Below are 56,893 nucleotides of genomic sequence, written 5' to 3' on the forward strand. Positions count from 1 at the left end.
AATCTGCCCCTTATTGTTTCTGCTTGGGCGGCGCGGCCATACCGCACGCCATCCTGCTTGTTCCTTAATGCCCCAGATACGCCGTCCTTCACGGGGGTGCACATAATTATAAACAGCCTGTGTGTGTCCACCACCGGTATCAATACAAGCAGCCGTTATCTTGATGCCGTCTTTGTAACCTAGATGCGGCCAGCGTCTTGCAAGATATTCATCCAATTGGTCCCATACTTCAAAAGAAGAGGGATCACCAGGAATGACGTGATAATCAATATGCCAGCTTTCTTCACTGCGTCCCCATCCCACCACTTCAAGCTCTAACCGGTCATTTTGCACATCAATACCCGCTGTCAACAACACGGCTTGTTCTGGTGCAAGGGGATAATCTTCACGTTTTGCATAAAGGCTGTCTGGATCAACAACTTCGCCTGTTCTGTCTTCCCATGGCTCTCCAAGAACTGTATTAATAAAAACTTGCAAAAGAGAGGGTCTTCTTTGGCTCTTAAAAATTCGCGCGCACAATCGCCCCAAGTCAGCCATGGCGAATAAAGCGCTGAAATATGGTAAGAACGCAGACGAGGCTTACTTGACTCCTGTGTTGCGATCCAGCAAGCACCGTTTTCTTCTGCCATTAAGGTGGACTTACGATGTTCGGCATGTTCATGACCACAATGCGCACAAACAAACACAGCTTTTTCGGGGGCGCCTTTTGGCCACTTGATTTGTGACCAAACAATGGGCTGTAGAACACCACATGCATCACAAGGTACGTTGTAATATCGCTGGTCTCCTAGCACAAAATCCTTGGCGATACGGCTTGTGTCACGGTGTGTCGGCGTGGACAATTTAAAAATTTTACGTTGAATAAAAGCAGAGGTTCGTTTTTCAGCAATTGTTACAGGATCGCCTTCATTATCGACATTCAATGGGTAAGCATCGACTTCATCCAAAACCAAATAGCGAATAGGAGAAGAACGCAATCCAGCAGCACTATTTGCTCCGGTAATCATCAATGTTCCTCCATAAAATTCCTTTGAAAACATTGTATTTCCACTGTCTCGTGCACGAGCAGGAGCAATGCGTTCACTTAAAGCAGGGCTAGCTGAAATCATCGGATCAAGACGAGACTTTGACAGTTTCTTAGCGGTCTCAACTGTCGGCATCACATAAAGGGCAGGTCCTGGACTATGATGAATGGCATAACCACAAAAGTTCAATGCTGCTTCCGACATTCCAATCTGAGCCCCCTTCATCACAACCGTTGTTTCAGTCGGATCATAAACAGAAAGATTATCCATGATCTCTCGTAAATAGGGGGTACGTATAGTCCTCCATAATCCAGGCTCAGCACTTGTAACTGTGCTCAAATAACGATTTTTATCAGCCCACTGGGAAACAGTATAAGGCGGGTCAGGACGGCGTCCTTCATTCGCATAGCAAAAAAAGAGCCCAGCATCAGAGGACGAGGGCGAAGCATCACTTATCATGTTCTGGATTCTCTTCTAAAATGTTGGGATCGTGAAAAGAAACAGGGACGACATTTTCCACTAAAGCTTTGCGCATATGATGATCGATAGCTCCAATAAGGCTCGCAGCATCACATCCCACTTGCGCCGCAATTTCAGTACCAAAGCGATAGGCAAAGTTGAGCATTGTATCTCGATGCGCTCTTCCAAAGTTCCATGCTTCTTTTCTCACTTCTTCTCGATCAACAGTTGTTTCGCGTAACTTTTCCAGGGCAATCTTTTCTTTTGCTAGCGCAACTTGCATTCGCTCCAGTTTAATCTTGTATTCATTGGCTCCATCTGTGGAGGCTTGTTTGATCTTTGTCCGCACCTTTCCATCAGGCGCTAAAAGTGAAGCAGGGCGCTTTGTTGGATTCTCATTCCAGATGCTTGTGGCAAGGACTTCATTGACAGAACCATCTTCAAAAATAGCTGCATCAAATTTACCTGTCTTTATCCGAGAAACAACCGCATTATGTGAAACACCCATCTTCTTCGCAAACGCACGAACCGATAGACCTTTACGCGTTTTCTTATTCATAGTTGCTCCTTGCCTTGATTTTTTTCTCATCTTGAGGAATGGGGCTTTCGGCGTACCAAGAAAGAAAGCTTTACGTCATGAACTGAAAAACGGGCTTCAATGCGATAAGGAGACATTTTACATATCATACTGTACACACTGAAATCATTATTTATCAATGAGTTAAGTGTACAATGTACAGTCAAATTGAAAATTCTGTTGCTAGCGATAGTTCGCGCTAGCCTGCCCCGCAACGAAGCCAACCCGCTGGGAAGTACCTTTTGCATTGATTTTATTGATTTTTTTATGGAAATAACAAAGTGCAAGTGATAATTTGTTTTTAAAATTGTCATAAGAATATGTAATGTATAAACCAATAAGGATATGTAATATAGAGATAAAGTTTGGAAACATGATCTAGCCTCTTTTATTGGTAGCGTATTCTTGACGAGCAAGTTGTCTCTGTATGTTTTTGGTTAGTCTTTCACTGGCATATTGTGCGATAGCATTTGCAATCTCTGGTTTGGACATCACTTTAGCAATTGATGGTCCTTCTTGTTTTGCAATGGGGAATTTATCGCTGTCCACTCTTTGAAACACATTCCCCCCATTTTTAAATCAACGCGCTTTGGAAAATTCCCCCCCTTAATAAAACCATGGGTCAAGATTTCTTTCTTTCCAAACATTGTGTAAGTCACACCGCGTTTTGTCTCTTTTGCCTTAAAAAATTTAAGAGGTATCGGTGTTCCAGAACCGGTGATATCTGTCTCGAGAAACTTTGCTGTAGCCTTTTCTTTAATATAAACACCTTTTTTAACACGCTTTGGTTGGGCTGATGAGAGGTCGGCAACTTGCTTCTCCGTAAAGCGCTCGACTTGCTTTGCTGCGGTGTTAACAGCATTCCGTAAAGCCCAATTAAGGCGTGGTGCTTGAAGATTGGTAAAGGTATCTTTTACCTGTTGAAGATACCACTTTTGATGGATGATTAATTTCAATTTTTAAGCTTTTTAGCAGGAGGTGTTGATGGCTTGGAAACTTTAGGTGTTTTGGTCTGTTGAAGTGAAGTTTCTTCTGTTCCTAGTTCAGAAGATGTTTGTACAACTTCTTTTTCGATTGGCTTAGTCTGTTCAATTACCTTTTCAGATTTTATTGTGGTTCTACTTTCAACAAAGGGTTTTACGGCGTTTGCTCGTTTAAGTCGGGCATAGACTTGATTGGAAATCTCTACAAATGGATTACTTGAAGTTGATGGTTCAAAACGAATAGTGCTTTTGTTATCGCCAACAACACACATTGGTTTGGTGATGATTGCTTTCATCTTGACTCCTTTTGAGGCAATTAATTAATGACATCATTGGTCAATTAATGGCTTTTGATGTATGCAAAATAGATAAGTGAATTTTATCAATAAAAACAGTATGTTAAACCATTTTTAAAGCTTAATATTTTATCAAATTTTAAGGGATATTTTTGAATTTTAGATACAATACAACTAGTACAGTGAAGCTATTAAATAAAAATTTTCACGCATTGTCAATAAAAAAATCACGATATTGTGTATTTTTTTATTTTTTACCTAAATCTGGTGCTCAGAGAAATAAAATGACGCAAAAATTTTCTATTCAAATGAATCTTTTATATAACTTTTCCGTCTCAAGGTAAGATAAAAATTTGAAGAAATTACGTAAGAAATGTTGATAGCTTAGCAAGGACTTCGTTCATAATCATGGGAGGAACTGTTTCCATTTTTTTCCCCAGGCGCGCTCCAATATCAAGAGCACGTGGCTGGTCACAACGTATCACACCTGTTGTATGCAATCCTACTCCCATTAATGAGACAGCAAAACCTGCTGTTCTAGCAAAATTTCCTCCGCTTGTAATAGGTAAGACAATGGGTGTTTTCGTTACACGATTAAACGCTTCCGGTGATACAATCAGTACAGGACGCGTTCCTTTTTGCTCATAGCCCGAAGATGGATCAAGAGATACAAGCCAAATTTCACCTCGCTTCATCACAAGAGCTCTTTACCAACAGGTTGAGTCATAAACCACTCCAAGTCCTCATCTACGAAATCATCTGACGGATTGCATTGAGCTAATAATTCATCAAGAGTATAACTAGGAAATGCCTGTGGTTTCACAATCAATTGTCCATTATCAACAGCCAAACCAACTTGCGTGTTTTCAGTAAGATGGAGAATATCAAGCAAGGCAGGTGGTATAGAAAGCATCACTGACCCTCCAACTTTACGTAATTTTGTTGTATGCATAAAACACCCTCTCTAAAATATTATATAAAAATATAACATTTTATAAGCTATTTCAAGAGTTTCTGATACTTTTATAAAAATACTCGTAAAACCTTACCATTTATTTTGGGGGTCAAAATATTTTAGAAGAGCATTAAGAACGATACGTAATGAAGGTACAAGATATGATAATGTTTGATCTTCTATAATAAGATATTGCAATGCAACATAAAAATTGTACTGTCTGTAAAGGTGTTGTGTTTCTTTTATTACCTCTTGCATATTAAAAAATTGTTTTGTTGCAAATTCGACCCATTTCTCTCTTGCTGCTTCATCAGAGGATGAGGGCATTTTATCATAAATTGCATTAGGTAATCCTTTTGCACATAAATAGTTGTTTCTCACTTCAAGATATTTTTGTGCTGCATCATACTGATCTTGGTTAATCACACCTTGCAGATAAAGCCGTCCGATATAGGTAGCGGAAAGCGGATTTTTTGCTTCTTCTATGGTCAAGCCAAAGCGTTTGGCACGCATTTCTATTGCTAATTTTTCAATGGGATCATGGGGCATTTTTGTCCGTGAGATACGACCATTGGGTTCTCTGATACATCCGTTGATCCGTGGACGACCACGTTTTGCACGTTTTTTTCTTTTTGTCATATTTTTTTCAATCAGAATGGTATGCTGTCATTAAGAGATGCACTATAATCGGAGACACCAGAGGCGATAGCATAATTTTGAGAAGTTACGGGTGAGGGGTGTGCAGATTGCTCTTTCTTTGCATCAAGTAAATGCAATTCCCCTTTATATTGTGATAAGACAATCTCTGTTGTGTAACGGTCAATACCGTTTTTATCTTGCCATTTACGGGTTTGTAATTTGCCTTCTACGTAAATTTTTGAGCCTTTGTGTAAATATTGAAGAGCAATTTTTGCCAAATGCGGATTAAAAACCACAACGGAATGCCATTCTGTTTTCTCTACTTTTTGATTGGTATTTTTATCTGTATAGCTCTCAGACGTCGCCAACCGAAAATTGACAACTTCAGCACCAGAATTCATAGTTTTGCTTTCGGGATCAGCTCCAAGATAGCCAATTAAGATCACTTTATTCATCATGTTTGTAAGTTCCATTTGATTTGCATTTTATACACATAAAATCTTATCATAAGTTAATTATTTTTTCAATTATTTCAGTTAATTAATTACACTTTTTTAAAGTATTAGATTATAATGTTGCTTGATAAATTATTTAAGCAAAAAGCCATGTCTTACAAATGGTATAGCTTTTTCGTTTTGCCTTCAGTTTTTCAATAAGCATCATCTAAATTAGCAAAGTCTGTATCAGACTTTTTTGTACGATTTATTGTTGACTATCGAACCTTTTTGTGCGATATTAGTTTTATTGCAAAGTGGGAGAGGCTAAATGAAACGAGAAGCGCTGCTTAGAGAGTTACGTAAAGAAGCCAGAAAAAGAGGTATTCATTACAGTGAGGCTCCAGATGCCGGCAAAGGATCGCATTATTTGGTAACTTTTGGAGATAAGACGACCGTTATAAAATCTGGTGAATTAACCCCACTCTATGTGAAAATAATCAAAAAACAGTTAGGGGTATGAAGTTTTCTAAATGTTTTTATACCTCTCACAGAAGCACTTTCATAATAGCAAGGAGATTTAAAGATATGGAATATACTTATCAAGCAAAGTTTGAAACTGATCCAGATGGTGGTTTTGTTGTAACCTTTCCAGATGTACCAGAAGCAATAACAGCTGGAGAAAATAGAGCAGAGGCATTAGAGAATGCTGTTGAAGCGTTAGGATTGGCATTACGTAGCTATCCGATGCGTGGTTTGCCTCTCCCTATACCGCAGCAGTATAAAGGTCTTATAGAGGTAACAGTAGATGCGTGGAATGCTCTTAAGCTCGCAGTGGTAGAAGCTTTTAATGAAGCTCATATTACCAAAACAGAATTAGCCAATCGTTTGGGTAAGAAAGAAACTGAAGCAAGACGCATTCTTGATCTAAATTATCCAACGAAACTTCAAACACTAGAGCAGGCACTGACTGTTCTTGGTAAGCAAGTTGTGATTACAATCAAAAACGCTGCTTGAAATATCTTCCCCACCTTAAAGATGGGGAAGGGCATATTTTACTTTAAGCAACCTTTTTAATGGGGTTATCTAAATCTGGCTCGTAAGCGCGCAATAAAGACTCTATAATCGGAGGTGGTCTTAAAGTTCCAAAATGTGTAATCATTGCCAAAATTTTCAGTGCATTTGGGGTTTCGTCTTGAAGCTTAAAAATTAAAGCTTTTTCTATCGCATCCATAGTCTCGATAAGAGTATTAAAAGCCTTATCTTCAATATCATCACGATCAGAAAACTGATACAACGCCATCCATAAATCACATAAAAAATCGATACTGGTATTCATTGCACACCTCCATGGATTTGTTCTCTCAAACATGCCAAACCTCTTGAAGTGATTTTTGTTGAAGGGAGTACCTTTTCTGTGCCATCAGGTCTTTGGATAGTGATAGCAGGGCAATCCATGAAGCCTTTCTTGATCTTGTCTTGATAGGGTAATAAAGGTGCCCCTGGAGCTCGACGATAGACCCAATCATGTTTACGTAGGTAATCGGTCAAATCCTTAGGTCGTACCTCTAACATCTTTGCTGCTTCAATAAGACCGAACAGCCCATCAGAACGTTTTAAGCCCTCCAAAGCTTTTGCTTTTGGAGTCAATTCAGCAATGGTGTTATCCTTCTGCTCTATTTGGCTTTGTAAGTGATTCAAAACACCAAGCAATGCTTCGGGTTTAGAGTAGTCAACTTGTGGTGTTGTTACTTGTTTCAAAAGCCGTTCACATTTGATAAAGTATTGACGTGCTTCATGCCCTTTATCATTACGCTCTATCATCGAAAGATGTTTAGCCACGTCTAACGTAATGTGGTATTCTTTTATTTTTCCACCCCGGTAAAAATTTACCGCAGTTATAAAGTTTATATTTTCCTGAAATTTACATTCTTTAATGCGATTTTTAATCCAATTTCTAAATTCAGACTTTATTTCCAAAAACGCATGCAAATCACGAGCGTTTACCGTTTGAACAGTTTCCTGATTAATAGTTTGTTCCGATATTGGAATAAGAGTGTTCATGTGAACTCCTATTGGTTAGAGGTTTTCTATTGACACTCTATGAAGAGTGCCGGGTGCTAGAAAACACGGCCAATAGTCCGTCGTTATGCTTTCCCTGCGAAGGTATTTTATAGCACAACCACACCCGACAAGATCTTTATATGCTACCACATATAATGAGTCAAAATCTTTAATGTTCAGAAGATTGATTATTTCGGCAATCAATCCGCTATTGGTTTAAGGTGTTTTCTAGGCACCTGATTCGACAATAGACATATTGTTGCCATATTGTCAAGCAGCTTCTGATCGTTTTTTAATCTCTCTGTTAAGCTCATCTATCAACGCTTCATAATTCAATACGCTCTTAGGCAAATGACCACCATAAACCCATGCTTTTACTTGTGCCTTGGTACTGAAATCCGCATTCTTTGGTATGGTGTAATACTGACCGCCATCAAATTTTTCACACTCTCTCCTGCCATCTTCATATTCGTAAAGGTTGTAAAAATACTCTGCTGCTCCATCTCCCCATGGAACATATCCAACAGCTGTTGCCACAAACTTTTTTTGCATGGGCTTTTTACGTTGTGTTAAGAAGAGATGTTGTAAAATCTGCATGTCTTAATCCTTAAATTTGCCAATAGGGTTATTTGACTCAAATTTGACTGTACAGAGCGTTTTATATTACAGATGTGTTTTCATCATAAAATCTTTAAATCGCTTTGTACGGTGCACTTTTGTCGATTTAAACACATACCTAATCGTAAAATGATCAGCACTTTTCACTATTTTGCTGTTTTAAGCCGCTTTAGAATTGCTACTGTCATGACACTCTTCACTAGGCTTGCCTATTCTCATGAATGAAATGCGCTTGCCTCCTAAGGCTAGGTTACGCGTATTTTCAACTGCTGTAAAAACTCTCTCGGCAACACCATAAAGCCTGCTTTCTAAATCACGACAATACTGCGCTAGATCAGCGCATGAGGGCACAAATGTTGTGGACATGCCTTTTGCTTCACCACGTATAAGATTTTTAACAGCTTGCAATAAAGACCAGAGTGAAATGCCGTTAAGAGCTGCGATATAAGCCTTTGCACGCGCTTCTACATTTGAAACTTTTTGCATTGTCAAACCGCCTTCAAGCACATCAAGCGCCTCTGCAATATCTTCAACAGACGCTTTCACGGTAAGTAAGTTTTGAACAGTCTGATAAGCTTCTAAAGCTTGTTTCTCTAGGGTTGCTGTCAATTGAATGCCATTTCTCAAGGTCCATGGAAACTCCAGAGTTACACATCGCTCTATCTGTTGCACGGTATCTTGTAGAGGCGTCACTAAGCTGTGTTGCACCGATAAGATTACGGATTGTCTCTCCGGTACCACCGCGAGTTCTTTGATCTTTTGAAAAGTTTCCATTGTTTCCACCATTGTTGTTCGTGTTTTTCGTTTTTTCTAAATCCTCGATAGCCTTTCGCACCCAGTTACGCCATGTTGCTTGCCAATCGGTTTTGGTTGCATTTGCTCCGGCTTTTGAACGCCAGTAATCTCGAAACTTTGCGATTTCGACTTTGACGCGCTCTGGAGGCAAGCCCTCTGCAATGGCAAAATCGTAATCGGGTTCAAAATCCGCAGGCAATCGACAACCGCGATTAGCTTGCGCTCGTTTTGCTTTTTTGGGAACGTTCTCTTGCTCGTGAATTGGAGGTTGGTTGTCTGATGATGTTGTGATTTGCTCTGATGTGGTCTCAACAGCAGCAACCTCTGTTGGCTCGTCAACCAAATCGTTTGTTTCTAAACTTTCAGAATTAATTTCTTTTTTTGCTAAAACGTTAGTTTTAGTTTTTTTATATATATTCTTATTCTGGTTCTTTATAGCTTGATTTTGCTTAGCGTTTGCTTCAGCAAAATTATTAACATGTTGTTTTGTATTATTTTTTGCTTGTGCACCTTTTTTACCAGCCTCACTACGAACTTGCGATATGTGCTCTTTTTTATCAGCAAAATCGTTTAGCTCTTCTTCAACGCGCGTATTCCACAATCCATTATCTGTCTCAACAAGTTTATCATTCCTCATTAAGTATTCGACAATAGCTGCAAATTTTTTCTGCGAACAATTGCAAGCACGTGCAAGCGTTTCAAAATCTTCTTTAATTGGTGCTTTTTTATCGTACATGCGAACGAGAAGCGTCATATAAGCGCCCCTTTGCTCTAACGTCATTCCATCTGTACCACTTATCCAGTCGTACAAATGGAATCTTATCCATGGCATACCATTAGACATGCGCATCCCCTTCTTTTATTAAATATAAAATTGCTAAAGCATCTGCTTCGTTGTCGTCTTTAGGCGTATGTCCTTTGGAACATATTGCCTTAATCATTTCTTCTTTTGAAGCATTACCCTTCCCTGTTGTCGCTTTCTTAATTGTACCAACTGGAATGCCTTCGTACGGTATCTGATGATGTTCACACCAAGCCGTTAAAGTTGCTAGAAAGCCACCGTAAATATGAGAAGCGTCTGTACCCACATGCCGGCGCACCTCTTCAAAATACACCGCGTCAATTTCATCAACAGATCTCTTTAGTTCAGTAAGCCACCGTTTAAAGCGTAAATAACGCATACCACCGCCTTCAAAACGGCGTGATTGAAAATGTTCTGTATCACTTGTTATGTGACCATCAGCACCGCATATAGCCCAGCCAGTCTTGCTACCTAGATCAAGACAGAGAATGGTTTGTGCATGCGTGATCATAATCCCCCCTTAAGGCTGTTGCGTATTTATCTGCACGCCATGATGACATGCATAGTGATTAAGCTTTTAAAAATTGTGCTGCTGGTGCTCGTTATTATCTGTAGAAGCAATAGTAAAAGCAGGCATAGAACTGTTCTTTAATTGTTGTAGTTTCAGATAACTTTTTAATGATAATCCTTTGCCTTGTTCCCACCGACAAACAGAAGCTTGCTTAACGCCTAAAAGGTCTGCTAATTCCTTTTGTGTTAGAGATAAACACTTTCGGATAGATTTAATCTTTAATTTTTCCTCTGTGCCCATTTGAATTGAATCCATTATCTTTAACCATATACGCAATTGTATACAATTAAATTAAAAAAACAATAGATTTTTTTAAATTTAAAAATCATAAGTGATTAATTATGACAAAAAACATCATTGCTACATTGCAAATATTGCAATCTGAATTTGGTCTCAGCCAACAAGATCTTGCAGAGAGATTAAATGTAACCCAAGCAACCATATCAAGATGGTTGGGGAGTGAGTCAGATCCGAGAGGTTCACATAGAGATGCAATTCTAGAACTATATAAAAGCTTAAAGGGCTATAACCAAATTACTACACTCGTTCCTATTATGGGGTATGTAGGAGCAGGACTAGAGATTGATACAGATGTTGAGAAAATTCCAGAAGATGGGCTTGAAACAGTTGAAATACCATTTGATTTACCTTTTGAAGCATTAGGTTTCATGGTTCGTGGAGATTCCATGTATCCTGTATATAAAGATGGTGATTTAATTGTAGTTAAACATCTGCAAACAAAGCCAGTAAGCGATTATTATGGTGATGAAGTTGTTGTTCTAACAGAAGATAATAAGCGATTTATCAAACAAATTACTCGTTCTCTAGAGGGCATTGTACTTAAATCATGGAATGCAGACCCTATTAAAAATGCTAAGATAAAATGGGTTGGAGAAATAGTTGCAATACTACCACGTAAATCTTATCGTCCACTTATGAAATAAGTCCAGCAAAGCTTTTGATTCTATTATTCTGAAGCTAATATTTATACACAAATGTAAAAAAGTGGAATATTCGTAATTTTTCTCTTGATTTTATTTATACGTTTGCGTATAAGTGTTATATCAATTAACACAAACAATCGCCAAGAGGCGTTAGGGAGGGGAAATTATGGAAAAGCCAATTCTCATAAATTCTAATGAAATTTTATTAGTTACCTACGATGATGATCAAAACATTGGTCGGTCAGGACCGCTTGATGCAAGCCAAATTCTAAGCATTGTTGATGAGGGAGATGATGCCATCCAAATCTTTCGTATAAATCCTTCTGAAAAGAGTTGTGAAGACATTTCTGAACAGATTGCAGAAGCATATGTAAAAGAAAATATCGAACGTCTCGATGAAGATAGTGAGGTTCATTACTTTATACGTGAAAGTGATATCTACAATGAAATTTTAGAAGAGATCGCAGAAGAAAAATATGAAGATGAAATGTACGGTACTTATGAACAACAGCACCGTTTGCGTTCTTGTGATGTGCTTTAAAATTCTGAAGGGCGTTTAAAAAGCGCCCCCTTTCATCCATCAGTCCCATCAACATGAGGTCCGTAATGGAAAAGCTTATTGCTATTCAGCACAACACAATTAAAAACGAAACTGTTCAAACAGTAAATGCACGTGATCTGCATGCTTTTTTAGAAGTAAAAGCCCGCTTTAATGATTGGATTGTTAACCGTATTAAAGAATGTAATTTTCGAGAAAATCAAGACTTTATAAGTTTTACTAAAAATTTAGTAAAACCCCAAGGTGGGCGCACAAGCTTAGAATACTACCTCACATTAGATATGGCTAAGCACCTTTCGATGATAGAGCGTAATGACAAAGGGCATGAAGCCAGAGAGTATTTTATAGAATGTGAACGGCGTGCAAAGCAAGCAGTAACACCACAAATCGATTATTCAAGTCCAAAAGCTATGATTGGATTTTTGAATTATTTGCAAGGTCAAATAGATCAAAAAGACACCATCATTGAAGATTTAACACCAAAAGCCATGGCACTTGAAAGCTTATAACGTCATGATGGCCTTTTTGGTCTTACAGAAGCCGCGAAAATCCTCGAAATGCAACCAAAACAATTCATTCAATTCTTACAGCAAAAAGGTTGGGTTTATAGACGTGCAGCAGGTGGAAATTTACTCCCTTATCAAGACAAAATCCAAAAGCAACTTATGGATTGTCCAACCATCACACTTCAAACCGCCAGTGGAATAGAAAAAGTTATTCCTTGCGCAAAAATCACAGCAAAAGGAATTGGTGTGCTGTCTCAAGAACTTAAAAGACAAAGCATGCATTAAGAGGCTGTCACTATGGAAAAGAAATACGAACTTACTGACGAAACAATCGAAGTTGATGGACACATTACGCTTTACCGCATCCGTGCATTGAAAGACTTTGGAGATGTAAAGGCAGGTGATCTTGGCGGCTTTATAGCAAAAGAAGACAACCTATCGCATCATGGTAATTGCTGGATTGGGGGTTATGCCAAGGTTTATGATGATGCTAAGGTTTACGAAAATGCACAAGTTTACGACAAATCTCGTATCTATGGCAAAGCAGAAGTTTTCGATGAACCATGCATTTACGGTCATGCAGAAGTTTACGGTGATGCATATATTTGCGGTGAACCGCACGTTTTTGATAATGCAGAAGTTTATGGCAATGCACAAGTTTACGAAGAGGCATACATTTACGATAGGGCGCGTGTTTACGGCAATGCGCAAGTTTACGGTGATGCGCATATTTACGGTCATGCAAAAATTTACGGTGAAGCATGTGTATGTTGGGACGACTGGATTGATGGCGATAAAAGAATCTCAACTAGAAAACAAACCAGATGAGAAAATACGAACGACTAATCTTATAGTATCTCTATAAGCCGTTTCTAACCAAACCAACCAACTTTTAACACATGCGTGATTCACGCCACGGGGGAATTGCGCTTTAAATGGAGGAAATCAAGATGAATGAACTAACTACCACACAAACGGAATTAGTGGAAAAAACAAACGCTTGTGAAACCAACTCTACAGCTATGGAGCTTATTTTAGAAAGAGCTTTACAAAGTGATGTAGATCTGGATCGTCTCAAGAGCCTTCTTGAATTGCGAGAAAAGGAGATAGAACGACAAGAGCGCCAGAACTTTGTCCGTGATCTTTCTGCTATGCAAATGGAATATAAAAACATCGAACAAAATGCTCTTAATACACATACTAAAAGTATCTATACAACGCTTGATAAATATATTGATGCAATCAAGGAAACTCTTGCAAAACATCACTTTGCCTTGTTTTCTCAGATCAAAGAACAGAATTCAAATGGCATAACCGTGGAAATGACTTTAAAGCATATATCTGGCAATGAAATATCAACACAAGGAACATTTCCCTTTGACGCTACAGGGAGCAAAAACAGCATACAAGCGGTTGGCTCTACAATTACCTATGCACGCAGATATCTGTTAGGCATGCTTCTTAATGTCGCAAGAAAAGAAGACGATACAGATGGAGCCACAATTCTTGCTGGTATCTCTTCTGAACAGATGAATGAAATCAAAGAATTAATGGAAAAGACACAAGCAAAGGAAAACGATATTCTTGCTTTTATAGGCGTAAAAAATCTCACACAGATGTCTTATAAACAAGCCCAAACCGTTTTGTTTGCTTTGAAAAAAAAGCAACGCTCGCAAATGAATAAAGCACAACAAGAGCAACCGGCGGTGTGAAATGGAACAAAGAACAGCAGAGTGGTTTCAAGCCCGTTTAGGTAAAGTCACCGCTTCAAACATTTATAACATACTTAGCAAAACAGCTAAGGGAACGCCTACAAGCAAATATGAAGAGTACAAAATAAAACTTATGACGGAGCGATTAACAGAGGAAATAAGCCAATCTTATATAACGCCAGCTATGCAATGGGGCATTGAACATGAAGAAGATGCCTTGAGAGAATATGCATTCATTTATGATACAGAGGTCACAAGGTGTGGATTCATCCAACATCCCACAATCCAAATGGCTGGTGCTAGTCCTGATGGGCTTATTGGTGAGGACGGTTTAATTGAGATTAAATGCCTACAATCACCAAACCATCTACGCTTTTTTATAGATGACACTATCAAGCCTGAATATCACGCGCAAATGCAATTCCAAATGGCTTGTACGGGACGTAAATGGTGTCATTTCATGAGCTATAATCCAAACTTTGTAGGTAAATCCACTAATTTGAGAATGAAGATCAAACGCGTCAATCGTGATGAAGAACAAATCGAACAAATCAATCAAGCGGTTGAAATCTTTTTAGGGGAAATAGAACAAGAGATGCAAAAGATTTTGACGAAAGCCGCTTGACATTATGGGGGTGCTTTCTCCTCCCAGCACCCCCACCCATTTACATAACATAAAAAATAGAAAGGTAATGAGATGATATTTGATGATGGTGATAGATATGTAACAACTCGTGAGTGTGCACAGCTTTTTAGTGTATCCACAACAACGATTCGCAATTGGGTGCTTCAGGGGTTGTTTCCGGAGCCATACAAGCTAGGGAGAGCAGTGAGGTGGAGAAAGAAAGAGATCTTAGCCTTTACTCCAGAGAAAAATAAGGAGCAAATAGGAGTAAATTAGATAAAGTTGTATAAACCGTAAAGGGTGGTCTAAAAGGTGGTCTTAAAAAAGACAATTAAAGAGAAAATCTATATATTTCAATATGTTTAAGAAATAAAACGGTGCCCCCAGAGAGACTCGAACTCCCGACCCCCTGATTACAAATCAGGTGCTCTACCAACTGAGCTATAAGGGCATAACCACGTAGGAGTTAGCACAAACTTACAAAAAGGAAAACAGAAAATTATCAATTTTTGTACATATTAAAAGAAAATTATATAACAAATAAAAAATAATCAGCTTATTTCTTTTTTAACGATGTTTACAGTAGCGTCGAAATATCCTTACTTATAGAATCTGATGATAGTCTATCGTTCTTGAATCAAAAGTCTGAAGAAGTCTGTTGCTGAGAAAGGTATTTTTCTAGCCAGTGAATATTATAATTACCGTTTGCAACATCTTGATTGTTAATGAGCTCACGAAAGAGAGGAAGTGTCGTTTTAATCCCATCCACGACAAACTCATCTAAAGCACGTCGTAAACGCATCATACATTCTAAACGGGTACGTCCATGAACAATCAGCTTTCCAATCATGCTATCATAATAAGGAGGAATTCGATAACCTGAATAAGCACCTGAATCAACACGAATTCCTAAACCTCCAGGGGTATGAAAATGTGTAATGGTTCCCGGTGACGGGGTAAAGGTAAGAGGATCTTCTGCATTAATACGGCATTCAATGGCGTGACCGAAGAAACAAACATCATCTTGTGTCACTGAAAGCTTGCAGCCTGATGCAATATGAATTTGTTCATGAACTAAATCTATACCTGTAATTTCTTCAGTTACAGGATGTTCGACTTGTAAACGCGTATTCATTTCAATGAAATAGAACTCACCATTTTCATAAAGAAATTCGACAGTACCAGCTCCACGGTATCCGAGTTGAGCACAGGCATTTGCAACAATACTACCAATTTTTTTTCTTTCAGTTTCATTAAGAGCAGGTGATGTAGCTTCTTCCCATACTTTTTGATGTCGTCGTTGAAGTGAACAATCACGTTCTCCTAAATGAATAGCATTTCCCGCACCATCACCTATAACTTGTATTTCAATATGACGAGGCTTTTCTAAATATTTCTCTATATAAACAGCGTCATCACCAAAGGCTGCTTTTGCTTCTGAACGCGTTGTTTTAAGAGCTATCGAAAATTCTTGTTCAGAATGAACGACTTTCATACCACGTCCACCACCACCGGCAGACGCTTTGATAATAACGGGATAACCAATTTCACGAGCAGTGCGTAAAGCATCTTCTTCTTCTGTGACAGCTCCATCTGAACCAGGAACGACAGGAATACCAAGTTTTTTGGCAGTTTTTTTGGCCTCAATTTTATCGCCCATGATTCGAATATGAGCAGCCGTTGGGCCGATGAATGTAATATCATGGGCTTCTAAAACATCTGCAAATTTTGCATTTTCAGAAAGAAAACCATAACCCGGATGAACGGCATCAGCTCCTGTAATTTCACAAGCAGCTATAATTTGCTGAATACTCAAATAAGAATCTCGAGCAGGAGGAGGGCCAATACAGACACTTTCGTCTGCAAGACGAACATGCATTGCATCTGCATCAGCAGTAGAGTGAACAGCTACAGTTTTTATACCAAGTTCTTTACATGCACGCAAAACGCGAAGAGCAATTTCTCCCCGATTAGCAATGAGGATTTTTCGAATCATAGCTACCCCTCGCTTTATTCAACAATAATAAGTGGTTCACCAAACTCAACAGGTTGGCCATCTTCGACAAGAATAGTGGTTACTTTGCCTGAGCGTGGTGATGAAATTTGGTTCATTGTTTTCATCGCTTCAATGATTAGTAACGTCTCTCCTTCAGAAACATTTTGCCCTACTTCTACAAATGGTTGAGCACCTGGAGAAGGGGCAAGATAAGCTGTGCCAACCATTGGAGAGGTTATGGTATTTTTTGATTTATCTTCTTGGAGAGGCTGTATGGGAGATTCGGTTGTTGGGACTTGAGAAGATGTTGCAGAAAAGCTAGGAGTGGCAACAGGGGAATAAATTACTTGTTCGGAAGAAGTTGAGTTATTTTGGCGTGAAACACAAATACGAAGTTCTCCTTGTTCAACTTCAATATTTGTTAAATTCGTATCATTCAAAATTTCAGCAAGATCGCGAATAATTTTTGTATCAATTGCGGTATATTTTTCCGAATCTATTTTTTTTGTTGCCATTTTAATTCTAACTCCTTGATCAATAAAGATCGCCATTATCTCATTTTATGACTGAACATCTCTAGATTAGGGATGATATCTTTTGAGGCTTTAAAGATTTTTATTTCCTTTAAGTCATTATACTTTGCAATTTTAAACTCGTCTCTGCTGTATGCAAAATTGCATTTATAAGCCTGTTATCAAAAAAGAGAAAGCATAAAATCACTTCATTTATAGTATTCTTCCTAAAATGGATCAGGTATAAAAAAGCTATTCACTGTATATTGTCTATCGCTTGCTTTAGCATATCCTGGCTGGCTGCACCGATGAGTATTTTATTACCGATAATGTAAGAAGGCGTTCCTGTAATATGAAGTGCAGAGGTAATTTGAATATTTTCTTTAAAGGTGTTTTGCAGATTAGGATCTTTTATTGCATTACGGAGTTTTTTTTCATCTGCTCCTAATGAAACAGCTATTTTTATAGCTTTAGCTTCATTTACACGCCCCTGATGTATTAAAAGCGTTTTGTGAAACTGTGGATATTTTTCTGGAAATTGTTTTCGAAATGCATAGGCAACAGTATGGACGGCTATAGAATCAGGTCCTAAAATTGGCAAATCCTTGATAATGACTCGTAAATCTGGGTATTCTTTTATCAAGTTTTCTATATTCGAATAGGAATTTTTACAATGTTGACAGTTGTAATCAAAAAAATCAACAAGTACTTTTTTGCCATTTGGATTGCCTAAAACAGCGTCATGAGGAGAGTGGAAAATCTCCTTTTTTAACGAATGGATGACAGAGGTTTGTCTTTCGCTTTCGTATTCATTCTGCTTTTCTAGCTTGTCTTGAAGGATAAGCTGCATTTCAATCATAATTTCTGGATGATTAAGAAGATACTCTCTCACAATTTGTTGAATTTGATGAGAATCAATATGGGAGGTAACTTTTTCCTTAAGCTTAGATAAAAAGTTAGAATCTTCCAGAAGTTGTATTTTAAGATTTTCTAAGTTTAAATGATTTTCTGTTTTGGGGTGTGATGTTGCATTTGATAAAGAAGGGAAAAAAAATAAAATACTTAATATAACAGAGGTTAAAATTTTTGAAACAAGTGTTACTTTTGGATTTTGAAGTTGATGAGTCATCTGTATCCCTTCATATTTTCTATCGTGTTATTTAAGTGAACTATATGAAAAGCGTTATCTCTGTGCAATAAAGCATTAGCTATAGTTGTTATTCACAAATGAGCAAAAACGTCAATTTTTCTCTAAAAAACTTTATATGATGCACATTTTTAAAGATTATGTTTTTTCGAAGATAAAAAAAATCTCTTTAATTTGTCAAATGTTGTTTTGATAAAAGGGTATCAAAAAGCTTTTTATGCGTATTTATTGTGGAAAAAAGCAGATTGATAATACAATGAAACGCACTTGTATTGATTTTTTAATGTTACTTTATTGAGTAGTGTGAAACAAAATTAAATCATGAAAAGTAAAATTATGAAAACCATAACGCATTATGAGCTGTTTATCATTGGAGGAGGGATAAACGGGTGTGGATTGGCAAGAGATGCAGCTGGACGCGGTTTTAAAGTAGGATTAGCTGAAATGAATGATCTTGCATCGGGGACATCGAGTGCATCAACAAAGCTTATTCATGGGGGGCTTCGTTATCTTGAACACTATGAGTTCAAACTTGTTCGTGAAGCGTTAAAAGAACGGGAGATCATTTTACGTATGGCTCCACATATCGTGCGTCCTTTGCGTTTTCTTCTTCCTTATCATAAAGAGTTGCGTCCTGCTTGGATGTTGCGTTTTGGACTTTTTATTTATGATTATTTAGGGAAATGGAATCAGAAATTGTGGCGCAGTAAAACGATTAATTTTTCAAAAAAGTTTTGCTCTATACTGAAGAAAGAATATCAGAGAGGTTTTGAATATTCTGATGCCAGAGTCGATGATGCCCGTTTAGTCATTGCCAACGCGCGTGATGCAGAAAAATGCGGAGCAGATATAAAAGTACGGACAGAAGTTCTCTCTTTAAAAAAAGAAGAGAAAAAATGGCGTATCATTCTACAAGATAAGTTAAGTGGCAAAAAATACAGTGTCACAGCCTCTTATGTCGCAAATATGACAGGTCCGTGGATTGATCATGTTTTGACTAGCATATTAAACTGTAAAGAACATCCACCTGTACGGCTTGTTAGAGGTTCTCATATTTTGGTTCCAAAGCTTTATACGCATGATCGTGCTTATATTTTTCAAAACGGTGATGGACGTATTATATTTACTATTCCCTATCAAGAAGATTTTACTTTGCTTGGAACTACAGATTGTGATTATCAGGGAAATCCAGCCAATGTTCATATTACAGATGCAGAGATTAGTTATATTTGTGCAGCAGCCAGTGAATATTTCATACAACCAGTGTCGCCTAAAACGATTGTTTGGTCTTACTCTGGAGTTCGTCCACTCTATGATGATGGGGCTTCAAAAATGCAAGAAATTACGCGCGATTATGTTTTGAAAGAAATAGGAACAGGAAGTACACCAAAAATTCTCAATCTTTATGGTGGAAAAATTACAACTTATCGTAAATTAGCTGAAGATGCGATGAAATTTGTTGAAAAAGCGCTTGGTAAAAAGGGGGCATCATGGACGGCTAATGCAGTTCTTCCCGGCGGTGATTTTCCTTATAACCAATTAGATACAATCGAAAATAGGATTGCTTTTTTGACGCCAGATTTAGATGCTTTTACACATCGCAGACTTGCACGCTCCTATGGTACAGAAGCATTGGTGATATTTGCTGATGGTAAGGCGAATAGAGGAAAAAATTTTGGACATGGACTTTATGAAATAGAAGTAAAATGGTTAATGGAAAAGGAATGGGCAAAAACATCTGAAGATGTGTTATGGCGTCGTTCAAAACTTGGCCTTTTCTTTAATGAGCAAGAGGTTGAGATTCTTTCTTCCTATATGCAAAGCCAAAAAGAAATTGAAAAACATTTATAGTCGTTTAACTTTAGCAGGTTTTATCTGCAATATTGTAAAATATTTTTCTTCAGAAGATCTTAATACAATCCATAAACATTGAAAAATGCTGTTTGTCTATATTCTTAATTTAGTTTTTTGTAACAGCCATAAAATGGCAAAATTGGATGGAATATTTAGAATGAAATTTGTTTATCCTATGACGGAAAATTTAATAAATACCACCAAGAAAAACGCATTGAGAGAAAATAATTTATAATCGGATTTGTATGGAAGAAGAAATTTTTGTTTTTTATTGGAGAAAAAATAAAAGCACTTTCTATTGCGTTTGTTTTACAACGAATTGAAAAAGGCTAAAGAAAAATAAGCCTATCGTGGAAAATTGTGGAATGTTTTAGTTTATTATTTTAAACTCTCTGGTAAAATCCGTAAGGATGAGAAGTTAATGACATAAAAAACTTTAAAATGAGTTTTTTGTACATTACAGGTGAAGATCTTCTTTTTTCATGTTTATATACTTTAGCGTTACTCTATAAAAATTGTGGTTTAATATGCTTGATTATCGTCAACCTTTATATCAATTGAATAAAGGCGCTGTTGGTATATTCATAATGGTTTCAGAGAATAAAGCTTTCTGTAAACTAAAAGGTAAGTATTTTCCTCTGTATAAAGAGAGATACTGGGATATAAGAGCAGTGCCCTCATGATATTTTACAATGTTCCATCGCCTGTAAAATTTGCAGTAGCACCAATGTTGGACTGGACAGACCGACATTGCAGATTTTTTTATCGTCTTTTAACAAAAAAAGCACTCCTTTATACGGAAATGGTGGTAGCAGATGCCGTCATTCATGGTGTTCGCAAACAATTGTTGGCTTTTAACCATAAGGAATGTCCAGTTGCATTACAATTAGGGGGAGAGGATCCGAAAAAATTAGCAGAGGCTGCACGGATTGCTGAAAATTTTGGTTATAATGAAATAAACCTCAATGTTGGTTGTCCATCAAATCGTGTTCAAGCAGGTGTATTTGGAGCTTGTTTGATGTTATATCCTGATACTGTGGCAAATGCTGTGGAAGCCATGAAAAAAGCAGTTACGATACCTGTAACGGTCAAATGTCGTCTTGGGGTTGACGAGCAGAATGAAGAATTAGCTTTAGATCTTTTAGCAGAGAAAGTTTGGAATGCAGGATGTGATGCCCTTTGGGTTCATGCGCGTAAAGCGTGGCTAAAAGGATTAAGTCCAAAAGAAAATCGCAATATTCCACCCCTTAATTATGAAAGAGTTTATAAATTAAAACGTAAATATCCTCATAAATTCATTGGGATAAATGGTGGAATTAAATCAATTGATGAGATAAAAGAACACTTGATTTTTTGTGATTCTGCCATGGTTGGGCGCCAAGTTTATCATGATCCAACTTTGTTAAAGCATATTGATTTTGAACTCTATGGTGAGTCGCAGAATAATTTGAGTGAGAGTGATCTTATTGAAATCATGTGTGATTATGCGGCTCAACATATTGTATCGGGAGGGCGTCTTTCTCATGTGACGCGTCATATGATTGGTTTATTTCATGGGCGGGGAGGGGCTCGTCGATGGAGACAAATATTATCTAATGAGGCGACAAAACCAAATGCAGATATCTATATTTTGAAAGAAGCTTTTTCTGCACTCATGGGATAAAAGCAAGACATTAACATGTGTAAAGTTCAGATCCTTTGTATTTTGATCATTTGGATTTTATAGTTTGGGGAAATTTATAACTTTTATTATGAATAAGGATATTAAAGTTTATATATTAAACGGCATGTTGATGACATCTATTAGACAGAAAAATAGGTTAAAGATATCCTGTAAAGCTCGTCATAACGTCTTGATGCTATTTTGAATCTTGCATGTTTCTTATTGGGGTAGAAAATGGAATATAGAAGTCTTCGCTATAATATTTAATATTTTAAAAACACTATTTAAAAAAGCAATAAATTATTCATACCCTATCTATATGACGTGATTTTCATTAAACATTGTAGATTTTAAAAGGTATTCTCATGACAGCTCGTCCATTTGATGATTTTCGTACTTTACTTACAAATTTACCTGTTGCTGATGAGTTTTCGATAATTTTAGCTAAAAAACGGCAAGAAAACTTAACAAAAGCGCGAGGATCATTAGGAAAACTAGGAGATATTGCTGTTTGGTATGCGGGGTGGAGAGGCACAGAAAAACCTATCGTAACGCGGCCTTTGGTCGCTATTTTTTCTGGAAACCATGGTATCGTAGAAGAGAATGTTACGCCATATCCACAATCGATGACACAAAAGATGGTTCAAAATTTTGCATCTGGTGGTGCTGCTATCAACCAAATTTGTATAGCTTATGATCTTGGATTAAAAATTTTTGATTTAGCACTGAAATATCCAACAATAAATATTACAAAGGATGCCGCAATGGATGAGCGGAGTGCGGCTGCTACAATGGCATTTGGCATGGAATCCATTGCTGGTGGGACAGATCTTTTATGTATCGGTGAAATGGGGATTGGAAATACAACAATAGCTTCAGCTTTATGCTTTGCATTATTTGGGGGAGAAGTTGAAGAGTGGACAGGAAGTGGTATGGGATCGGAAGATGATTTTTATCAGCGTAAAATAGCAGCGATTAAGACAGCTGTCGCTTTGCATAAAGAACATTTCAACGATCCTTTTGAGATAATGCGTCGCTTGGGAGGGCGTGAAATTGCTGCTATGGTTGGTGCTATTTTAGCAGCAAGAATGGAAAAAATACCCGTTATTTTAGATGGTTTTGTGGCAACAGCTGCTGCTGCTATCCTTTATAAAATGCATCCAAGAGCTCTTGAACATACCCTTGTTGGACATGTTTCTTCTGAGGAAGCTCATCGTAAACTTTTAAAAAAAATTGGCAAAGAGCCACTTCTGGATTTGGGAATGTGCCTTGGTGAGGGGGCCGGAGCCGCTATGGCTGCTGGTATCGTCAAAGCTGCTGTTTTAACACATGCGCAAATGGCGGTTTTGGAGCAAGAAAGTTTGAATACTTAAAAAAATATGAGAAGGACATAAAAAAAACTTTTAAGTTTGTTCATTCGCCTTTTCATGTAATTTAATATAATTAAGTGGAAGTTCTGTTGTATATTTAATCTGTTCCATTGCAAAAGAAGATGAAACATCACGGATATCAATTTTAGAAATTAATTTTTTATAAAAAAGATCATAAGCTTCAATATCGGGAACGACAACACGCAATAAATAGTCAATATCCCCGCTCATTCGATAAAATTCAATGACTTCACGGAATTCTTGCACAATCTTTGAAAAGCGCTTAAACCATTCATGACTGTGGGTGTTTGTACGAATAGAAACAAAAACAGTAACGTGCGCATTTACTTTTTCTGGAGAAAGAACGGCAACGCGACGCTGAATAACACCTTCTTCTTCAAGTTTTTGAATTCTACGCCAGCAAGGAGTGGTCGAAAGCCCCACTTTTTTAGCAATATCAGCTACAGAAAGTGTCGCATTTTCTTGCAAAAGATGTAAAATTTTTCGGTCAAGACGATCCATATTTTTTCTCAATATTTTAATCTATAAAAATTTACGTACTAAATGACGCAAATATACAATAAGCTCATCATTAAACCATGGATTTTTCTGTAGCCAAGCAGTATTTCGCCATGATGGATGAGGTAAAGGCATAACATTATAGCCTCGAGGCTGAGAGATGGAAAGGATATTTCTCCAATCACGAACAGTTGCTGAAACGGTTTTATGTTTTAATTCTGTAATATGCCACTTTTGTGCATAACTGCCAATAGCAAGAACAAGCTTTATTTGAGGCATCGCTTGAAATATCTTCTCATGCCATATTTCTCTACATTCACGTCTTGGTGGCAAATCAGTTTTATTTTTGTCATAACCTGGAAAACAAAATCCCATAGGAACAAACGCAAAGAGAGATCTATTATAAAACTCTTCTTTTGTTACGTTAAGCCAATCACGTAATCTTTCACCAGAGCGATCATTAAAAGGAATAGATGTTTCATGAACACGCAATCCTGGGGCTTGTCCTGCGATTGCAATTAAAGCCGTATGGGATAAATAAACAACGGGATTTGGTTCATGAGGAAGAGGAGAGAAATAATATGGTTGTTGGATACAAACCCGACAGGAATAGATTTCTTTTTCAAGTTTGATAATTGGGCTACATTGTTTCATTAGTCAATAAAATTTAAAAATATTTTTTACTCTGTGCGAGGATGTGCTTTGCGCCATTCTTTGGGTCGTTGAAAACTTGATGCCCATATTCCTCTTTTTTTTCTTCTGGCTTCTTGCTCTTCTTTGGGGTAATCATAATAGCTTACAGCCCAACCATTCTGTACAAGTGCGGCATTGATATCGCTAACTTGTTGCGTTTGACATGTTGCAAGGATACGGCGATATTTATCTGTTTTATGCCAATGACATGTAACAGATTGGTTTTCTACCAATTGTTCTAAATATTTTTTTGCCTCAAGTCCACAAGGGTATCGTAGCTTTTCTTTTCCACAAAATTGATGAAGTTCAGGAGCATCAATGCCAACTAGCCGAATCTTAATGGAAGAAATCATGATGGAATCGCCATCAATGACAAGAGTCTTTCCTTCAATAGAATTTTTAGAAGAAAATTTTTCTTTTTGGCGCAACGTCTGAGTCGGCTTAAAATAAGTTGTCATCATGATAAGAATGCTAGCTGTGATAAAAATACTAAAACCGATAATTTTATTTAAGCTTCTTAGATTAAAATGGGAAAAGTTTTTTTTCATGAAATAAAGAAACTGCTACTATCATTATAACGCATTCTATTGAGCATTGCTTATCATTCTTTCAAAAACTTCATTCACATGACGAAAAAAGCATTCCGTTTTAATGATAAAATTTCGTTAGATATTACAAAAATAAAATATGCATTCAGTATAATATGTAAGCAACTTAAATAATAAATCAACTTAGCTAAATCCATATAGGCCAATACAAATTTAAAGTTATACAGATTTCAAAATAAAAACAACAAAAAACACTCCTCAAAAAATAACTTTGAAGAGTAATAATCCCGCATTTCTTTGGGAGTATAAAACCTATCAATAATGATTGGCTTATTTATTTAATTTTCGTTTCTTTAAATTCAACGTGTTTTTTTACAACTGGATCATATTTACGTTTGCTCATTTTATCTGTCATTGTACGGCTGTTTTTCTTTGTTACATAGAAAAAACCAGTATCTGCAGTTGATAAAAGCTTGATCTTAATGGTTGCTGCTTTAGCCATAATGCAAAAATCCTATTTATACTGAAAAAAATATCATCGCTGTTAGAACTTATTTCCAACATCATCAAATTTTCCGGCAACAGTACGGATGTTCTCAAAAAAGTCAAGAGCTGATTAGTTTTCTCATAAGTTGGGTAAATACCAAAATGACATATAAACCAAAAAGATCAAAAATATCCATGGATTTTCCGATAAAAGTTGGTCCTATGAACATACCAATTCCATAGCAAAAAGTAAAAGCAGAATTAGCAGCAGCAAGTTCTTGCCCCCTAAGACGTGCACCACCTAGATGTGCAAGACCAATTGTATAAAGGCTCGCTGATACACCACCTAGAATAAATAGATCAAACATCAGAATCCATAGATATTGAATAATCCATGGTACTATAAAAATTTCCACAAATCAGCGGATAGCGCCTATCTTTGGCATAGTCGCTTAACATACTGATAGGAATTAAGAGAAAAATATTCCCGAGTGCAAGGGTTGCCATAAAGTGTGCTGCTTCATTTTCATTATAACCAATGGATAAACTAAAGGGGATTATAAGCGTTAATGTGCCCATTTGAATGGCCCCATAAACAAGAGCCGCCATCATCGCGTTTGGAACCTGAAAAAGATAACGAAAAAATGGCGTATATTGATTTTTTTGAAATTCTGGACTTAATTTCCAAGCTGCAAGAATTGGTATAGTAGCAAGTATAATAAGGCTACAGCCAACAGCAAAAGGAATAAATCCTTGTGTTCCCACTTTTGCTAACAGTGTTAGACCTATCACAAACCCTAATTCTAAGACAATAGCATAAATAGAAAGGATCAAACCGCGTTTTTTGGGAGGAGCATAACTGTCATAGTAAAATGCAATATAAACTTTAAAATAAACCAATCCCATATGAATTCAAAAAAAATAGAATCCTAAAAAACTTAGAGATCCTATCTCCATCATAAGCAATATTGTCTGAGCGACGCTTAAACATAAAGCAATTCGAGACGTAAAAATAGCTGCAATAATTGTGGCGATTCCACCAACTGTTCCACTATAGCCGATCGTACTGTTGGAAAGCTCTTTCTCTGCCATAAGAAGAGAGACAAGTTGTGTTCTCATTGCTAATGCTGTTCCAACAATGCCAATGGTTGCAATAGCGGCAATAATTGCACGCAAGGGATTATTTTGAGAGTTTTTTTTCATGAGAATGGCTTAAGGTACTTTTGTAATGAAGAGGCAAGCTGAAATGAAAGAAAGATCAAACAAACCTTTGCAGATTCTCTCTCTTCATTGAGTATAAAAAAAACTCTGCAATACTTTTAATACAAAATAAAACATATGCTCTTAATATGTCAAAGAAAGCATATTGTATACAAAAATGATATAAATATTCAATATTATAGACAGTTTCTTAGTTTAAATCATTATGATATCATTTATTATTAACTATTAAAGAGTGAATGAAAAGCTTTATTATTTTTCAATAAAAATTTAAGAAATATTTTTTACTTTTAACTAATATTTTCTTCTTCCATAAAAATGGCGCTTTTGTTTTTTTAATTTGTTTTTATGGTAGGATATCGATGAAAATTTGATTGGACGGGGCTCTGTTAAAAGCTCGAAGCTTAAAGCACCAGCAAAAGGCTGTACGGTTATAAGTTTTACTTCTACAATATCACTAAGCTGATAGCCTTTATGGCTATGTTGTCCTATAAGAATATGTTGCGCTTCATCGAAATGATAATAATCATTTTTAAGTGTAGAAATATGGACAAAACCATCTGTATTGAGTTTATCAAGAGAAATAAAAAGCCCTGCTTTTGTGACTCCAGAAATACGGCCTGTAAAAATACGGCCAATTTTATTCGTTAAATAGTGCGCAACAAGCCGATCAATCGTTTCTCTTTCAGCAATCATTGCACGCCGCTCGTACAAAGAAATTTGCGTAGCAATTTCTGCAAGGTTTTGTTCTTGTGTATCCGTTAATTGATCATTTCCTAGTTTGAGAGCTTTAATGAGTGCTCGATGAATAACAAGATCAGCATAACGGCGAATTGGTGATGTAAAATGTGTATAGTTTTGCAAATTCAAACCAAAATGTCCACTATTTTTAGGATTGTATTCTGCTTGTGATTGTGAACGCAATATAACTTGATTGACAAGTTCTTGTTGTTCCGTATGAGCAACCTTTTCTAAAATTCTATTAAGACGTGCTGATGTTAATTCAGCACTTTTTGAGAGGGATATTCCTAAACTTTGAAGGAAATTCCGCAATATTTCTTGTTTGGCAAGAGAGGGTTTGTCATGAATACGATAAATGAGGGGCTGATGATGTTTTTTTAATGTTTCAGAAGCTGCAATATTGGCTTGTATCATAAACTCTTCAATCAAATGATGGGCTTCTAAATGTTCTTCACTCACAACATCTTGGATGCATCCATTTTGATCAAGAATAATCTTTTTTTCTGCTATTTCTAGTTCTAGGGGCTGTCGACGATTTCGAGCGATTTTAAGACATGCATAAGCATTCCATAAGGGGTGCAAAATATTCTCAAACAGGGAAGCATTTTTTTTATGGATATGTTCTTTTTTTGCCAATTGTACTTCTTGATAGGAGAGTTTGGCTTTTACACGCATCATAATACGATGAAAACTATGTTTTAGTTTATTACCATTTGCATCAAAAATCATACGAACGGCTAAAGCTGGTCTTTCTTTTCCTTCACGCAAAGAACATAAATCATGAGAAAGGCGTTCAGGTAGCATTGGTACAACGGTATCAGGAAAATAAACAGAATTTCCACGTTTTAATGCTTCTTTATCTAAAGCGCTTCCTGTTTTGATATAGTAAGAAACATCTGCAATAGCTACAATAATAATCCAACCACCATCATTTGTAGGATCCTTATCCTTGCTTGCATAGACTGCATCATCATGGTCTTTTGCATCTGGTGGATCAATCGTAATAAATGGTAATTGTCGCCAATCTTCACGATTATCCATATTAGCAGCTTTGATATGTTTAACTTCCTCAAGAACTCTTTCAGGAAAAATATAAGGAATTCCTTTTGAAAGAAGAGCAATCATTGAGAGTGTTTTCTCACTCTTAATATGCCCTAAAACATTTTTTATTTGCGCACTTTTAAGTCCATAACCAGTATTTTTTTTTATTTCAACTTCAACGAGATCATCCGTTTCAACCTTCATTTCTGGAGATATTTCAACGATGAGCTCATTGGTTTTGCGGTCTATAGGTTCAAGACGCCATTGATTATTTTCTAACTTTCGTACAACACCAAATGTGTTCTTTGGGGATATATCAATTTTACGAATAATTCGCCCCGTATAAGGGGAATTTTGAGAATTTTTATTTCGAAAAACTTTTACAAGAACATGATCTCCAACACCAATGCTCCCTCCCTTTATGTGACGAAAAGAGTGTATTTCAATATTAGGTTTTGGCGTATCTTCCCATTCAAAAGGTTGTGCAATAAAACCCCCATCTTTATCACGGCCGCTAATTTTTACTAAAGTAACAGGGGGTAATTGTCCTTTGTTTATTGCTCTTTTGCGCTGTTTAGATATAAGATTTTGATCCTTTAATGTACGTAATATATCTCTAAGCCAGATACGAGAATTGCTTTTTAAGTTAAAAGCTTTGGCGATTTCTCGTTTACTTAATCGGTTAGGGTTTTCATTGATAAAGGAAAGAATTTCTTTCCTATTGGGCAAATTTCCCCCCCTGACTGAGGAGAGGAATTTTACGTTTTTTTCACCTTTAGCCAAATTTTATGTCTCTTTTACTTTTACTTTTGCTTTTGTTTTGGAAGAAGCTTTTTTTGACGTTGTCTTTTTACGCGATGCTTTAGCCGATATAAGTTCTAATGCCTCTGAAAGGGTTACACTAATGGGATCTTTATCTTTTGGCAATGTTGCATTAACTTTACCCCAATTGACATAAGGACCATAACGTCCATTGCGCACAGTGACAATTCCTCCTTCGGGGTGCTCTCCTAATGTTGCAAGTGCTGTAGATGTTGTTCTACTTTGCTTGGTTTTATTTTCTTGGTGTTCTGCCAATACTGTAATAGCACGATTGATACCAATATCAAAAACTTCATCCGCATGAAGAAGGCGCGCAGATTTTCCATTATGACTAAGGTAGGGACCATAGCGTCCAATTGTCGCTGTGATCATTTTGCCTGTTTCAGGATGCGTTCCAATTTCACGGGGTAGGGAGAGTAAAGCCAAGGCTTTATCAAGAGTGATATTTTCCGCCTGCCATTCTTTTGGTAATCCCGTACGTTTGGCTTCTTTGCTTTCACCAAGTTGAATATAGGGACCAAAACGGCCATTGCGAAGAGAAATATCTTTTCCTGTTTGAGGATCAACACCAAGCATCACAGGTTCCTCATTGTGCACAGCTTTATTTTCTTCTTCTGTATCTGTCCCAAGTTGGCGTGTATATTTACATTCTGGATAGTTGGAACAGCCAACAAAAGCACCATAACGACCAAGTTTTAAGGATAATTGACCATTTTTACACAGAGGACAGGAACGCACATCACTTCCATCTTCGCGTTCAGGAAAGGCGAGAGGTGCTAATGTTACATTTAAAACATCAAGGACATTGGCGATACGAAGCTCTTGGATATTGCTAATAGATGCATTAAATCCATCCCAAAAATCACGCAATACGTCTTTCCAAGAAAGTTTGCCATCAGAGATAAGATCCAGCTTTTCTTCAAGATCTGCTGTGAAACCATATTCTACATAGCGATTAAAAAAATTTTCAAGAAAGGCTGTAACAATACGCCCCTTAGCATCAGGAATTAGCTTCCGCTTATCAATGACAATATATCCACGATCACACAATGTTGCCAATGTGGAGGCATAAGTTGAGGGGCGACCAATTCCCAATTCTTCAAGTTTTTTAATTAATGAGGCTTCAGAATAACGGGAAGGGGGCTCTGTGGTATGTTGTACAGATTCGACTTTTTCTTTCGTAAGTGCTTCACCTGTATTTATTTGTGGTAAACGTGTTGATTCATTTTCTTCATTATTTTCTTCGTCTCGTTGATCTGTATAAACGGAAATAAAACCGTCAAAACGAACAATAGATCCTGTTGCTCGAAGATTTGCACGGTTGTCTCCTTGCTGGGCTTCAATTTCAACGGTTGTACGTTCAATTTCAGCAGAACGCATTTGGCTGGCAATAGCGCGCTTCCATATCAACTCATAGAGCTTTGCCTGATCACTGTCGAGAAAATTGCGAACTTGGTTGGGGGACCTTTGAAAATCTGTTGGACGGATTGCTTCATGTGCTTCTTGTGCATTTTTTGCCTTTGTTGAATAAAAACGTGGTTTTTCAGGAACATAGTCATTTCCAAAAGATTCATGAATTACTTTTCTTGCTGTATCAATGGCTTCTGGCGCTATTTGCACACCATCGGTACGCATATAAGTAATAAGTCCCGCCATTTCACCGTTAATTTCAATTCCTTCATAAAGCTTTTGGGCAATTTGCATCGTGCGAGAAGCTGAAAAGCCTAATTTTGAAGAAGCCGCTTGTTGTAGTGTAGAGGTAGTAAAGGGAGGAAAAGGATTTCTTTTTGTAGGTTTTGCTTCAACACTGAGTGTATGATATTGGGCCTTCTCCAACATAAGGCGAATTTGATCTGCTTGTTCTTGAGATTGAATATCAAGTTTGCCAATCTTTTTTTGATTAAACATTGTCAATCTTGCTTGAAAATGATCATTTCTGATGGTTTTTAACTGTGTTGTAATGGACCAATAATCTTCTTTGATAAAATGTTCTATTTCTGCTTCACGGTCACAAATAATCCGCAAAGCAACCGACTGAACACGTCCAGCCGAGCGTGCACCAGGGAGTTTACGCCATAAAACAGGTGAAAGTGTAAAACCAACAAGATAATCGAGAGCACGACGTGCAAGATAGGCATCGACAAGTGATGTATCAATATCCCGCGGATTGTTCATAGCATCAAGCACAGACTTTTTCGTGATGGCATTGAAGACAACTCTTTTTATAGGTTTATCTTTTAAAACTTTTTTTTGATGAAGAACATCCAGAATATGCCATGAAATAGCTTCCCCTTCACGATCAGGGTCTGTTGCTAAGATAAGGCTATCGGCCTCTTTAACGGCTTTTGCTATTTCATTTAAACGTTTTTCAGCCGCAGAATCTATATCCCATTTCATTGAAAAATCTTGATCCGGTAAAACGGAGCCATCTTTTGCAGGCAAATCACGAACATGTCCAAATGATGCGACAACTTTGTATTGAGACCCAAGATATTTATTAATTGTTTTTGCTTTTGCTGGAGATTCAACGATAACGATATTCATAATTTTACCCGAATATTGAAATAAAAACTTTTTTATAAACGCCTTTCACGTGAATAGCTAATGGCAATTGCTTAAGAACACATAAAAAAAATATTAGCCATATAAAAAACATGAATATTGTACAACTTGTGATTGTTATTATTAAAGCGCACCCTATATAGAATTACACGATTTATTTTTAACTGTTATTACAAAAGCGTACGGCGAATTACTAAAATACTAAGATGACGTCTATTGAGAGGTGGAGGGGAAATGCTCAAGGATAGAGGATTATGTTTATAAATCATTTGAAAGTTATCCAATATATTACAGACATGTCAAAGCAAATGAATCAGATGGCGCGTCAGGCGCATAGTCCGCTTTTAGCATTGCTTTTGGATATGGTTGCCAAAGAAGGGCAAAGCATTATTAATAGTGCTGAGGCTCTTGGGGAAGATCAAGATTCGACAATGACACACAACCACCAGAGTGTCGAATAAGCTTTCCAGCAAGCTCGAGTTCTACCAATAAGAGGTAGAGAGTTGGGAGTGGAACACCTGCGTGGGTACTGAGTGTATCTATGTCGATTGGCGTTGTCGAAAGAGCAGAGAGAATTGCTGCGCGTGCTGCATCATCATCACCCATTAAAGAGGGATGAGAGTTTTTTTCGTCTACTGAATTACAATCCTCCTTTTCAAGTTGTAAAGAGGATGGTTCCTCAAAAAAATTGAGTTGGGAATTGGGAAGCGATGAAATTAATGGCGTAAGTGTTTCTATGATGTCAGAAGGATGTGTGGTGAGGAGAGCGCCGTCCTTTATGAGGTTGTTTGTACCAACAGACCTTGGATCAAGTGGAGAACCGGGAATAGCAAAAATCAACCGTCCCATTTCAGCTGCTTGACGTGCGGTAATTAAGGATCCTGAACGCAGGGCAGCCTCCACAACCAAGAGACCGAGTGAGAGAGCTGCAATAATACGATTTCTTCTTGGAAAATCGATAGCGCGCGGCTTCCAAGAGATGGGCATTTCGCTGATGATGGCTCCACCGTTGGCGATGATATCTTCATACAACTTTTTATTTTCAGGAGGATAGATATGATCAATTCCCCCAGCCATGACTGCAACAGTTCCTGTTTTTAAACTTGCTTGATGCGCAACGCTATCAATTCCACGAGCAAGCCCAGAAATTGTTACAAAGTCTTCTTCTCCGAGAAAATGCGCAAACTGAGCTGTAAGTTTTTTTCCAGCAGCTGAAGCATTTCGAGAGCCTATAATTCCAATCGAAGTTTTTTGAAAAATTGAAACATTACCTTTGATAGCAATAAGTGGCGGAGGAGCTTCTGTAACTTTCAGAAAAACTGGATAATCTGGTTCTCCCATACCAATAAACCGAATACCTAATCTTTCAGCTTCTTGTATTTCTTTTTCTGTATCTTCTAAGCTTGCTATTTTAATAGATGCAGAACCGCCTCCTTTTCTAATAAGTTCTGGCAGCGCTGCTAAAGCATTTTCTGCTGTTTTATAATGATCAATGAGATTGCGAAAACTAACAGCTCCAATATTTTCACTGCGCAATAACCGTAACCAGCTTAGACGTTGACGATCAGTAAGCAGGATTCCTTTATTTATCTCTGTTTTGCGTACCAATCTTACTTTCTTCCCCACTTAATAATCTACTGATATTTGCACAATGTTTTATGAACACAAATAGGCTCATCGCGATCAGCATACAACAGAAATAAAAATTGGAAAAATAAAAAACGAATATCGGCGTGACTGTAACAGCAATAAGCGCAGATAATGAAGAATAACGCATGAGAAGAAAAATTGCACTCCATACAATAATAAAAATAATTGCTGCGGGCCAATATCCGCCTAAGCAGACCCCTAAATAGGTTGCAACACCTTTACCACCTTTAAATTTAAGCCATACGGGAAAAAGATGTCCTAAGAAAGCAAAAAAACCCGCTAGAGAAATAAGAACACTCTTATCGAGCGGATCATTAAAGAACTTTATAACGAAAATAACGATAGCTCCTTTCAACATATCACAAAGAAGTGTTAGAGCAGCAACTTTTTTATTTCCTGTTCGTAAAACATTTGTTGCTCCAATATTTCCGGAACCAATTGCTCTTATATCGCCAAGTTTGGCCAATCTCGTAAATAGAAGACCAAATGGAATCGATCCGATGAGATAAGATACGAGGAAAATAAACCATGGAGTAGACTGAAAAAATATTTTTGCTTCATTCATTCAAGAATCTCATTACGTTTGTCGGTCAAGTTTAAAAACGGATTTCCCTTTTACAAAGGTTTGAAGTACACGTCCTTGAAAACGTGCATTTTCAAAAGGCGTATTTTTTGAACGTGAATAAAACTTCTCTGTTGAAACAACCCATGGTTCTTCAAGATCAACCACAATAAGGTCCGCATAAGCACCTTTTTTGAGTGTTCCTGCATCGAGTCCAAAGAGCTTTGCAGGCGTTGTTGACAAAAGCTCAGCTATTCGGAGAAGAGATAGGCTCTCATCATGATAAAGACGCAAAGCTGCACTCAATAAGGTCTCCATACCAATAGCACCAGCTGCTGCATCATTGAAGGGTAAATGTTTTGTGTCGATACCTTGAGGATCATGGGAAGAGACAATGATATCTATCGTCCTATCTCTTATTGCTTCAATCAGTGCTATCCGGTCTTCTTCTGTACGCAATGGGGGTATAAGATGGAAAGAAGTTTGATATTGACCAATATCATTTTCGTTGAGAGATAAATGATTAATCGATACACCAGCTGAAATTTTTTCACTGCGCTGCTTGCTTAAGCGAAGAGCATCAGCAGAGAGCGCTGTTGATATCTGGGCGGCATGATAGCGGGTTTGCGTTAATGTCGCTAAGCGCAGATCCCTTTCAAGTGGGATAACTTCTGCTTCACGGGGGATTCCAGAAAGCCCTAGCCAACTGGCGAGCAACCCTTCATTCATGACACCTTTTCCTGTAAGGTCCTTATCTTGTGTTTCATGTATCAAGGGAACATCAAAATCGCGTGCATAAGTCATTGCACGTCGCATAACAGATGAATTTTGAAGTGTTTTTTTTCCTTCACTAAAAGCAACAGCTCCTGCATCTTTGAGCAAACCAAATTCGGTTATTTCTTCTCCGTTGAAACCTTGTGTGATTGCTGCAACGGGATAAATATTGACCGATGACATTTCCCCTGCTGTGCGCTTAATGAATTGAACGAGGACAACATTATCAATAACTGGGTGCGTGTCGGGCATCATAAGAAAGGAAGTAATGCCGCCTGCTACCGCTGCTTGACTTGCAGATGCAATTGTTTCACAATTTTCGTTTCCTGGTTCTCCAACAAAAACACGTGCATCAACAAGTCCAGGGAGAATTGCTTTGTTTTGTGCATTAATAATTTCTGCTTCTGTAGGCATTCCCTGATTCAAAGCTTCTTTTCCAGCGGCTATAATCCGTCCATTTTCAACAATAACTGTACCAATTTCATCGATTGTACGTGAAGGATCAATAATACGAGCATTTTGAAAAACAATTGGTTTTATCATTTTTTTTCTCCATTGATCTTCAAGCGTGAATCTAATAAAGCTTCCATGACGGCCATACGCACTGCAATTCCCATTTCTACTTGTGTATGAATCATACTTTGTGGTCCATCGGCTATATCGGATGCAATCTCCACACCACGGTTTATGGGACCAGGATGCAAAATAATGCAATCATCTTTAGCATAAGCCAAATTTTCTTTATGTAAGCCAAAATAATGAAAATACTCACGTATAGAGGGAATAAAAGAGCCTGCCATACGTTCATGTTGTAAGCGTAACATCATGATAACGTCAGCATCTTTAAGACCTTCTTTCATACTGTTAAAAACCTCAACGCTCATATCGACAATCCCTGTGGGTAAGAGTGTGGAAGGTGCAATAACACGAACTCGGGCCCCCAAAGCATTAAGACTGAGGATATTAGAACGCGCGACACGCGAGTGCAAGATATCTCCACAAATGGCAACCGTTAATCCTTCAATACGACCTTTTGCTCTTTTAATGGTGAGAGCATCTAATAAAGCTTGGGTTGGGTGTTCATGAGAACCATCACCGGCATTAATGACACAACAATCAACTTTTTGTGCTAATAGAGCTGCTGCTCCCGCACTGCTATGGCGAAAAACCAGTATATCTGGCTTCATCGCATTAAGTGTTGCAGCCGTATCAAGTAACGTTTCCCCTTTTTTTACAGATGAGTTGTCGATCGCTACACTCATCACGTCTGCTCCCAACCGTTTGCCTGCTAATTCAAAAGAAGATTGTGTTCGCGTAGAAGCTTCAAAAAAGAGATTAATTTGAGTCCGCCCATACAAAATAGATTTTATTTTATCAACTTTGTTAGAAAGAATAATGTTTGCTTCTGCACGATCAAGCAATGTATTAAGATCTTGTACACTCAGATCTTTAATAGCTAAAAGATGTTTATGAGGGAAAAGTGGAAAAAAATTATCTTGAATCATAGCATTCTTCTTTATCTCTCTTTAAAACGGATTTAACAAGCATTTGTTTGAATATGATAAATGTTTCTTAACTCTAAAAAGACAAATAGTCTATGATATGAATGATTTGAATATAGGAATAGACTTATGAGTGCTGTCTCTGCGCAAAATGCTCGTCGAAAAAATACATTTCTTAGCGATACGCTTATGTTTCGTATAGCCTCTACTTTACCTAAGTTTTTACTAGCAAGCTTTGAAGAAATAGGGGATTTTACTGCGAGTCGAGAGGCATGGAAGCTTTCTTGCTTAGCGAATCATTATAAGCCTTTGTTGTATTATAACGATGAATGGGGGCAACAGGTAGAAAAATTAGAAATACATTCTTCCTATAAAGATCTTCAAAAATATTCTAGACAAGCAGGGTTGGTCACTTCACTTTGGGAAAATACTTCTTCAGAAAATGGGGTACGCTATCAAGCACGTGCGATTCGTTTGGCTTTATCTGCTGGTTTAGAAACAGGGCATTTGAATGAAGTTATTATAACGAGTGCAGCGATTGCTGTTTTAATTAGTGATAGTGACATCTTTAAAAAATGGCAAAATGTCCTTTTGTCACGCCAATATGATTCCTCATCAAAGCCTATTGATCATAAAAAATCTGCTTCTCTAACGTGTGCTTTTGATGACATTGAACAATACGCTTTCAATTTTCCAAGTGTTAAGAAAATTTCTTTTGATGAAAATATGGAACGTGATCTGTATCGTTTAAATGTTGTAAAAACTAATGTTATTAATCCTACAGCTGATGGATATCTTGTTAGTGCAGATTTAAATGGTCATTTAAGTTGCTTTTTTGTTCCACGTATACAGGAAAATGGTGCATTAAATGGACTGATATCGATTCGTCATTTAATTCAGCGTTCTGGAGAACATTTAACCCCAGAGGGAGTTGTTGATTTTCAAGGCAGTTATGGCTGGCTTTTGGGAAATGCTGGAGAAGGGCTTAAAGTTATTAAAGATATCGAGACGATGATGCGTTTTGATCAATCTGTCATATCGGCAGGTGTTTTGCGTGCTGCTCTTCAATTTGGTATAGATTTTTTCCGCAAAAAAACACCAAATCAGCCTTTACCACCACTAACAGAACGTATTTTTGCAGATATTGCATTAGATATTGCTGCTTCACAAGCATTGGTTTTGCGTTTAGCGCGAGCCTTTGATAATGCAGCAAATGACCGTTCTGAAGCCGCTTTCGCTCGCATTATGACACCTATTATTGCTTATCACGTCAGTCAATTGGTTGTGCCTATTATTGGCGAAATTATTGCACAACTTGGTATTGAAAGCTTTATAGAGAACAATCCATTATCACAAATGTTGCATAATGGACCTGCGCGAATTGTGAGAAATAGTTCGGCTAATCAATTGGTAAAGGATGCCATTCTTATTGCTGAAAAAGCGCCGAGTTTGTTTCAGAAATTGTTAGAAAAAATTGCTCTTGATATTGGCCCAGCAGGACCACGTACCATTGAAATTATTAAGTCTGCCAGTGATATGGCCGCGGCAAATGAAGGAGCAGGAAGATTTTTTGTTGAACAAGTAGCTTATGCAGCAGCTGCTGCATCATTATGTTTTACGGATATAGAACACGTTGCAAATGCCTATATGGAAAGCCGCCTTGGTGGACAATGGAGATCTTCTTATGGGATGCTTATTGCGCGCTATAATGCAGGGCATTTGCTCAATGTTCTCTATCCTTCCATATGATGAAAGTTTTGAATTCTATTGAGAGCACCTTGTAATATAAAAGCAGCAGCTGCCGAATCAATTCTGTTTGCTCTTTTAGTACGTGATACATTCATTTCTAAAAGAGAACGTTCTGCGGCAATGGTTGATAAGCGTTCATCCCAAAAAACAAATGGAATTTCTGTATGTGCTTTCATATTACTTACAAAAGCCTTAGTTGCTTGAACACGAGAGCCACTGCTTCCATTCATGTTAAGAGGTAAGCCAATGATAACAACGCCTACATTTTCATGATCAAAAATTTTAATCAGTGTGCGAGCATCTTCTGTGAATTTTTTTCGCTGAAGTACAGGACGGGGATTTGAAACAATTAGCCCCATATCAGAAATCGCAATTCCAATCGTTTTTGTCCCTAAATCCAAGCCTGCTATTGTTTGTCCAGGCAAAAGATGTGTCATAACTTCATTGATATTAATAACAGCCATAAGAATTATAATACGTTTTTTAATGTTTCAGATCTATAATTATATTCTTTATTTATGTTATCTAATATTCTTGCGCTTGCAAGTGCAGCCTTGTATAGCCAGAATAAAGATTAACAAATAAAAGAAAACAGAAAGGCGTAAAGAGTATGTCTGTTGATCAAGAAACCGTTAAGCGGGTTGCACGTTTAGCGCGGATTGCCATCCACGATAATGAGATAGAACCTATGACAAAAAAATTCAATGTTGTTTTAGGTTTTGTAGAGCAATTGAATGAAGTTGATGTCAGTGAAGTTGAACCATTAACATCTCTGATACCGATGACTCTACGAATGCGCGAAGATCATGTTACAGATGGCAATAAAGTAGCGGATATTATCGCCAATGCCCCTGTTACAGAAGAAAATTTTTTTCTTGTCTCAAAAATTGTTGAGTAACTTTTTATATTTTTGAAATTTGAGAACCAATATGACTGATTTAACAACTCTCACAATTGCACAAGCTCGTGATGCTCTCATAAAGAAAAAGCTCAAAGCAACGGAACTAACAGAAGCCTATTTAAAAGCTATAGAATTGGCTAATCCTACTTTGAATGCTTATGTAACAATAACAGCAGAACAAGCAAGAAAAATGGCTGCTGAATCAGAGGATCGCTTGGCGAAAGGAGAGGGGCGGCTTTTAGAAGGGATTCCCTTAGGAGTTAAAGATCTTTTTGCAACCCGTGGTGTTCATACTCAAGCTTGTTCAAATATCCTTGATGGTTTTAAACCGCGTTATGAATCAACCGTTACGGCTAATTTATGGCAAGATGGTGCCGTAATGCTAGGAAAACTTAATATGGATGAGTTTGCTATGGGGTCCTCTAATGAGACATCATATTATGGTCCCGTTATTAATCCATGGAGAAAAAAAGGCTCGAATGAAAAACTCGTTCCTGGTGGTTCTTCGGGGGGATCGTCTGCCGCTGTTGCCGCACAAATTTGTGCGGGTGCAACAGCAACAGATACAGGTGGCTCAATACGTCAACCAGCAGCTTTTACGGGGACTGTAGGAATAAAGCCAACTTATGGACGTTGTTCACGATGGGGTGTTGTCGCGTTTGCTTCATCCCTTGATCAAGCTGGACCTATTGCTAGAGATGTTCGTGACTGTGCTATCTTACTCAGATCAATGGCCTCTTTTGATGAAAAAGATTCTACTTCTGTGAATTTACCAGTTCCTGATTATGAAAGTTATCTTGGTCAATCAATTAAAGGAATGAAAATTGGTATTCCAAAAGAATATTATCTGGATGGAATGTCTTCTGAAATTATTAAACTTTGGCAAAATGGAATAAATTGGTTAAAAGATGCAGGCGCTGAAATACACGATATTTCTTTACCCCATACAAAATATGCTCTACCTTCTTATTATATTATAGCTCCTGCAGAAGCCTCTTCTAATTTAGCGCGTTATGATGGTGTCCGTTTCGGTTTGCGTGTACCTGGAAAAGATATCATTGAAATGTATGAAAAGACACGTTCTGTTGGTTTTGGTGATGAAGTCAAGCGGCGTATTTTGATAGGGACTTATGTTCTTTCATCAGGCTATTATGATGCCTGTTATCTAAGAGCTCAAAAAGTAAGAACACTTGTAAAACGTGATTTTGATCAATGTTTTGATTCAGGCATTGATGCTATTCTTACACCAGCAACACCAACACCTGCCTTTGGTATTGCTGATGAAAAAATAAAAAATGATGCTGTCGCAATGTATCTTAATGATATTTTTACTGTGCCGGTTAATATGGCTGGTTTACCAGGAATTTCTGTTCCTGCTGGTTTGTCATCAAATGCTTTACCCTTGGGATTGCAATTGATTGGTAAACCTTTTGCTGAAGAGGTCATTTTTCAAATGGCACATATTATTGAACAAGCTGCAGGAACATTTTGTGCAGAAAAATGGTGGATATAATTATCAAACTGAAAAGCATTTCTCATCAGTTATGAGAAATGCTTTCTTAAAAGTGAGTAGGGGTGGACTCTATTTCCTTAATTTTTTGTCTTTATCCACCAAGATAGGCTTCTTTAACGCGCGGATCAGAAAGCATAGCTTTTCCTTCACCGTGAAATAAAATATGCCCTACCTCTAAAATATAAGCATAATCAGCTATAGAAAGTGCAGCAAATGCGTTTTGTTCAATAAGAAGAACAGTTTTTCCCATATCATTAATTTTCCGGATAATCGAAAAAATCTCCCGGACAAGAAGGGGGGCTAATCCCAATGAGGGCTCATCTAATATAACCATATCAGGATTGCTCATGAGTGCGCGCCCTACAGCAACCATTTGTTGTTCTCCACCTGACATTGTTCCTCCCAACTGTTTTGATCTTTCACGTAGACGCGGGAAAAGATCAAATATCCATTCAATATCACGAGAAATTCCCTGTTTATCATGACGGATATAAGCACCCAGATGGAGATTTTCTAAAACAGTGAAATGGGGCATAATACGTCGCCCTTCAGGGCTTAGAGCAATCCCTAATCGCAAAATCTCTTCTGGTGATTTTTTAATAATTGATTCACCATTATAGGTAATTTCTCCATAAACAGAGCGATTAAGTCCTGTAATAGAGCGTACAATACTGCTTTTTCCTGCACCATTCGCTCCAATTAAAGTAATAATACTTCCTTTTTTTATGGACATGGAAAGATTTTGGACAGCTTTAATGGCGCCATAATGAACGTGAAGATTTTTTATTTTAAGAATATCCATAAACATCTCCGCCAAGATAAGCTTCAATAACTTTTGGGTCATTACGAATTTCATCTGGTGTGCCATTGGCAATGCAACAGCCATATTCCATAACCAAAATATGTTGGCAAAGTCCCATAACTACTTTCATATCGTGCTCAATAAGAAGAATTGTAAGATCAAAGTCCTTTTGCACTTTTGCTATGAATTTTCTAAGATCTTCACTTTCTTGCGGATTCATGCCAGCAACAGGTTCATCAAGAAGAAGCAATTTAGGCCTTGTGGCTAACGCACGTGCGATTTCTAAACGCCGTTGTACACCATAAGGTAAAGCTGTTGCCAATTGATTGGCAAGATGATCAAGTTGTAGCCGTTCAAGAAGTTCCATGGAATTTTTATAAACTTCTCTTTTTTCTCTCATTGCTTTTGAAAAAAAGAGAGCCGAATAAAACCAAGGATATTTTTGACGGACATGAGCGCCTACCATAACGTTCTGTAAAACCGTCAACCCTGAGAAAAGACGAATATTTTGAAATGTTCGGGCAATATGACGCCTGCAGACAATATAAGGAGGTTCTCCAGAAATTTTTTGCTCATCAAAAAGAATGGTACCACTTGTAGGGGCATAAAATCCAGAAATCATATTGAAAACTGTTGTTTTTCCGGCACCATTGGGACCAATTAATCCAGTTATGCTTCCTCGTTTAATGGCCATGTTAACGTTATTGACAGCAATTAATCCACCAAAACGCATTACAATATCATTGAGTGAAAGAAGAATGTCGTTCATAGCTTTCCCTCAGTATTAGAAAACTTTTTGCGTACCAAAAAGCTATAAATTCCATTCCATGAGAATTCACGTTGTCCCATCAACCCTTTTCTCCAAAATAAAATAATTACCAGCAATAAAAGAGAGAAAACAACCATGCGAAGTCCTGGTGTTTCTGGAATATGTATAAAGCCTAAGTCAAATGGACTTTCAATAATACGAAGCCATTCAAGCATGACGGTAATAATAATGCTGCCAATAACGCTTCCTGTAATTGAGCCAAGACCACCAGCAACGACAATCATCAAAATATTAAAAGTGAGCAAAAAATTAAACATTTTCGGATCAATGGTTGAAATAAGAGCAGCCATTAATGCGCCACCTACACCTGCAAAAAACGCTCCAACAGTAAAAGAAAAACTACGGTAGAAAAAAGCATTAATTCCCATAGTTTTCGCAGCAATTTCATCATCACGAATAGCCCGTAATACATTACCCGTATTGCTTCGCAGTAAGAGAGCAATAAAGAGAATTGTAAATGTTAACCAACCATAGTTCCACCATAATGTTGCATTTTGAGGTATTCCTTTGATTCCCAAAGAACCATTTGTGAGAGATGTCGCATTCGTAATGACAATGCGGATAATTTCTGCAAAACCCAATGTTGCAATTCCCAGATAATCGCCACCAAGACGTAATATTGGCAAAGCAATTAATAAACCGATAATTGCTGCACACAAACCACTGATAACAACAGCAACAAAAAAAGGGAATTGCAGATGAGATAATGGTTCAGCTATGGGGTCAAGAATCCACATCATCTCTTTTTGTTCAGGGGAAAGAAGTAAAATTGCACAGACATAAGAACCAATAGCCATAAAGCCAGCATGTCCAAGGGAAAACATACCTGTAAAGCCATAAATCAAATTAAGTGAAATTGCCAATATTGCATTAATAGCAATTAGATTGATGATACGAAGTGTATAATCATTAAAATGGTTATCCGCATAGAATAAAAAACCTATAAGAACGAAAATACTCATACATGATAAAAAGGTTGTCGCTGACTTTACCATTAGATTTTCTCCTGACTTTTTTTACCCATTAATCCCGTGGGCAATACCAATAAAATCAGAATCAATAAAATGAAAGCGAAGGCATCACGATATCCAGATAGCGCGGGAAAAAATGCGATAATCATAATTTCAATAAACCCTAATAATAATCCTCCCAACATTGCCCCTGGTATTGAACCAATACCTCCGATAACAGCAGCGATAAAGGCTTTAAGACCAGGAAGAACGCCCATATAAGGCTGAATTTGAGGATAACGTAAAGACCACATAATGCCGGCTATAGCAGCAAGTGCTGAGCCTATCCCAAATGTAAATGCAATGACTTTATTGACAGAAACCCCCATCAAACGTGTCGTTTCAATATCATGAGAGATTGCACGCATAGCAAGACCAGGCTTTGTTTTATGGATAACCCATAACAGTAAAACAATAAGAATCAATGACACAATGGGAACAATCAATGACATGGGAGCAATTCTAATGATACCTTCTGCTTCTGATCCTAGGTGCCATAAAAATGGTGTTACCAGAAAATCTGGTTGTTTTACACCTTTGGGAACACCACTAAAGAGTACAGTAGCAAGATTTTCAATAAAAAAAGAAACACCAATTGCACCGATAAGAGCCGAAATACGCGGCGCATGACGTAGAGGTTTATAAGCGAGTTGATCAACAATAATCCCCACTGCACTTGTAATAAAAATGGAAAAACAAAGAGCTAAAATCCAGATTGGGGTAAAATCTTGTGGAGAAATTTTTAAATAATAAACAACCCCTAACGTAAAAATTAAAAAAACAGCAATCCAATAAAATGAAGGACGCCTTCTAAAACCTATAAATACTGAATAATAGATAAGAGTAGCGAGGAACAAAAGAAGAAGTGCGGCCCACGCAGGCATAAAGCTAATTGTGGAAAAGAAAACAAAATAGGCTCCCAGCATAAAGATATCACCGTGAGCAAAGTTAATCAGTCTCAATATACCGTAAATCATGGTGTACCCAATAGCGATAAGCCCATAAAGAGACCCCAATGCCAGTGCATTAAAAAAATACTGGATGAACATTTCAGTGCTCATCTCTCATCCTTCCACATTCGTTAATTTACATAGGATAATAAGATTTTTTAAACTTTTGGTTGAGAAAAATATTCTCAACCAATTTTTGCATTTCAATTTTAATACGTACAATTCTTAAATTAAAAAGCAGGTTTAACTTCTTCTAAATAAACACGTTTTCCATCCTGTATTTTAATGATACCAATAGGAATTCTAGGGTTATGATTTTCATCCATCGACATATCACCAAAAGGCGTTTGAAAATCTTTTAACTTGCTTAGCGCAATCGTAATTTTCTCACGATCAGCGCTGCCAGCATTTTCAATGGCCTTCATAAACATCATATAACTCGTGTATCCCAAAACTGAATTGATATTGGGCTCTTTATCAGGATAAGCTTTTTTCCATTCCTCTGTAAACTTTTGCGCAGCGGTTGACATATTTGGCATATCCTCACTATAGGGGAGTGTCGTATGTAAGAAACCTTCTGCCGCACTTCCTGCAATGGTAATGGTTTCTGGATTATCCATGGCATCTCCACCCATAATTTGAAACTTCGCTCCTAATTCACGCGCTTGTTTCATGATGATGGCACCTTCAGAAAAGTAAGATGGAATGAACAAAATATCAGGTTTTTTTGCAATAATCTGTGTGAGAACAGCTGAAAAATCCTGATCTCCAGAATTATAATTTAAGTTTGAGATAACTTCACCACCTAATTTTTTGAAAGCTCGCGTAAAATAACTTGCAAGCCCAATGGCATAATCACTTGAAATATCTTTGAGGATAGCGGCTTTTTTTGCCCGTAAAACTTGGCTTATATAAGTTGCAATGCCGATTCCTTGATAGGAATCAATAAAACAAGCGCGAAAGTAATATTTTTTACCCTGTGTAACAAGGGGACTCGTTGAAGAAGTTGCTATGGTCGGAGTCTTTGCTTTTTCAGATATTTCACCACCTGCTAGTGAGAGTGAAGAACCATAGCTACCAATGATTCCACTTACCTTTTCACTTGCTGTTAAACGCATAACAGCATTTGCCGCTTCAACTTTATCAGATTTATTATCAATAATAACAAGCTCCACTTTGCGTCCCAAAATTTCTGGGACTTGTTTATGGGCTAATTCGATCCCTCGAATTTCAAGCTGACCTCCAAAGGCATTTTGACCACTTAATGGAAGATAAACACCAATTTTGATAGGTTCACTCGCATAAACATTCGCTGTAAATGCCATAAAAGTGGCGATTGTCGTAAGGATTTTCTTCAATTGCATTGCGCATTTTCCTTAATTGAATTGTTGTTCTTGACCTTATATTGAACTTCTTCATCACGCAAGTTACACATTAATGAAAATATCATTATGTGAAAAACTTTTATATGAGCTTTTTTGTTTGGTCCCTTTTTTAGGATATGTAAAGCTTACAATCAAATAGTTTTATAAATATTTTTTATAAATTTCATGTTGATATTAACGTGTAAGAGATACGACAATATGGGGAAATCTTATCTTGGGGCTTGCGTGTTGATACAAGAGCAATGTTTACTTAAACCTAGAGAATCAATATTGTACAATTTATAAGCTACAGGATCACGTTATTATGACGAGTAAGGATGCATTAAAAGATTGTTCCCTATCTGAGGAGAGTATAGGTACTTGTGGGGAGATTATCGAAATCAGTGGTGTCATTAAGTGGTTTGATGGTAGTAAGGGCTATGGATTTATTGTACCTGATTTGCCTCATTTCCCTGATATATTATTGCATGTTACAGTCATGCGAAGGGATGGTTTCCAAACAGCTTTGGAGGGCGCTAAAGTTATTTGCGCTGTGGAAAAAACTGAGCGAGGGTTAAAATGCGTTCAAGTGAAATCCATCGATTGTTCTTCAGCAGTTCATCCATCAGAAGTTCCTGCCCGTACTCATGTTGTTGTTACTCCAGAAAGTGGTCTAGAGCGTGCAATTGTTAAGTGGTTTAATCGTGACAAAGGTTTTGGTTTTCTTAGCCGTGGGCAGGGGACAGAAGATATTTTTATTCATATGGAAACGTTGCGCCGTTTTGGTTTAGCAGAGCTTCGTTCAGGGCAAGTTGTTCTTGTCCGATTTGGTAAAGGGGAAAAAGGTTTGATGACAGCAGAAATTTATCCAGATATAGGATTTCCTTTTGCAACAACACATTAAATCGCTACTCATTGAATTTTACGAATGAAGTCATTACATTTTTGTATTTTTAAAAGGGTGTTATTGTATAAATAGCTATAGAGGGTCTTTGTTATGGCTCTTGTGAGTTTATAAACTAAGTAAGAAAAATGCGTGTACTTATTGAAAAAAATAAGGAAAGCAAGAGAACAACTCTCTAGTTTTTTGGCTTTTAAACTCTGATATTTTTTATTTTAGAAACAAAGTATAAATTTTTTTGTGGTAGAGACAAGAGTGTTACAGCCTTTTAAAAAAGGATATATTGTTTTATGGGCGATGCTTTTTATGTTAGAAATGCGCGTTGTTGTCGCGAAGGAGCCCATAGAGATTCCTGTCCATTCGGTTCTTTTAGAAATACACACAAGCCAAGGTATAGTTTCTTATAAGGTAGAGATTGCTTTTACTCCCTCTCAAGCAGCAGCGGGTTTAATGTATCGGACTGATTTTCCACGCGATCGTGCAATGCTTTTTAAGCAGAAGAAAAATTATCAATCGGGAGGTGAACAAAAGCTTTTTATGTGGATGAAAAATACACCATTGCCCTTAGATATGATTTTTTTAAACTCTAAAGGGGTTATTGTATCGATTATTGAAAACACTTCTCCATTTTCAAAAAAAATCATTTCTTCAGGCGTTCCGGCAGCTTTTGCACTTGAGATTAATGCTGGTGAGGTTTCTGAAAAACAGATACAAAAAGGGCAACATATTATTCATCCTGTTATTTGTGGAAAGTGTAATAAACAATGACAGCTGAGGACGTTCGTTTTTTTGAATATGATGGTTTGCGCTTTGCTTATCGAGAAGAAGGGCAAGGTGCACCTATTTTGTTGATTCATGGTTTTGGATCTTCTGCTCGGGTGAATTGGTATACAACGGGTTGGTTTCGTATTCTCACTGAAGCGGGATATCGTGTTATTGCTCTTGATAATCGAGGGCATGGAGATTCAGTTAAAAGTTATGATCCTAGCTTTTATACACCTCAAGCTATGGCTGGCGATGCGGTCAAACTCTTACAGCATTTAGAATTATCTAAAGCCCATGTTATGGGGTATTCTATGGGAGCTCGTATTAGTGCTTTTATGGCTCTTTTATATCCAACATATGTGAACAGCGTTATTTTTGGTGGTTTAGGTATTGGTATGGTAACGGGTGCAGGAAATTGGGAACCTGTTGCTGAGGCTCTTTTAGCGGAAGATCCCTCTACCATTACCAATACGCGTGGTTTAATGTTCCGTAAATTTGCTGATCAAACGAAAAGTGATAGACGTGCTCTGGCTGCTTGTATTATCACATCAAAACAGGAGTTAACGGCGTCTGAAATTTATAAAATTGAACAACCCGCACTTGTTGCCGTTGGTTCATTAGATGAGATTGGCGGTGCTGCAGAGCCATTAGCAGCTTTGTTGCCTTGTGGTGAAGCTTTATCAATTCCTGATCGAGATCATATGCTTGCTGTAGGTGATAAAGTTTATAAAAAAGGTGTTATCAATTTTCTTTCTCGTTATCCTATAAAATAAAAATTTTGATAGGTCTTAGCATTTACAAAAATACCCAATATTTTCGTGTATAAACTCAAAAGCTTGTTTAAAAACTTCTCCATTTTGACATAAGTTTTTTTCACTTATTTTGTATATTTTTTAAAATATGTAATTCTTTTAAAGCTAGATAACTATATTTAAAATTTGTTGAACAGAATTGTTTTTGAGTGACGTAATAATATTTTTTGCTAAAAAATCTAAGTTCAAATAAAAATTATTATTATTTTATTTTTTATAAAAGGGACAAAATTATAAATCGTTGATTAATTTTTCTTCTAAATATGTATTCATAAATACAGATGCTAAAACTGGAGATAAAGTAAAATTATTTAAAATATACAGTTTTCTGCCATTTTTTTATCTATACGAGTATATTTAATAATGATAGACTCCTTTTATAAAAGTTCTTTATGAATATATAAAGAAAAAGTTGTAAATATATGTAATATTAAGCCAATATTCAGATTAAGCTTTTTAACTGGCTTTACAGAATCAGATAAGTGTCTTATTCGCGCGACATGCGGTTATTTAAATTGTTTCAAAAAAACAGGAGAGCATAGTGAATGCTGATGAAATAAAAAAACTTGATAATTATTTAAAAAATACATTCCAAAACTCAGCATTGCAAGTCAGAGCACGGCCTAAAAAGGATGATTCTTGTGAGGTCTATATGGGGGATGAGTTTTTAGGCGTTATCTATCGAGATGAAGATGAAGATGAGCTATCCTATAATTTTTCAATGGCTATATTAGATATTGATTTAGAAACTTGATTGGCTATTCATCCTTGAATGAAGTCTTTTTTCCCCATAAAGGTTTATATGAGTTTTAATGCTTTAAAGCTTGTATGGTTGTGGCGTGCAATAATAAGGTGATCATGAACCGTAATACCTAATGCATTTGCCGCGTCTTTTAATCTGTATGTCATTGTTATATCTGCATCAGAAGGGGTAGAATCACCAGAAGGATGATTGTGGACTAAGATAAGTCCTGATGCGGATAACTCTAAAGCTCGAAAAATAACTTCACGAGGATAAACAGGGGTATGATCAATGGTTCCAGTTTGTTGGACTTCATCAGCAAGTAAGCCGTTTTTCTTATCGAGAAATAAAATACGAAATTGTTCACGTGTTTCGTGAGCCATAACAGCTTTACAATATGCTAGTACTTTATCCCATGATGAAAAAATATCGCGTTTAAACAACTCTGAACGAGCAAGACGTCCAGCAACATCTGAAATAATTTTTAAATCAATTGCCGTTGCGGGACCACATCCTTGAACCTCTTGAAGTCGATGAATATCAGCTCCTAATACATCAGCTAATGAACCAAAATGTGCTATCAAATTTTTAGCTATAGGCTTTGTGTTTGCCCGAGGTATTGTGCGAAAAAGCAATAATTCAAGATATTCATAATCTTCAAGAGCATTTCCTTTTGACTTTAAATAACGTTTTCGAAGACGCTCACGATGTCCTTGATAATGTTTATCAAGCTGTGTGTTTCTCTTAAGTTCTTTACTTTTTCTTTCTGATACTGGGGTGGGTGGAGAATTTGATGTTAATGCAAAGTGAGTACTTTGAATATTTTCCTTTTGATTTATTTTTTTAACCATAACATCTCTACAGTGGATTAGATCTGCGAATTTGGAATATAAAAGATATTTTTAGGCGATTGTGTAAATATTTCATACCCTTCATTTGTGACACCAATTGTATGCTCATATTGTGCTGTCAAAGAGCGATCACGAGTAACAGCAGTCCAACCGTCAGATAAAATTTTAACTTGTGGCTTACCAAGATTAATCATAGGCTCAATTGTAAAGATCATCCCTTGTTTTAATTCGATTCCTTCTCCAGGATTTCCATAATGAAGAATATTGGGGGTATCATGAAACAGTTGACCGATACCATGTCCGCAAAAATCTCTCACAATTGAGCACCGTTCAGATTCTGCATACTGTTGAATGGCAGCACCAATATCCCCTGTCGTTGCTCCAGGTTTAACGACAGCAATGCCCCTCATAAGACTTTCATAGGTTATTTGTAAAAGGCGTTCTGCAGCACGTCTAATTTTTCCAACAGGATACATCCGGCTTGAATCACCATGCCAACCATCAAGAATAAAGGTCACATCAACATTCACAATATCGCCTTCTTGCAAGGGTCTTTTATTAGGAATACCATGACAGACAACGTGATTGATAGATGTGCAGCATGAATGATTGTATCCATGATAATTTAGGTCAGCAGGAAGAGCTCCTTTTTGGGCACCAAAAGTAAATACAAAATCATCAATTTCTTGCGTAGTGACACCAGGTTTAATAAGATCCGTAAGTGCATCAAGACATTCTGCAGCAATACGACCAACTTCACGCATTTTAGCGAAAGCATAGTCATCGAAAATGCGAATTTTCCCGTTAAATTTTAAAGGGGCTTTATTATATTCAATATATTCAATCATTGTTTTTTCTGTTTTCTATTTTTACTCTCTCAATCGGAAAAATACCTTCTACACTTAACTGACATTTTACAGCATAACATTCTACCCCCGATTTTAATGCTAAATCAAATTTACGTCCATAGAGTGGATCAAGGTCATGACAGATGGTAAAAGCTGCACAATCTTCTCGTTGAATAACATAAAGCATAGCAGCTCGTTTTCCTTGTTGTACGACCTGTATGAGCTCATCAAGGTGACGGGCTCCTCGTTTTGTTACGCTGTCTGGAAATTCTGCTAATCCTTTTTGACGAATAAAATGGACATTTTTGACTTCTAGGTAACAATCAGGAAGAATGTCATCCCGTAAAAGAAAATCAATGCGCGATTGTGTTCCATAGCGTTGCTCTTTTAAAATTGTTTTATATCCACTTAATTCAGGTATCAATCCGTTTTGAATTGCTTCTAATGCAAGTTTATTAGGTAAAGCGGTATTAATACCAACTAAAGTATTATCAGATTCGACAATTTCTAATTGATAGGCATATTTTCTCTTGGTATTTTTATGATATGAAAGCCAAATATTGGCGTTGGAAGCTGTCAATCCAAGCATTGATCCTGTGTTTGGTACCGACACAGTGAAGATGTGTTGGTCATCCTGTTTAACATCTGCAAGGAAACGTTTATAACGACGGATAAGCTTTGCAGGAAAAAGTTTGGGAATAAAGTACATATTTCTTTTTTAGGATTTATAATTTCATAATTCAACTGAGATTATGATTTGTAAGAGCTATTCCCATTTAAAAAATAAAATTGATGTAAAAAACGCCATGATATCTTATATAAATTGTTATAAACTTCATCGTTCACTTTAATGGCTTTTAAAATTTTTATGAGAGAAATCTATACTCTTTGAATGGAAGGATAACATTGCCTATAATTTATTATTAAGCAACATTAGAGTACTGTGAAGAAAGTTACGTTAAAAAAATAGTGGAGAGAGAAATCGTTAAATGAAACTAGGTAAGGTTGATGGCTGGAACGAATAAGAATCGTGAAAATTTAACAAATGGACCCATTATTATTTTAGTTGAACCGCAGCTTCCAGAAAATATTGGCATGGTCGCAAGGGCAATGGCAAATTTTGGGCTTTCTAAGCTTCGGCTCGTCAAACCTCGAGAAACATTTCCAAATGAAAAAGCTAGAGCTGCAGCAAGTAAAGCTGATCATGTCATTAACAACACCGTGATTTTTGACACATTGCGTGATTCAATTGCAGATTTACATTATGTTTTTGCGACAACAGCCCGTGAAAGATGCGGATTTAAAACTGTAAAAAGTGCTGTCGAAGCAGCAAATGTACTCCGTCAGCGTGAGAATATCGGACATAAAACAGGTATTGTCTTTGGAAGAGAGAGATGGGGACTAGAAAATAATGAAATTAGCCTTGTGGATGAAATCATCACTTTTCCAGTTAATCCTGCTTTTGCGTCACTTAATATTGCACAAGCGGTTCTTTTGATGTCTTATGAATGGATGAAAGCAGGTCTAGAACATGTGAGCGATACGGCATTTCATGCAGTAAAGATGGAGCCTGCAAATAAAGCAGCCTTTCATGGTTTTTTATCTCAATTGGAAGAGGCTTTGGATATCCGTGGGTATTTTAGGCCCCGAGAACGAAAAGAGGTTATGCTTACAAATTTACGCTCTGTTTTTACGCGTGCTAACTTTAGTGAATCTGAGGTTCGCTTATTGCGAGGCGTTATATCTTCATTGGATCATTTTTCTCCACAATATCCACGGGGGAGTAGAGCCCCTAACGAGCGTGATCGTCAAAAAATTAAAAACAAGTGTGAAAACTAATGGATGTACGACCTGTTCTTTTTTTTGATAGTGGTATTGGTGGTTTAACAGTGTTGAGGGAAGCGCGCATTTTTATTCCTGAAATACAATTTATTTATGTAGCTGATGACGCAGGGTTTCCTTATGGTAATTGGGAAGAAAATGTTCTTAAAGAACGCATTTTAAAGATTTTTACAAATCTTTTAGCACGCTATAATCCCGCCTTATGTGTAATTGCTTGCAACACTGTTTCTACATTGATGATGGCAGATCTACGACAGAATTTCCCTCATGTTCTTTTTGTGGGAACGGTTCCTGCAATTAAATCAGCTGCTGAGCAAACGAAATCTGGTTTTATTTCCGTATTAGCGACTCCTGGAACTGTTAAACGTGCCTATACAAATGAATTAATTAACTCTTTTGCTGGACAGTGTCATGTTAAGCTTGTAGGAAGTGAAAAGCTTGCTGGATTTGCTGAAGATTATTTACGGGGAAAATCTATCAATTTAGAAGTGTTAAGAAAAGAAATCTTGCCATGTTTTGTGGAAAAAAATGGCAAATATACTGATGTTATTGTTTTAGCCTGCACGCATTATCCTTTTTTGATTAACTTCTTTCGTGAACAAGCTCTATGGTCTGTTGACTGGATTGATCCAGCAAAAGCGATCGCCAAACATATCAGGTCATTATTGCCCTTGTCGAAAAAAATACATCAGACCCCCGTAAAGAAATATCAAGATTTTGCATTGCTGACATCGAAAAATATCACTTCTTCAACGGAGAATTTGTTAAAAGGATTTGGCTTAAAACTGATGAAAAGAGTTGACTTTGGGATACGGGATCAATAAAGATACTCCAGCTTTTTCTTTCAAGAAAATAGCTGTCATTGACGTGTCCCGTGGATAGCTTTGCATAATTGGTATGTTAAGCTATTCTGTCAGTCTTTTATGTTTAAAGGCAGAGGAGGGCGCGTTTCCTTGGGATCTTCAGATCTCGTGTTTTATTTTAAAGGAAATGCGATGAGTAAACGCGAAACAACAAAATATAAAATTGATCGACGTATGGGAGAAAATATTTGGGGTCGTCCAAAATCTCCTGTCAATCGTCGTGATTATGGTCCAGGTCAGCATGGGCAGCGCCGTAAAGGAAAACTTTCTGACTATGGGGTGCAATTGCGCGCTAAACAGAAGTTGAAGGGGTTTTATGGCGATATTTCAGAAAAGCAATTTCATAAAACTTATGTGGAAGCTGCTCGTCGTCGAGGTGATACAGGTGAAAATCTTATCGGTCTTTTAGAATCGCGTTTGGATGCTGTTGTCTATCGTGCAAAATTTGTGCCTACGATTTTTGCTTCTCGCCAATTTATTAATCATGGTCATGTGAATGTAAATGGGCGACGTACAAATATTCAATCGTATCGTTGTAAGCCAGGTGATGTTATTGAGGTTCGGGAAAAATCAAAACAACTTTTGTTGGTTTTAGAATCAGTACAGTTAGCGGAACGTGATGTTCCCGATTATATTGAAGCAGATCATAAACATATGAAAGCGACCTTTACACGTATTCCTGCCTTTGCAGATGTTCCTTATGCTGTGCAAATGGAACCTAATTTGGTCGTTGAATTTTATTCTCGATAATTTTTTATGAGAAAAGTTGTTTCTCTTCTATTATTATAATTTCAAACTGTTGTGTTGTTTTTATAATCTTTGAAGTTAGAAAATATTTTCAAATGGTTCTATATTAAGTTTATTACACTATTCTAGTGTTATAAGCTTATATAGTTCCATTTCTTTTTTTCGTATCTGTTTTTATAAAGTTAAAAAACTTAAATGTAAGCTTGCTTTATATTTATTTCTATCTTTGCAATATGAGCTATTACTTGTGCAGGATATGGTCTTATGAATGATGTTTCCGTTGAATATCAGGCAATAGAAGAAAACGAAGAGGATGATCTTTTGGCAAGCAAAGCAGATGATTGTCATCCAATATTTCGGCGCGCTCCTTCAAGTGTGGAATTTAATAAATTGCGCAAACGACTTTTGCGTCATATGCGACAAGCTTTGGATGATTTTTCTATGCTTTCTACTGGAAAAAAATGGCTTGTTGCTTTATCGGGCGGAAAAGACTCTTATGGCTTATTAGCACTTCTTTTAGATTTAAAGTGGCGTGGTCTTTTACCTGTTGAAATTCTTGCTTGTAATCTTGATCAGGGGCAACCAGGTTTCCCTAAACATATTCTTCCAGACTTTTTCACTTCTTATAAAATTCCCTATCGTATTGAATATCAAGATACTTATTCCATTGTTACAGATAAATTGGTAGAAACACAGACATATTGTTCACTTTGTTCTCGATTGCGACGTGGTAACCTCTATCGCATTGCACGTGAGGAGGGCTGTTCGGCATTAGTTTTAGGGCATCACCGTGATGATGTTTTGGAAACGTTTTTTATGAATTTGTTTCATGGTGGTCGATTAGCCGCTATGCCTGGAAAACTTAAAAATGATGAAGGTGATCTTTTTGTGTTACGTCCTCTTGTCTATGTCGCTGAGGAAGATATGGAAAAATTTGCTCAAGCAATGCAATTTCCAATTATTCCTTGTAATCTTTGCGGTAGTCAAGATGGTTTACAACGTAATGCAATGAAAGAAATGCTGAAAAATATAGAAAGACAAATGCCAGGACGTAAAGATACAATGATTCGCGCTTTAACGAATGTACGCCCAAGTCACTTACTTGATAAGAAGTTCTTTGATTTTAAAATGTATTAATAAAAATGAGATCTAAAAAATAAGTTTAATCAGTTTAAGATAAGGTACTTATTTATAATGATAATTTATTGCTTTGCAATTTAACAATCGTAGGAGTTTTATTTTAAATTTTCTTATTTTATCCATAAAAAAACATCCACCCACATATCACAAGTGAAGCTATTGTACTTATAAACACAATTTAAAAAGCTTTCTTTAAATAACCAATAACTATCATAATATTGAAAATGGGAACATGATATAAATTATTGGTTTTCTCTTTTTTAATGTAAAAATGAGAGAATTTTGTAGATTTTATCTTATCCTGTTGTGCCGTAAATCACCATTATTTAGAACAGTAAACCAAAATTGTTTTAAGAACTTGATAAAAATAAGTATTTTTAGAATGTACAGTGATCCTTCAGGGAAGGGATTGCTTATAAATTCTCGTGAAGTGAGTCACACAAGTAACCCAACCCTATTGTAAACTGGTGCTTTTTTATAAACTAACTCTGATGGAAAACTTCGTCATTGGGATGAAAATAAGTTCAATTTTTAAACGGCTATACCATAAAGGTCATAGGCATCAGATTGTTCAATTTTAACGGTGACAAATTCACCGACACGCAAGGGGCGTCGTGATGATATGTGGACAATACCATCTATTTCTGGAGCATCGTATTGACTACGTCCTTTGGCAACTTTTCCTTGACTTTCATCGATAAGGACTTGGAGTCTTTTTCCAATTTTTTTCTTTAAAAGATGTGTAGAAATTTGTTGTTGTTTTGCCATAAAGCGATGCCAGCGGTTTTCTTTTATGTCTTCAGGAATATTTTCTAATCCCAAATCATTTGCAACGGCTCCTTTTACTTCTTCATATTTAAAGCATCCAGCGCGTTCAATTTTCGCTTCTTCTAACCATTCTAGAAGCATATTAAAATCCTCATTTGTTTCGCCTGGAAATCCAACAATAAATGTTGACCGTAAGGTGAGATCTGGACATATTTTTCGCCACTTTTCAATTCTACGGTTTGTTTTTTCCATAAGAGCAGGACGCTTCATATGACGCAAAACAGTCGGTGATGCATGCTGAAAAGGTATATCCAGATAAGGGAGAATTTTTTTTGCCGCCATAAGTTCGATAATCTCATCCACATGGGGATAAGGATAAACGTAATGCATACGCACCCAAATGCCCATATTACCTAGTTCGCGACAAAGGTCAAAGAATTTTGTTTTGATTGTTCGACCTTTCCAAGAATTTTCGAGATATTTAAGGTCAATACCATAAGCACTCGTATCTTGTGAAATAACCAAGAGCTCTTTTACACCTGCTTGTACAAGTTTTTCAGCTTCTCGAAGAACATCACTGATGGGACGTGAAGTGAGATCACCACGCAGTGTAGGGATGATACAAAAACTACAGCTGTTAGAACATCCTTCAGAAATCTTTAAATAGGCATAATGGCGTGGTGTTAAACGAATACCTTGGGGAGGAACTAAATCAAGAAAAGGATCATGAACAGGGGGAATTGCTGTATGAACAGCTTGTATAACACTTTCATAAGCTTGTGGTCCTGTAATGGCCAATACATTAGGGTATTCTTGGCAAATAACCTCAGGATCAGCACCAAGACACCCTGTTACAATCACTTTTCCATTTTTTTTGAGAGCTTCATCAATATTGGCTAATGATTCTTTTCTGGCAGAGTCAAGAAAACCACAGGTATTCACAATAACGACATCAGCTCCTTGATGTTGACGCGAAATTTCATACCCTTCAGAACGGAGACTTGTAATAATTCGCTCAGAATCTACAAGTGCTTTTGGGCATCCAAGAGAGACAAAACTAATACGAGGTGCTATCATGATGATCCTATAATTACTGTGAACGATTGCGTTTCGCTTTTATTGACTTTAAAAGTAAGAAATGTTCTTTATTTTTATAGATAACAATCTGTTATAAATTTATTTTATTTTTTTCTAGATTATTTTGTGTGTGCTTACAAATTTATTTTATTACACTGTCAAATGCTGTTTTGAGGGCGATGATATTAAGAC

61 protein-coding genes, 1 tRNA gene and 4 pseudogenes are annotated in these 56,893 nt (G+C 37.0%); 24 read left to right on the plus strand and 42 right to left on the minus strand.

Annotated elements, in window-relative coordinates; all coding sequences use genetic code 11:
• The 8 genes and pseudogenes from PVV59_RS09830 to ssb form a co-directional block, all read right to left on the minus strand.
• Nucleotides 1-1,484, minus strand: a pseudogene (locus PVV59_RS09830) (phage terminase large subunit family protein); the annotation flags it as partial.
• Nucleotides 1,474-2,043, minus strand: a complete 570-nt coding sequence (locus tag PVV59_RS01255; protein WP_273754085.1) for a hypothetical protein — start codon at nucleotides 2,041-2,043, stop codon at nucleotides 1,474-1,476. The gene PVV59_RS01255 and the pseudogene PVV59_RS09830, both read right to left, overlap by 11 nt.
• 396 nt (nucleotides 2,044-2,439) lie before the next feature.
• Nucleotides 2,440-3,017: pseudogene (locus PVV59_RS01260) on the minus strand (hypothetical protein).
• A complete protein-coding gene (locus tag PVV59_RS01265) occupies nucleotides 3,014-3,340 on the minus strand; it encodes a hypothetical protein (protein ID WP_273754087.1) in 327 nt (108 codons plus the stop codon). Before PVV59_RS01265 ends, PVV59_RS01260 begins: the two are co-directional and overlap by 4 nt.
• Before the next feature lie 362 nt (nucleotides 3,341-3,702).
• A complete protein-coding gene (locus PVV59_RS01270) occupies nucleotides 3,703-4,035 on the minus strand; it encodes a type II toxin-antitoxin system PemK/MazF family toxin (RefSeq protein ID WP_273754088.1) in 333 nt (110 codons plus the stop codon).
• The gene (locus PVV59_RS01275) at nucleotides 4,035-4,292 is read right to left on the minus strand and encodes an AbrB/MazE/SpoVT family DNA-binding domain-containing protein (RefSeq protein WP_273754089.1); all 258 of its coding nucleotides are present in this window, start codon (nucleotides 4,290-4,292) and stop codon (nucleotides 4,035-4,037) included. Before PVV59_RS01275 ends, PVV59_RS01270 begins: the two co-directional genes overlap by 1 nt.
• A gap of 93 nt (nucleotides 4,293-4,385) precedes the next feature.
• Entirely contained in the window at nucleotides 4,386-4,934 is a 549-nt protein-coding gene (locus PVV59_RS01280) for a hypothetical protein (protein ID WP_273754090.1), read from the minus strand.
• An 11-nt stretch (nucleotides 4,935-4,945) separates the two neighbouring features.
• The gene (gene ssb / locus PVV59_RS01285; RefSeq protein WP_273754091.1) at nucleotides 4,946-5,392 is read right to left on the minus strand and encodes a single-stranded DNA-binding protein; all 447 of its coding nucleotides are present in this window, start codon (nucleotides 5,390-5,392) and stop codon (nucleotides 4,946-4,948) included.
• Nucleotides 5,393-5,699: 307 nt separating this feature from the next.
• Here ssb and PVV59_RS01290 point away from each other — a divergent pair, with 307 nt between their 5' ends.
• Nucleotides 5,700-5,891: a hypothetical protein gene (locus PVV59_RS01290; RefSeq protein ID WP_004859817.1), complete on the plus strand. Its 192-nt coding sequence runs from the start codon at nucleotides 5,700-5,702 to the stop codon at nucleotides 5,889-5,891.
• A 65-nt stretch (nucleotides 5,892-5,956) separates the two neighbouring features.
• Nucleotides 5,957-6,385 (plus strand): type II toxin-antitoxin system HicB family antitoxin, encoded by a 429-nt coding sequence (locus tag PVV59_RS01295; protein ID WP_273754092.1) that lies wholly within the window; start codon nucleotides 5,957-5,959, stop codon nucleotides 6,383-6,385.
• 43 nt (nucleotides 6,386-6,428) lie between these two features.
• Here PVV59_RS01295 and PVV59_RS01300 read toward each other — a convergent pair whose 3' ends face one another.
• The 7 genes from PVV59_RS01300 to PVV59_RS01330 form a co-directional block, all read right to left on the minus strand.
• A complete protein-coding gene (locus tag PVV59_RS01300; RefSeq protein WP_273754094.1) occupies nucleotides 6,429-6,707 on the minus strand; it encodes a hypothetical protein in 279 nt (92 codons plus the stop codon).
• On the minus strand, nucleotides 6,704-7,432 hold the full coding sequence (locus PVV59_RS01305; RefSeq protein ID WP_273754095.1) for an antA/AntB antirepressor family protein: 729 nt from the start codon (nucleotides 7,430-7,432) through the stop codon (nucleotides 6,704-6,706). The genes PVV59_RS01300 and PVV59_RS01305 overlap by 4 nt, the downstream gene beginning before the upstream one ends.
• A 270-nt stretch (nucleotides 7,433-7,702) precedes the next feature.
• On the minus strand, nucleotides 7,703-8,029 hold the full coding sequence (locus PVV59_RS01310) for a hypothetical protein (RefSeq protein WP_273754096.1): 327 nt from the start codon (nucleotides 8,027-8,029) through the stop codon (nucleotides 7,703-7,705).
• 180 nt (nucleotides 8,030-8,209) lie between these two features.
• Nucleotides 8,210-8,596, minus strand: a complete 387-nt coding sequence (locus tag PVV59_RS01315; protein WP_273754097.1) for a hypothetical protein — start codon at nucleotides 8,594-8,596, stop codon at nucleotides 8,210-8,212.
• On the minus strand, nucleotides 8,580-9,689 hold the full coding sequence (locus tag PVV59_RS01320; RefSeq protein WP_273754099.1) for a YdaU family protein: 1,110 nt from the start codon (nucleotides 9,687-9,689) through the stop codon (nucleotides 8,580-8,582). Before PVV59_RS01320 ends, PVV59_RS01315 begins: the two co-directional genes overlap by 17 nt.
• Nucleotides 9,682-10,158, minus strand: coding sequence for a crossover junction endodeoxyribonuclease RuvC (locus PVV59_RS01325; RefSeq protein WP_273754100.1), 477 nt, complete (start codon nucleotides 10,156-10,158; stop codon nucleotides 9,682-9,684). Before PVV59_RS01325 ends, PVV59_RS01320 begins: the two co-directional genes overlap by 8 nt.
• A 66-nt stretch (nucleotides 10,159-10,224) precedes the next feature.
• Complete coding sequence (locus PVV59_RS01330) at nucleotides 10,225-10,458, minus strand: helix-turn-helix transcriptional regulator (RefSeq protein WP_273754101.1); 234 nt, start codon at nucleotides 10,456-10,458, stop codon at nucleotides 10,225-10,227.
• Between the two features lie 101 nt (nucleotides 10,459-10,559).
• Here PVV59_RS01330 and PVV59_RS01335 point away from each other — a divergent pair, with 101 nt between their 5' ends.
• From PVV59_RS01335 to PVV59_RS01365, 7 genes and pseudogenes are all read left to right on the plus strand, one after another.
• Nucleotides 10,560-11,162, plus strand: coding sequence for a S24 family peptidase (locus PVV59_RS01335; RefSeq protein ID WP_273754102.1), 603 nt, complete (start codon nucleotides 10,560-10,562; stop codon nucleotides 11,160-11,162).
• Nucleotides 11,163-11,328: 166 nt separating this feature from the next.
• On the plus strand, nucleotides 11,329-11,703 hold the full coding sequence (locus PVV59_RS01340; RefSeq protein ID WP_273754103.1) for a hypothetical protein: 375 nt from the start codon (nucleotides 11,329-11,331) through the stop codon (nucleotides 11,701-11,703).
• Between the two features lie 65 nt (nucleotides 11,704-11,768).
• Nucleotides 11,769-12,512, plus strand: a pseudogene (locus PVV59_RS01345) (antA/AntB antirepressor family protein).
• Between the two features lie 12 nt (nucleotides 12,513-12,524).
• Nucleotides 12,525-13,055 carry a hypothetical protein gene (locus PVV59_RS01350; RefSeq protein WP_273754104.1) on the plus strand — a complete coding sequence of 177 codons (531 nt, stop codon included), beginning with the start codon at nucleotides 12,525-12,527 and terminating at the stop codon, nucleotides 13,053-13,055.
• Nucleotides 13,056-13,177: 122 nt separating this feature from the next.
• Nucleotides 13,178-13,939: an ERF family protein gene (locus PVV59_RS01355; protein WP_273754106.1), complete on the plus strand. Its 762-nt coding sequence runs from the start codon at nucleotides 13,178-13,180 to the stop codon at nucleotides 13,937-13,939.
• Between the two features lies 1 nt (nucleotide 13,940).
• Complete coding sequence (locus tag PVV59_RS01360; protein ID WP_273754108.1) at nucleotides 13,941-14,564, plus strand: lambda exonuclease family protein; 624 nt, start codon at nucleotides 13,941-13,943, stop codon at nucleotides 14,562-14,564.
• Nucleotides 14,565-14,636: 72 nt separating this feature from the next.
• Nucleotides 14,637-14,840 carry an AlpA family transcriptional regulator gene (locus PVV59_RS01365; RefSeq protein WP_273754110.1) on the plus strand — a complete coding sequence of 68 codons (204 nt, stop codon included), beginning with the start codon at nucleotides 14,637-14,639 and terminating at the stop codon, nucleotides 14,838-14,840.
• 102 nt (nucleotides 14,841-14,942) lie between these two features.
• Here PVV59_RS01365 and PVV59_RS01370 read toward each other — a convergent pair.
• The 4 genes from PVV59_RS01370 to PVV59_RS01385 form a co-directional block, all read right to left on the minus strand.
• Nucleotides 14,943-15,015, minus strand: a tRNA-Thr gene (locus PVV59_RS01370).
• A 186-nt stretch (nucleotides 15,016-15,201) separates the two neighbouring features.
• The gene (gene accC, locus PVV59_RS01375; RefSeq protein WP_273754111.1) at nucleotides 15,202-16,560 is read right to left on the minus strand and encodes an acetyl-CoA carboxylase biotin carboxylase subunit; all 1,359 of its coding nucleotides are present in this window, start codon (nucleotides 16,558-16,560) and stop codon (nucleotides 15,202-15,204) included.
• Between the two features lie 14 nt (nucleotides 16,561-16,574).
• On the minus strand, nucleotides 16,575-17,075 hold the full coding sequence (gene accB, locus PVV59_RS01380; protein WP_273754113.1) for an acetyl-CoA carboxylase biotin carboxyl carrier protein: 501 nt from the start codon (nucleotides 17,073-17,075) through the stop codon (nucleotides 16,575-16,577).
• A gap of 253 nt (nucleotides 17,076-17,328) precedes the next feature.
• Nucleotides 17,329-18,201, minus strand: a complete 873-nt coding sequence (locus tag PVV59_RS01385) for a DsbA family protein (RefSeq protein ID WP_273754114.1) — start codon at nucleotides 18,199-18,201, stop codon at nucleotides 17,329-17,331.
• Between the two features lie 336 nt (nucleotides 18,202-18,537).
• On the opposite strand from PVV59_RS01385, the gene glpD reads away from it, so the two are divergent.
• From glpD to cobT, 3 genes are all read left to right on the plus strand, one after another.
• Entirely contained in the window at nucleotides 18,538-20,070 is a 1,533-nt protein-coding gene (gene glpD / locus PVV59_RS01390; RefSeq protein WP_273754337.1) for a glycerol-3-phosphate dehydrogenase, read from the plus strand.
• A 682-nt stretch (nucleotides 20,071-20,752) separates the two neighbouring features.
• On the plus strand, nucleotides 20,753-21,736 hold the full coding sequence (gene dusA, locus PVV59_RS01395; RefSeq protein ID WP_273754115.1) for a tRNA dihydrouridine(20/20a) synthase DusA: 984 nt from the start codon (nucleotides 20,753-20,755) through the stop codon (nucleotides 21,734-21,736).
• Nucleotides 21,737-22,101: 365 nt separating this feature from the next.
• A complete protein-coding gene (gene cobT, locus PVV59_RS01400) occupies nucleotides 22,102-23,109 on the plus strand; it encodes a nicotinate-nucleotide--dimethylbenzimidazole phosphoribosyltransferase (RefSeq protein WP_273754116.1) in 1,008 nt (335 codons plus the stop codon).
• 30 nt (nucleotides 23,110-23,139) lie between these two features.
• On the opposite strand, the gene PVV59_RS01405 is transcribed toward cobT, so the two are convergent.
• The 9 genes from PVV59_RS01405 to topA form a co-directional block, all read right to left on the minus strand.
• Entirely contained in the window at nucleotides 23,140-23,628 is a 489-nt protein-coding gene (locus PVV59_RS01405) for an Lrp/AsnC family transcriptional regulator (RefSeq protein ID WP_273754118.1), read from the minus strand.
• Nucleotides 23,629-23,649: 21 nt separating this feature from the next.
• Nucleotides 23,650-24,279: a uracil-DNA glycosylase family protein gene (locus tag PVV59_RS01410; protein WP_273754120.1), complete on the minus strand. Its 630-nt coding sequence runs from the start codon at nucleotides 24,277-24,279 to the stop codon at nucleotides 23,650-23,652.
• Between the two features lie 26 nt (nucleotides 24,280-24,305).
• On the minus strand, nucleotides 24,306-24,866 hold the full coding sequence (locus PVV59_RS01415; protein ID WP_273754121.1) for a thermonuclease family protein: 561 nt from the start codon (nucleotides 24,864-24,866) through the stop codon (nucleotides 24,306-24,308).
• Nucleotides 24,867-25,200: 334 nt separating this feature from the next.
• A complete protein-coding gene (gene rpmG / locus PVV59_RS01420) occupies nucleotides 25,201-25,368 on the minus strand; it encodes a 50S ribosomal protein L33 (protein WP_004864083.1) in 168 nt (55 codons plus the stop codon).
• A 103-nt stretch (nucleotides 25,369-25,471) separates the two neighbouring features.
• The gene (locus tag PVV59_RS01425) at nucleotides 25,472-25,720 is read right to left on the minus strand and encodes a hypothetical protein (protein WP_273754122.1); all 249 of its coding nucleotides are present in this window, start codon (nucleotides 25,718-25,720) and stop codon (nucleotides 25,472-25,474) included.
• Nucleotides 25,713-26,258 carry an MFS transporter gene (locus tag PVV59_RS01430; RefSeq protein WP_273754123.1) on the minus strand — a complete coding sequence of 182 codons (546 nt, stop codon included), beginning with the start codon at nucleotides 26,256-26,258 and terminating at the stop codon, nucleotides 25,713-25,715. The genes PVV59_RS01425 and PVV59_RS01430 overlap by 8 nt, the downstream gene beginning before the upstream one ends.
• 6 nt (nucleotides 26,259-26,264) lie before the next feature.
• Nucleotides 26,265-26,555, minus strand: coding sequence for a hypothetical protein (locus tag PVV59_RS01435; protein WP_273754125.1), 291 nt, complete (start codon nucleotides 26,553-26,555; stop codon nucleotides 26,265-26,267).
• Between the two features lie 312 nt (nucleotides 26,556-26,867).
• Nucleotides 26,868-29,138: a ribonuclease R gene (gene rnr / locus PVV59_RS01440; RefSeq protein ID WP_273754126.1), complete on the minus strand. Its 2,271-nt coding sequence runs from the start codon at nucleotides 29,136-29,138 to the stop codon at nucleotides 26,868-26,870.
• Nucleotides 29,139-29,141: 3 nt separating this feature from the next.
• Nucleotides 29,142-31,721, minus strand: a complete 2,580-nt coding sequence (topA, locus tag PVV59_RS01445; RefSeq protein ID WP_273754127.1) for a type I DNA topoisomerase — start codon at nucleotides 31,719-31,721, stop codon at nucleotides 29,142-29,144.
• 272 nt (nucleotides 31,722-31,993) lie between these two features.
• On the opposite strand from topA, the gene PVV59_RS01450 reads away from it, so the two are divergent.
• Nucleotides 31,994-32,200 carry a hypothetical protein gene (locus PVV59_RS01450; protein ID WP_005773510.1) on the plus strand — a complete coding sequence of 69 codons (207 nt, stop codon included), beginning with the start codon at nucleotides 31,994-31,996 and terminating at the stop codon, nucleotides 32,198-32,200.
• On the opposite strand, the gene dprA is transcribed toward PVV59_RS01450, so the two are convergent.
• From dprA to PVV59_RS01470, 4 genes are read right to left on the minus strand one after another with little or no spacing between them, the layout of a single operon-like run.
• Nucleotides 32,130-33,347 (minus strand): DNA-processing protein DprA, encoded by a 1,218-nt coding sequence (gene dprA, locus PVV59_RS01455; RefSeq protein ID WP_273754128.1) that lies wholly within the window; start codon nucleotides 33,345-33,347, stop codon nucleotides 32,130-32,132. The genes PVV59_RS01450 and dprA overlap by 71 nt on opposite strands.
• On the minus strand, nucleotides 33,322-33,954 hold the full coding sequence (gene plsY / locus PVV59_RS01460) for a glycerol-3-phosphate 1-O-acyltransferase PlsY (protein WP_273754130.1): 633 nt from the start codon (nucleotides 33,952-33,954) through the stop codon (nucleotides 33,322-33,324). The genes dprA and plsY overlap by 26 nt, the downstream gene beginning before the upstream one ends.
• Before the next feature lie 12 nt (nucleotides 33,955-33,966).
• On the minus strand, nucleotides 33,967-35,268 hold the full coding sequence (locus PVV59_RS01465; RefSeq protein ID WP_273754132.1) for a dihydroorotase: 1,302 nt from the start codon (nucleotides 35,266-35,268) through the stop codon (nucleotides 33,967-33,969).
• Nucleotides 35,265-36,230, minus strand: coding sequence for an aspartate carbamoyltransferase catalytic subunit (locus PVV59_RS01470; protein WP_273754133.1), 966 nt, complete (start codon nucleotides 36,228-36,230; stop codon nucleotides 35,265-35,267). The genes PVV59_RS01465 and PVV59_RS01470 overlap by 4 nt, the downstream gene beginning before the upstream one ends.
• 126 nt (nucleotides 36,231-36,356) lie before the next feature.
• Between PVV59_RS01470 and PVV59_RS01475 the strand changes: the two genes are divergently transcribed.
• Nucleotides 36,357-37,976, plus strand: coding sequence for an acyl-CoA dehydrogenase family protein (locus tag PVV59_RS01475; RefSeq protein ID WP_273754134.1), 1,620 nt, complete (start codon nucleotides 36,357-36,359; stop codon nucleotides 37,974-37,976).
• Here PVV59_RS01475 and ruvX read toward each other — a convergent pair.
• Nucleotides 37,961-38,440, minus strand: a complete 480-nt coding sequence (gene ruvX, locus PVV59_RS01480; RefSeq protein ID WP_273754135.1) for a Holliday junction resolvase RuvX — start codon at nucleotides 38,438-38,440, stop codon at nucleotides 37,961-37,963. The two genes, PVV59_RS01475 and ruvX, sit on opposite strands and share 16 nt — an antisense overlap.
• A 146-nt stretch (nucleotides 38,441-38,586) precedes the next feature.
• Here ruvX and gatC point away from each other — a divergent pair, with 146 nt between their 5' ends.
• Together gatC and gatA are read left to right on the plus strand one after the other, a co-directional pair.
• Entirely contained in the window at nucleotides 38,587-38,874 is a 288-nt protein-coding gene (gene gatC, locus PVV59_RS01485) for an Asp-tRNA(Asn)/Glu-tRNA(Gln) amidotransferase subunit GatC (protein ID WP_273754136.1), read from the plus strand.
• Nucleotides 38,875-38,905: 31 nt separating this feature from the next.
• A complete protein-coding gene (gatA, locus tag PVV59_RS01490; RefSeq protein ID WP_273754137.1) occupies nucleotides 38,906-40,390 on the plus strand; it encodes an Asp-tRNA(Asn)/Glu-tRNA(Gln) amidotransferase subunit GatA in 1,485 nt (494 codons plus the stop codon).
• A 91-nt stretch (nucleotides 40,391-40,481) separates the two neighbouring features.
• On the opposite strand, the gene PVV59_RS01495 is transcribed toward gatA, so the two are convergent.
• From PVV59_RS01495 to PVV59_RS01515, 5 genes are all read right to left on the minus strand, one after another.
• Entirely contained in the window at nucleotides 40,482-41,192 is a 711-nt protein-coding gene (locus PVV59_RS01495; RefSeq protein ID WP_273754139.1) for an ABC transporter ATP-binding protein, read from the minus strand.
• On the minus strand, nucleotides 41,179-41,961 hold the full coding sequence (locus PVV59_RS01500; RefSeq protein WP_273754140.1) for an ABC transporter ATP-binding protein: 783 nt from the start codon (nucleotides 41,959-41,961) through the stop codon (nucleotides 41,179-41,181). The genes PVV59_RS01495 and PVV59_RS01500 overlap by 14 nt, the downstream gene beginning before the upstream one ends.
• Nucleotides 41,958-43,016: a branched-chain amino acid ABC transporter permease gene (locus PVV59_RS01505; protein ID WP_273754141.1), complete on the minus strand. Its 1,059-nt coding sequence runs from the start codon at nucleotides 43,014-43,016 to the stop codon at nucleotides 41,958-41,960. The genes PVV59_RS01500 and PVV59_RS01505 overlap by 4 nt, the downstream gene beginning before the upstream one ends.
• Nucleotides 43,016-44,092, minus strand: a complete 1,077-nt coding sequence (locus PVV59_RS01510) for a branched-chain amino acid ABC transporter permease (RefSeq protein WP_273754142.1) — start codon at nucleotides 44,090-44,092, stop codon at nucleotides 43,016-43,018. Before PVV59_RS01510 ends, PVV59_RS01505 begins: the two co-directional genes overlap by 1 nt.
• A gap of 119 nt (nucleotides 44,093-44,211) precedes the next feature.
• Entirely contained in the window at nucleotides 44,212-45,345 is a 1,134-nt protein-coding gene (locus PVV59_RS01515; protein WP_273754143.1) for an ABC transporter substrate-binding protein, read from the minus strand.
• Between the two features lie 325 nt (nucleotides 45,346-45,670).
• Here PVV59_RS01515 and PVV59_RS01520 point away from each other — a divergent pair, with 325 nt between their 5' ends.
• From PVV59_RS01520 to PVV59_RS01535, 4 genes are all read left to right on the plus strand, one after another.
• The gene (locus PVV59_RS01520; protein WP_273754145.1) at nucleotides 45,671-46,249 is read left to right on the plus strand and encodes a cold-shock protein; all 579 of its coding nucleotides are present in this window, start codon (nucleotides 45,671-45,673) and stop codon (nucleotides 46,247-46,249) included.
• Nucleotides 46,250-46,501: 252 nt separating this feature from the next.
• Nucleotides 46,502-47,014, plus strand: coding sequence for a DUF192 domain-containing protein (locus tag PVV59_RS01525; RefSeq protein ID WP_273754146.1), 513 nt, complete (start codon nucleotides 46,502-46,504; stop codon nucleotides 47,012-47,014).
• Complete coding sequence (locus tag PVV59_RS01530; protein WP_273754147.1) at nucleotides 47,011-47,784, plus strand: alpha/beta fold hydrolase; 774 nt, start codon at nucleotides 47,011-47,013, stop codon at nucleotides 47,782-47,784. Before PVV59_RS01525 ends, PVV59_RS01530 begins: the two co-directional genes overlap by 4 nt.
• Before the next feature lie 580 nt (nucleotides 47,785-48,364).
• Entirely contained in the window at nucleotides 48,365-48,577 is a 213-nt protein-coding gene (locus tag PVV59_RS01535) for a DUF3126 family protein (RefSeq protein ID WP_273754148.1), read from the plus strand.
• A gap of 44 nt (nucleotides 48,578-48,621) precedes the next feature.
• Here the strand turns inward: PVV59_RS01535 and radC are convergent, their stop codons facing one another.
• The 3 genes from radC to sfsA are packed head-to-tail and all read right to left on the minus strand — an operon-like array spanning nucleotide 48,622 to nucleotide 50,973.
• A complete protein-coding gene (gene radC, locus PVV59_RS01540) occupies nucleotides 48,622-49,416 on the minus strand; it encodes a DNA repair protein RadC (protein WP_273754149.1) in 795 nt (264 codons plus the stop codon).
• A 17-nt stretch (nucleotides 49,417-49,433) separates the two neighbouring features.
• Complete coding sequence (gene map / locus PVV59_RS01545) at nucleotides 49,434-50,264, minus strand: type I methionyl aminopeptidase (protein WP_273754150.1); 831 nt, start codon at nucleotides 50,262-50,264, stop codon at nucleotides 49,434-49,436.
• On the minus strand, nucleotides 50,257-50,973 hold the full coding sequence (gene sfsA, locus PVV59_RS01550; RefSeq protein ID WP_273754151.1) for a DNA/RNA nuclease SfsA: 717 nt from the start codon (nucleotides 50,971-50,973) through the stop codon (nucleotides 50,257-50,259). The genes map and sfsA overlap by 8 nt, the downstream gene beginning before the upstream one ends.
• Before the next feature lie 299 nt (nucleotides 50,974-51,272).
• On the opposite strand from sfsA, the pseudogene PVV59_RS01555 reads away from it, so the two are divergent.
• From PVV59_RS01555 to ttcA, 4 genes and pseudogenes are all read left to right on the plus strand, one after another.
• Nucleotides 51,273-52,131 (plus strand): annotated as a pseudogene (locus PVV59_RS01555) (RNA methyltransferase).
• Nucleotides 52,103-52,930, plus strand: coding sequence for a glutamate racemase (gene murI / locus PVV59_RS01560; protein WP_273754154.1), 828 nt, complete (start codon nucleotides 52,103-52,105; stop codon nucleotides 52,928-52,930). Before PVV59_RS01555 ends, murI begins: the two are co-directional and overlap by 29 nt.
• A 171-nt stretch (nucleotides 52,931-53,101) precedes the next feature.
• A complete protein-coding gene (gene rpsD, locus PVV59_RS01565; protein ID WP_273754156.1) occupies nucleotides 53,102-53,719 on the plus strand; it encodes a 30S ribosomal protein S4 in 618 nt (205 codons plus the stop codon).
• A 261-nt stretch (nucleotides 53,720-53,980) separates the two neighbouring features.
• Nucleotides 53,981-54,853, plus strand: a complete 873-nt coding sequence (ttcA, locus tag PVV59_RS01570) for a tRNA 2-thiocytidine(32) synthetase TtcA (RefSeq protein WP_273754158.1) — start codon at nucleotides 53,981-53,983, stop codon at nucleotides 54,851-54,853.
• 534 nt (nucleotides 54,854-55,387) lie between these two features.
• On the opposite strand, the gene rimO is transcribed toward ttcA, so the two are convergent.
• On the minus strand, nucleotides 55,388-56,701 hold the full coding sequence (gene rimO / locus PVV59_RS01575) for a 30S ribosomal protein S12 methylthiotransferase RimO (RefSeq protein WP_273754159.1): 1,314 nt from the start codon (nucleotides 56,699-56,701) through the stop codon (nucleotides 55,388-55,390).
• Nucleotides 56,702-56,893: the final 192 nt, after the last annotated feature.

It is taken from the genome of Bartonella sp. MM73XJBT.G (assembly GCF_028618435.1).
In the GTDB taxonomy this organism is placed as follows: Bacteria; Pseudomonadota; Alphaproteobacteria; order Rhizobiales; family Rhizobiaceae; genus Bartonella.

Coding starts and splice junctions, on each gene's coding strand:
- rimO (WP_273754159.1), bottom strand. CDS start 56,701: ATGATAGCACCTCGTATTAGTTTTGTCTCTCTTGGATGCCCAAAAGCA.
- ttcA (WP_273754158.1), top strand. CDS start 53,981: ATGAATGATGTTTCCGTTGAATATCAGGCAATAGAAGAAAACGAAGAG.
- PVV59_RS01295 (WP_273754092.1), top strand. CDS start 5,957: ATGGAATATACTTATCAAGCAAAGTTTGAAACTGATCCAGATGGTGGT.
- rpmG (WP_004864083.1), bottom strand. CDS start 25,368: ATGGCTAAAGCAGCAACCATTAAGATCAAGCTTTTATCAACTGCAGAT.
- PVV59_RS01470 (WP_273754133.1), bottom strand. CDS start 36,230: ATGATTCAAGATAATTTTTTTCCACTTTTCCCTCATAAACATCTTTTA.
- PVV59_RS01510 (WP_273754142.1), bottom strand. CDS start 44,092: ATGAGCACTGAAATGTTCATCCAGTATTTTTTTAATGCACTGGCATTG.
- PVV59_RS01300 (WP_273754094.1), bottom strand. CDS start 6,707: ATGAATACCAGTATCGATTTTTTATGTGATTTATGGATGGCGTTGTAT.
- PVV59_RS01325 (WP_273754100.1), bottom strand. CDS start 10,158: ATGATCACGCATGCACAAACCATTCTCTGTCTTGATCTAGGTAGCAAG.
- gatC (WP_273754136.1), top strand. CDS start 38,587: ATGTCTGTTGATCAAGAAACCGTTAAGCGGGTTGCACGTTTAGCGCGG.
- PVV59_RS01515 (WP_273754143.1), bottom strand. CDS start 45,345: ATGCAATTGAAGAAAATCCTTACGACAATCGCCACTTTTATGGCATTT.
- PVV59_RS01415 (WP_273754121.1), bottom strand. CDS start 24,866: ATGAAAAAAAACTTTTCCCATTTTAATCTAAGAAGCTTAAATAAAATT.
- PVV59_RS01520 (WP_273754145.1), top strand. CDS start 45,671: ATGACGAGTAAGGATGCATTAAAAGATTGTTCCCTATCTGAGGAGAGT.
- cobT (WP_273754116.1), top strand. CDS start 22,102: ATGACAGCTCGTCCATTTGATGATTTTCGTACTTTACTTACAAATTTA.
- PVV59_RS01275 (WP_273754089.1), bottom strand. CDS start 4,292: ATGCATACAACAAAATTACGTAAAGTTGGAGGGTCAGTGATGCTTTCT.
- PVV59_RS01495 (WP_273754139.1), bottom strand. CDS start 41,192: ATGGATATTCTTAAAATAAAAAATCTTCACGTTCATTATGGCGCCATT.
- PVV59_RS01530 (WP_273754147.1), top strand. CDS start 47,011: ATGACAGCTGAGGACGTTCGTTTTTTTGAATATGATGGTTTGCGCTTT.
- PVV59_RS01340 (WP_273754103.1), top strand. CDS start 11,329: ATGGAAAAGCCAATTCTCATAAATTCTAATGAAATTTTATTAGTTACC.
- PVV59_RS01430 (WP_273754123.1), bottom strand. CDS start 26,258: ATGGGATTGGTTTATTTTAAAGTTTATATTGCATTTTACTATGACAGT.
- map (WP_273754150.1), bottom strand. CDS start 50,264: ATGATTGAATATATTGAATATAATAAAGCCCCTTTAAAATTTAACGGG.
- PVV59_RS01475 (WP_273754134.1), top strand. CDS start 36,357: ATGAGTGCTGTCTCTGCGCAAAATGCTCGTCGAAAAAATACATTTCTT.
- PVV59_RS01265 (WP_273754087.1), bottom strand. CDS start 3,340: ATGAAAGCAATCATCACCAAACCAATGTGTGTTGTTGGCGATAACAAA.
- rpsD (WP_273754156.1), top strand. CDS start 53,102: ATGAGTAAACGCGAAACAACAAAATATAAAATTGATCGACGTATGGGA.
- PVV59_RS01330 (WP_273754101.1), bottom strand. CDS start 10,458: ATGGGCACAGAGGAAAAATTAAAGATTAAATCTATCCGAAAGTGTTTA.
- gatA (WP_273754137.1), top strand. CDS start 38,906: ATGACTGATTTAACAACTCTCACAATTGCACAAGCTCGTGATGCTCTC.
- radC (WP_273754149.1), bottom strand. CDS start 49,416: ATGGTTAAAAAAATAAATCAAAAGGAAAATATTCAAAGTACTCACTTT.
- PVV59_RS01385 (WP_273754114.1), bottom strand. CDS start 18,201: ATGACTCATCAACTTCAAAATCCAAAAGTAACACTTGTTTCAAAAATT.
- PVV59_RS01425 (WP_273754122.1), bottom strand. CDS start 25,720: ATGTTTGATCTATTTATTCTAGGTGGTGTATCAGCGAGCCTTTATACA.
- PVV59_RS01305 (WP_273754095.1), bottom strand. CDS start 7,432: ATGAACACTCTTATTCCAATATCGGAACAAACTATTAATCAGGAAACT.
- PVV59_RS01500 (WP_273754140.1), bottom strand. CDS start 41,961: ATGAACGACATTCTTCTTTCACTCAATGATATTGTAATGCGTTTTGGT.
- PVV59_RS01505 (WP_273754141.1), bottom strand. CDS start 43,016: ATGGTAAAGTCAGCGACAACCTTTTTATCATGTATGAGTATTTTCGTT.
- PVV59_RS01410 (WP_273754120.1), bottom strand. CDS start 24,279: ATGAAACAATGTAGCCCAATTATCAAACTTGAAAAAGAAATCTATTCC.
- PVV59_RS01360 (WP_273754108.1), top strand. CDS start 13,941: ATGGAACAAAGAACAGCAGAGTGGTTTCAAGCCCGTTTAGGTAAAGTC.
- PVV59_RS01255 (WP_273754085.1), bottom strand. CDS start 2,043: ATGAATAAGAAAACGCGTAAAGGTCTATCGGTTCGTGCGTTTGCGAAG.
- PVV59_RS01350 (WP_273754104.1), top strand. CDS start 12,525: ATGGAAAAGAAATACGAACTTACTGACGAAACAATCGAAGTTGATGGA.
- PVV59_RS01335 (WP_273754102.1), top strand. CDS start 10,560: ATGACAAAAAACATCATTGCTACATTGCAAATATTGCAATCTGAATTT.
- accC (WP_273754111.1), bottom strand. CDS start 16,560: ATGATTCGAAAAATCCTCATTGCTAATCGGGGAGAAATTGCTCTTCGC.
- PVV59_RS01405 (WP_273754118.1), bottom strand. CDS start 23,628: ATGGATCGTCTTGACCGAAAAATTTTACATCTTTTGCAAGAAAATGCG.
- PVV59_RS01450 (WP_005773510.1), top strand. CDS start 31,994: ATGTTTATAAATCATTTGAAAGTTATCCAATATATTACAGACATGTCA.
- accB (WP_273754113.1), bottom strand. CDS start 17,075: ATGGCAACAAAAAAAATAGATTCGGAAAAATATACCGCAATTGATACA.
- PVV59_RS01435 (WP_273754125.1), bottom strand. CDS start 26,555: ATGAAAAAAAACTCTCAAAATAATCCCTTGCGTGCAATTATTGCCGCT.
- PVV59_RS01290 (WP_004859817.1), top strand. CDS start 5,700: ATGAAACGAGAAGCGCTGCTTAGAGAGTTACGTAAAGAAGCCAGAAAA.
- PVV59_RS01270 (WP_273754088.1), bottom strand. CDS start 4,035: ATGAAGCGAGGTGAAATTTGGCTTGTATCTCTTGATCCATCTTCGGGC.
- topA (WP_273754127.1), bottom strand. CDS start 31,721: ATGAATATCGTTATCGTTGAATCTCCAGCAAAAGCAAAAACAATTAAT.
- PVV59_RS01310 (WP_273754096.1), bottom strand. CDS start 8,029: ATGCAGATTTTACAACATCTCTTCTTAACACAACGTAAAAAGCCCATG.
- PVV59_RS01320 (WP_273754099.1), bottom strand. CDS start 9,689: ATGTCTAATGGTATGCCATGGATAAGATTCCATTTGTACGACTGGATA.
- PVV59_RS01355 (WP_273754106.1), top strand. CDS start 13,178: ATGAATGAACTAACTACCACACAAACGGAATTAGTGGAAAAAACAAAC.
- murI (WP_273754154.1), top strand. CDS start 52,103: ATGGATGTACGACCTGTTCTTTTTTTTGATAGTGGTATTGGTGGTTTA.
- PVV59_RS01365 (WP_273754110.1), top strand. CDS start 14,637: ATGATATTTGATGATGGTGATAGATATGTAACAACTCGTGAGTGTGCA.
- ssb (WP_273754091.1), bottom strand. CDS start 5,392: ATGATGAATAAAGTGATCTTAATTGGCTATCTTGGAGCTGATCCCGAA.
- plsY (WP_273754130.1), bottom strand. CDS start 33,954: ATGAATGAAGCAAAAATATTTTTTCAGTCTACTCCATGGTTTATTTTC.
- ruvX (WP_273754135.1), bottom strand. CDS start 38,440: ATGGCTGTTATTAATATCAATGAAGTTATGACACATCTTTTGCCTGGA.
- PVV59_RS01465 (WP_273754132.1), bottom strand. CDS start 35,268: ATGATAAAACCAATTGTTTTTCAAAATGCTCGTATTATTGATCCTTCA.
- PVV59_RS01280 (WP_273754090.1), bottom strand. CDS start 4,934: ATGACAAAAAGAAAAAAACGTGCAAAACGTGGTCGTCCACGGATCAAC.
- dusA (WP_273754115.1), top strand. CDS start 20,753: ATGATATTTTACAATGTTCCATCGCCTGTAAAATTTGCAGTAGCACCA.
- sfsA (WP_273754151.1), bottom strand. CDS start 50,973: ATGTACTTTATTCCCAAACTTTTTCCTGCAAAGCTTATCCGTCGTTAT.